The following is a 56,684-nucleotide window of genomic DNA, read 5'->3' as shown; positions in this document are numbered from 1 at the left end:
TGATCCGGCCAGCAGACCTGCAAGCCATGCAGTTGGAAAAGCAACAGCGCGCGGCCCGTGGCTCTGCACCGAACCTGCGGTAAATTATCCCTTACCTCACTACAACCCATTCTGCGTGATAACCGCGTGGAATGGGTTTTCTTTCATGATCCGCGCGACGTGGCTAAATCAAACGAATATCGCTGCTTTACCTTTGAACGCGATGATCTTTCAGAAATCTTACCACCAGGCTGCATGCTATAATTCGTCGATATTCTGCACGGAACCTCTTTGTTAAGGATAAATGACGATGACCCTCTTCCCAGGATTTAAAACCACGTTGTTGGCGGCCTCGGTGCTGTTGGCCTATACCGGCCTGGCTCAGGCGCAAAACGTCACGCTCAACGACGTGACGGTCTTTATTCGCGGTGCCGAGTTATTCAACAGCAGCAAAGTGACGCTACCGGCGGGGGAAAGCGAAGTCGTCTTTACCAATATTGCCAGCGGGCTGAACGAACAGAGCCTGATGCTTGATGCTGATAACGGCGTGGTCGTGCAATCTTTCAGCATAAAACGCGATTTTCTCACCGAACATGTGTCGCCTGAAGTGGAGCAATTAACCAAGCAGATTGATGATGAGGTGCGTGAGCAAAGCAAACTGAACGTACAGCGGGAAGTGATCCAGGCACAGCTGGCGGTGCTGGAAAGTAACCGGGCGCTGGGTTCGGAGAAAGAGGGCGCTTCCGTTGAGCAGGTTAATCAGATGCTTGAACTGGTGAGTCGCCGCATGAGTGAAGTGCTGCTGGCGGATATCGAGCTTAAAGAGAAGATCGCCGCGATTGACAAAAGCATCGAAAAGCTGAAGAGCCAGTTGGACGAGGCCCAGCAGAAGACTGGCCAAACGGTGAATCAGGTGGTGGTGAAGTTTTACACTGCGAAAGCCGTGACCAGCAACGTTAAGCTGTCTTATGTGATCCCAGATGCAGGTTGGGTGCCGACTTACGATGTGCGGGTCAACAGCATTACCCAGCCGGTCAAGCTGAGCTACAAGGCCAATGTGTTTCAGAACAGCGGCATCAACTGGGATAAGGTCAACCTGACGCTTTCCAGCGGCAACCCAAGCGAAGGGGCGCAGGCGCCGAAGTTGCAACCTTGGTATCTCGATTTTTATCAGGACTACTCAAGTTCCAAGATGGCAATGTCGATACCCAGACCGGCACCGGCTCCCGTTGCTGAGATGGCCGCTGGCGCGGATGCCCAAGAGCTTGATGGCGCAATGGCCAGCAGAGCTAAACGTTCTCTCTCAGATTATGTGGTCACCGATGCTGGCGGAGTGAATACCCGCTTTAGCATTTCCTTGCCTTATAACATTGCCTCCGATGGCAAAGGGCATTCAGTCACCATCAAGGATGTGGACGTTCAGGGCGACTATCGCTACGTGGTGGTGCCGAAAATCGAACCGGATGCCTTCTTGCAGGTACAGTTAAAAGACTGGGAACCGCTTAATTTGTTGCCGGGCAAGTCCAGTATTTTCTTCGAGGGTTCATTTGTCGGCCAGGGGTATATCAATATCGCCGAGGCCAAAGAAACGCTGGATCTGTCATTGGGTCGGGACAAAAAGATTATCGTTAACCGCGAAAATGGCAAGCAGCTGACCTCGAAGGCGGAGTTTTTTGGCAATTCGGTAAGCCAACAGTACTCCTTTGTCACCAGCGTGAAAAATACCCGTAAAGAGCCGATTAAGCTGGTGGTGATGGAACAGATGCCGCTAAGTCGTGATTCGGCGATTACTATCGACGGGCTGAAGTACGACGGTGCCAGCTACGATAAAGACACCGGCAACGTACAGTGGGCAGTGGATTTACCTGCGAATCAGTCCGAGAAATTCACCCTGTCTTATACGGTGAAGTATCCAAAGGATAAGCGCGTTAGCAATTTATAACTTTACCCCTCACCCTAGCCCTCTCCCACAGGGAGAGGGGACCGAACGTGCCACAAATTGGTTACTACATTCGTCCTCAAACCAGCTTGGTTAAAGACTAACTTTGCACCTGAAAATGGCTCCCCTTGGCTACTACATTCGTCCTTATCACCAATCTGCCTAAAGACTGACTTCTGTACCTGAAAATGGCGCTGTACCAGCTCCCTATCCCTGTGGGAGAGGGTTGGGGTGAGGGGCCAGTTCAGCTTCCTCGGTATATTGTTATACCGGAGCTGCCAGGGATTGGCTTTGAAGGTAAATCGGAGCTGATCAAGGTGATACGTGCTTTGGCGGAGTGATTGCGGCGCTGATAGGGCAGCGCCGCGTGGGGATTAAGCAGGTTTAAGACCGGGTTCAATCAGGCTATAGACCTGTTGATTGAGTGCGGGGGCACTTGCCAGTTGCTGGACATGTGCAGCAACATCCGCACGCATCACAAAGCCATGAACTTCCTGCCCCTGAAAACGTTGCGCCTTGCCGGTGGCATTGCCGTTTAGCAGCCCGCCGGGGCGCAAGATGGCGTGATCTAGCGTGCTGGTTTGTAACCAACTTTCCGCCAGCGATTTTTCACGTACCGCCTGGCCAAACCCCGCTTTGGCACGTGGTGACAGAAACGGCCAACCTTCGCCACAGCCCAACGAGGTGACGAGGATCATGCGCGATATCCCGCATTTCTCCGCCGTATCTATCACTGTCCGGTGGGCCAGATAATCCTGTGCTCCTCCCATTGACGAGATGATTGTTGCGTTGGCACCAGCAGCTTCGCAAGCGCGGGTGACCGCAATGGCATCACAAGCGTCACCGAGATAAACCTGTACGCCTTTCTCCCGCAGGCGAGCGGCGGCATCAGGATTACGCACCACCGCAACCACCGGACGCTGTTCCGCCAGCGCAAGTTCCAGAGTCAGCGCGCCGACCCCTTTACCGCCAGCGCCAAAAATCAGCCATGGTTTCATTGTTCACTCCTGTTAGAGGGTGGCTACCGCAATACGCGGCAGATCCAGTTGTTGGAGCAGCTCATCAAGAGACTGCAGAATATTGCTTGCCCAGAAGCGCCCTTCGTTGGTCAGGCGCAGGCAGGTTGAGGCGTCGCGGGTTAACCCCGCCTGATGCCACTGTGCGAGTAGCGGCTTCAACTGCTCTGCATGAGGCGTCAGTTCATCCAGCGGGATGCGCGCGTTTTCCACGCCAGCCTGTAGCGGCTGACGCCACTGGCTTCGGTTACCTGAGGTACGCATCATCATCATCAGCGGTTTGCGACCCGCGGCGATAGAGTCGTGCCAGCTAGTGAGGTTGCGCTCAATCATCCAGGAATAACCGTTGACCGAGCCTCCCGCGCCGGAGCCAAAGGCCAGGCAGTCTGCGCCCTGCTTAATCAGTAGGTTGTACAAATTGCGCTCTCGGGTGGTGCGCGCCCAGTGGCTATTGCTGATACAGCGCCAGCCCGCCTGGTCCATGAAGTCGCAGCCCTGCAAATAGAGATCTCGCCGCTCGGTAGGTGAGGGAACCGAGGTGCGGCCAGTTTCCACTGCCTTACCCAGGAGCGTATTGGGCAGCAGATTGAGGGCGTAGAGATCGACACCGTCCAGCCCGATATCGCGGGCAATCGCCAGATCTTCGCCCCAAACTTTCGCATCCTGACCAGGTAAGCCGAATAGCAAATCGCAGACCACGGCAGCGCGGTCGCGACGAACGAGTCCTTCCATAAACGCAATGGCGCTTGCGCCGTCGGAGGTACGAGCCATTTTTTTACGGATTTTGCTATTAAACGACTGAATACCAATCGAAAAGCGATTGGCTCCGGCATCCAGACAGGCGTCTATCCGCTGATCGTCAAAGTTTAGCACCCGGCCCTCGATGGTGATTTCACAGTCTGGGGCCAACGGCAGGCGTTCGCGTAGTGTGGTGATAATACGTGCCAGATCCCGTGCGGCAAGCGCCGAAGGTGTTCCACCGCCAAAATAGACGGCATGGATTGGCGCAGACTGATGCAGAGGGCTGTCTGCCTCCATTTCTATCTCGCGTAGCAGCGCATTGGTGTAGCGGGTGCAGCTGTCCTCCTCGAAACGGTTTTGGTAAAAGCCGCAGAAGGTGCAGTGGGTGGCACAAAACGGAATGTGTAGATACACCAGCCGCTTGCGGCTGGGCGCGGTCTGGCCGATAACAGTTTGCCAGGTTGGTGCCAGCAGCGGTTTTTCTACGGGGATCGCGCCGCGCAGCGGCATCATGGCTCGACGATCTTTAAACGGCTGATTGCCTGCCAGTGCAAAATGCGGGGTTAAATCCAGCTCAGTGTCATGTTTCAACAGCAAGTTCCTTCAATGGGGCAGAACTGATGGAGGTAGGGATGCTTAGCAACGTAACTATCCAGACCTGTCATAGTTTAACTGAAAATGATTACCATTTGCATTTATATACTGACAATCGTCAGCAGAGTCTATCCAGCCAGCGGCCAATTAAATGCAACGTTGACTTGGGTCAAACTTTTCGGCACCCCGAATTAAATTTTGCTGGCCGACGCGAACAACCATTGCTAACGCTGGAGTTTATATGTACTATCGCCGCGTTTTCCCATTCATTCACTTTGCAAAGGAGGTACATCATGAATTATCAAGCACTGTTTACCCTTTGCGGGTCGTATCCTCAGGCATAATTTCCTGTTCTCCAGGTATTGCTAGGGCTACCGCCCGCCAAATCCAAAAAATGAGATAAAATAGTAATCAGGATTGGTTATGAGCAATACTATTGCCTCCGTTACGCCGCGAGTTTCATTGATCGCGTCGGAACACACCTGGATTGAAGGAAATGCAATCCAACAATTAGAAATTACCGCCAAGCTGCCAGATATGGTGCGCGTGGTCGGGATGCCAGATTTGCATCCTGGCCGTGGCTACCCGGTCGGTGCCGCTTTCTTTTCACAACATCGCTTCTACCCGGCGTTAATCGGTAATGATATCGGTTGCGGTATGTCGCTATGGCAAACAGATTTGCTGGCGATGAAACAGTCGCTGGATAAATTGGAAAAAAAGCTGGGCAATATTAACGGCCCGTTAGAGCAAGAAGAGTTGGGGGATATTCCTCCCGCGCTTGGCGATTATTCTCGGGCATTGGGCACCATTGGCGGCGGTAATCATTTTGCTGAACTGTTACGCATCGACGAAATATATCAGCCGCAGGCCGGTCTCGATAAAAAACGGCTGATGTTGTTGGTGCACAGCGGTTCGCGTGGCTTGGGCCAGCTAATACTGGAACAGCATGTACGCGCTCATGGGCACCATGGCCTGCTGGAAAATACCGATGCGGCCAACGATTATCTGCAACAGCATCAACAGGCACTGGATTTTGCAGGCTTAAACCGGCAACGGATTGCCCAGCGGATATTGCAGCGGTTACGCGCTGCTGGCGATTGCCTGCTGGATATCCATCATAACTTGCTGGAGGCGGCCACTATCGAGGGCGTGTCTGGTTGGCTGCATCGTAAAGGGGCTACGCCGTCGGATGAAGGTCTGGTGGTGATCCCCGGCTCGCGCGGCGATTACAGCTATATCGTCCAACCGCTACCTGCCGCCAGCAGTTTGTATTCACTGGCGCACGGCGCGGGGCGCAAATGGATGCGTTCCGAGTGTAAAGATCGCTTATCAGCGCGTTTCAGCACCGAGCAGTTGGCCAGAACCCGCTTCGGCAGCCGGGTGATTTGCCGCGACCGCCAGCTGATTTATCAGGAAGCGCCAGAAGCCTACAAGCCGATTGATAGCGTAGTGGGAGCCTTGCAGCAGGCCGGATTGGTCACGTTGGTGGCGCGTATGCAGCCGGTGTTGACCTACAAAACCAGCGGGGGGCAGTGATGATCTTATTACAGATTTCTGCCGCCCAGGGGCCGGATGAATGTTGCCTGGCGGTGAGTTTGGCACTGCGCCAGTTTCACAAAGAGGCTCAGGCCATGCAGGTGGAACTGCATGAGGTTGAGCGGGAAGAGGGCCGCCTGCCGGGCACGTTGCGTTCGGTGTTATTGACGCTTAACGGCGAAGCGGCGGAGCCATTGGCCACCAAGTGGTGCGGGACATTGCAGTGGATTTGTGAAAGCCCATGGCGCTCCGGACGCTCCAGAAAGAACTGGTTTATTGGTGCAGCGCGTTTCTCTCCGGCAGCGGTGCCAAAAGAGAGCGAGATCCGCTTTGAGACGTTGAAGTCCTCCGGGCCAGGTGGGCAGCACGTAAATAAATCGGAATCGGCTATTCGCGCCACCCATATCGCTAGCGGCATTAGCGTCAAAGTGCAGACCGAGCGCAGCCAACATGCCAATAAACGTTTGGCGTATTTGCTGATCGCTCACCGTTTGGAACAGCTTGAGCAACAGCAACTGGACGAACAGCGTGCTGAGCGACGGATGTTTCACCATCAAATAGTGCGTGGTTCACCGGTTCGGGTGTTTAAAGGCGAAAGCTTTACGCCGCTCGCTTAATCAATATCGGCCTGATGGGGCAGGCCGGTAACGCTATAAGAAGAAAAGAAATGGAAACACATAAATATGGTCGGACATACCATTATCCGTTCTCACCGGGAACCACCAGTGACGATCGGATCAATAAGCATTATTGGCAAGACATACGGCTAATCCCCTCGCTGATCCATACGGAAAAGCTCGATGGTGAGAATAACTGCCTGAATCGGTATGGCGTATTTGCACGCTCCCATGCGGCACCGACGGTTTCTGCCTGGACGCGCCAGATCCGCCAGCGTTGGCAATTGATTAAAAATGACCTGGGCGATATCGAACTGTTTGGCGAGAACCTGTATGCCACGCATTCGATCGAATATCGTGGCCTGCAACAGGACTTCTATCTATTCGCCGTACGTTGTAAAGACATGTGGCTGAGTTGGCAAGAAGTGCAGTTTTACGCGGCATTATTTGATTTTGCCTGTGTGCCAGAAGTGGTGCAGGACGTGCCGCGCCAGACGGAACAAGAATACCGCTCGGCAATACTGGCGCTGGTGGGGGGAGTAGGGAGTTTTGCGCCGCATGACGTGCATACCGGCTTGCCATGCACCATGGAAGGGATTGTCACCCGCAATGCGGTTGAATTCCCAGTGGCTCAGTTTTCCCATAACGTGTTTAAGTATGTGCGTAAAAACCATGTAAAAACCGATCGCCATTGGAGAGTGAATTGGCAACGAGCGCGTATGGCGTACGAGTATCAGCAGGAGGATAAACCATGTGGTGCTTAAGTGAAGACAAGCAGTGGGGCAGGCTGGCGGATAAATTTCGCTGGGTGGCCGACATGCATCAGGTGCCACAAGATCCTCGCCATCATGCGGAAGGCGATGTGGCAATCCATACCCAGCTCGTGCTGGCGGCACTGACCGAGTCTGCGCAGTTTTTGGCATTGCCAGAGCAACAGCAGGAGCTGGTTTGGGCTGCCGCATTGCTGCACGATGTAGAAAAGCGCAGCACCACGCGGGTTGCAGACGATGGTTCGGTGACCTCACCCAACCACGCTAAACGCGGTGAGCTGACCACGCGCTCGATCCTCTATCGGGATATCGTTACGCCGTTTGAGCTGCGTGAACAGGTTGCGGCCTTGGTGCGTTTTCATGGTTTGCCGTTGTGGATCATGGGGCGACCATCGCCGGAGCGGGCGCTGTTATTAGCGGCCCTACGGTTAGATACACGGTTGCTGGCGATGTTGGCACGGGCAGATGTGTTGGGCCGCGAGTGTGAAGACCAAAACGGCCTGCTGGATAATATCGAGCTGTTCGAACTGTTCTGTCAGGAACAGCAATGCTGGGGGCAAGCGCGTCCTTTTACGAGCGATAACCAGCGTTACCACTATTTGACGCATTCGCAGGCTAGCGTGGATTTTGTTCCCTACGAACAATTTCAGAGCGAAGTGACGTTACTTTGTGCGCTGCCGGGAATGGGTAAAGATCGCTATATCGCACAGGATTGCACTGGGCTTGAGGTCATCAGCCTGGACAACATTCGCCGCCAACACCGGTTGTCTCCTACCGACAAAAACGCGACCGGCTGGGTCGTGCAGCAGGCCAAGTTGCAGGCTAAAACGCTGTTACGGCGGGGCGAACCTTTTGTCTGGAATGCCACCAATATTACCCGGCAGTTGCGTAGCCAACTGGTTGAGTTGTTTATCGCCTATGGCGCAAGGGTGAAGATTGTTTACCTGGAAGTACCGTATGCCCAGTGGCTGCGGCAGAATGCTGAGCGGGAATACAGCGTACCTGCTGAGGCGATGGCGCGGATGCTGAGCAAATTGGAGATCCCGCAGGCGGACGAGGCGCATGAGGTGGAGTTGCGGGTGCAGGACGCAAGCTAGCCCGGGGCTGTTGTCAGATGCCGAGCTACTATGTAGCACATACAGTCCCCTATCCATGTGGATGGGGGACGTCACCGTAGATTAATTCGCGATCACCGTGACCAGCAGCGGTGATTCAAACATCGCCTTCGGCGAAATAACCGACCCCTCCCACGGGATTTGCGTTCCGTAGCGCTCTTTCAGTTTCTGCTGTACGGCAGGAGAGCCAAAGTTAAATTCACGTACTTTTTGCAGCTTGCCGATTTGTATCCCTAGTGCGCGATCATAAATCTTCCACACCAATTCCGAACAATATAGCTTCTCATCCGACCAGGAAAACTGCATGTCGTAGGGCTTCCCGGCAAAGCTTTTAACCTGCTGGCGTATTTTTAACTGTGCGGACGGCGTCATCATTTGCTTGGCGTTCTTGAGGCGTTTAACGACAAAATGCTTTTGCTCTCCCCGATCGATCCAGGCGGCCAGCGGGGTATATTTCACCGTTGATACCGCTTCGAATACGTAAGGCTTGCCATCTCGCAGCACAATGATGCCCATGTGGCTGTAACGTGAGCCGGTTGCCTGCTGTATCGCCAGGCTCTGTGCCGAGCGGGAAGTGTGGAAAATGATGTCACCATCCTGCACCGCAGGTAGCTCGCGAGCTTGGCTGACCAGCACGGTCATCAGGCCGATGGTGAGAAAGAGGATAGCCCACAGGCGTTTGGTAAAAATCACGTTCAATCCCTCGAAGTTAGAATCTGGCCATTTTATCGGGGCTGTGTGAAGTGAGGATGAAGTGGTAGAGCAAAGGAGGGAGGTTGCATTGGCAGTTCTCATGCTTTAATAAAAATAATGATATTTATCAATGGAATAATAACAATTCTATCATTGTGGTTAAAGGGTGCTTAAAGCAGGCCGATAGCTGTTCTATTGATGTTGTCACCTAAATAGGACGAAACCGGATGTTAGGGATCTACCGTATATCGATGAGAATGAAGCTTTTCATTGCTCTGTTTCCACTGCTACTGGCTTTATGCTGGTTTGCCGGGTCGGGTATGAAAACCCGTATCAATATCGAACGTCAGATGGATGTCATCGTTCAGCTAACGGCAATTGCGCGTGGTGCAGGGGATGTCGTGCATGAGCTGCAAAAAGAGCGTGGTATGAGCGCAGGTTACCTGGGCTCTGGCGGTGGGCAGTTTCGCGCTGAACTAGCGGATCAACGTAAACTGACCGATGCGGCTATGGCGAAATTTAGCCAACTGTTATCTAAAACCGATCGCAGCGCATTGGAAGGGATTGATACATCCGCGATTCAGTTATTTAACGACCAAACCCAGTTACTTGGCGAGGTGCGTAATAATGTCAGCAATTTACACACCGTGGCGCCACAAGCCATTGGTTTCTATACTAAGACCATCGCCCAAGTGCTGGATTTTGTCGGCGGTATTGGGCATTTGACGACATCGGGCAAAATCGGCCAAGAATTGTCAGCGTATTACAGCCTGCTTAACCTGAAAGAACAGTCGGGAATAGAGCGGGCATTACTCTCCAGCGTTTTCTCTAGCGATCGTTTTGGTGATGGGCAATTCCGCCAGTTGAGCGATGTGGTGGGAAAACAAGAGGCCTGGCTTTCTGCGACTCGTCGTTTCAGCACCGCGGAGCAGGCGGCGGCGCTTGATGGCGCATTACGTTCTACATCGGCAACTGATGCCCTAAAGTTTCGTGAGATTGCGCTCGATAAAGTCGCAACCGGTGGATTCAAGGTTAATCCTACCGATTGGTTCAAGGCTCAGACTTTGCGCATTGAAGTGCTGCGTCAACTAGAGAATCAAACCGCTGACGCGTTACAAAAGTATGCTGCAGAGTTGTCACGCACGGCACGTAGCGAATGGATGACTTTCCTGTGCATCAGCCTTCTTTCCCTGGCAGTTGCCTTGGCGATAGCCATCGTCGTTGCGCGGAGTATCCATCTGCAACTGCAAGGAACGTTGAAAACGATTGGTGAAATGGAGGGGGATTTGACCCAACGCCTTAGCGTGCCGGGTAGTGATGAGTTGTCAGCACTGAATCATGCCTATAATCAATCCATTGAAAATATTCAGCATATTGTTAAAGAGATTAAATCCGGCTCGGAGATCCTTCACCATGCTAGCAGTGATATTGCTGCTGGCAATCAGGATTTGGCGCAACGTACTGATGAACAGGCAGCATCTATCGTTGAAACTGCGGCCAGCATGGAACAAATGTCCACGGCGATCTCCCAGACTGCAGATAACGCCCGCGAAGCTGAACAACTCACGCTGGCGATGGAGCGCGATGTCATGCAGGCGAATCGCGTGGCGAATGAAGCCAGCCAGAGCATGTCGGAGATCCGTAATTCTAGCGAGCAGATTTCACGTATCGTGGCTTCTATTGACGACATTTCTTTTCAGACCAATTTATTGGCGCTCAATGCTGCGGTAGAAGCCGCTCGAGCTGGCGAGTCCGGAAGGGGATTCGCGGTGGTAGCGAGTGAGGTGCGTAACCTCTCTCAACGTTGTGCTAAAGAGGCGAGCCAGATCCGAGAGCTGATTAATCAAAATATGGAAAAAATTGCGGAAGGCGTCGCCCGGGTTTCGGCTTCCGGGATCGCGCTAAAAGCGGCAGCAGATAACTCTGGGCTGATGAAGCAATATGTTAGCGATATCGCTCAGGCCGCTAACGAACAATCATTGGGGGTGGGGCAGGTTCATCTGGCTTTGAATCAACTTGAACAAGTCACCCAGCAAAATGCGGTTTTGGTTTCCCAAGCGGCCAGTGCCAGCCAGGTACTGGACAACCAAGCGGCAGCAATGACCCAATTAGTGAATCGGTTTATCGTATAATGTTGTTGCAAGGACGGTGGGAGTAATCCCGCCTCCTACTTGATCGTTTGCTCCGTAGCGTATTTTTATTATTCTTGAGACGTCTCCACTTTCCTGCATGCCGTTTACCGTATATTCCCAGATGTCTTTTTGTGTAAGCGGTATGTCGTTTTGTGCTGCCTGGGTGCATACTGTTGCCCTCCCAAAGGAGGTGGGCAAGGCTTTGGCGCTATCTGATAATAAAAAAGGAACAGTGATGGAAAGGCGTAAATTTCTCAAGGGTGCGGCAGCGTTATCTTCTTTTGGGCTGATAAGCCCGGTCTGGTCTGAGTCGCGTAAAACGGACATCCCGGCGTCAACCTGCGTGGACAACAGAAGACGTTTTGTGATGACACAAACGTATCAACTGAAAGCGCCAGCAGGCTCAGAAGGTAAGGCCAATCTGTGGATCCCTGTCCCCCTGGACACCCCCTTCCAGCAACTGAAGCACATTTCTTTTTCTGGGAACTATCAGCAGGCCTACCTCACGGCAAATAATACCTACGCAGCCAAAACGTTGTTTGCTTCCTGGCCGGATTCCAAAGGCCCGATGGAACTGAAAGTGGAAATGCTGATTGAAACCTTGGACTGGGAACCGCTGAAGAGCAACCAACTGGCCGAATGGCACCTCCCGCAAACCGATCTGGTGTTCCCTGCAGAGATACAACCCTATCTTAACGCAACCCCACATATTCCGGTGGATGGGCTAGTGAAAGAAACGGCGTTGAAGATTATAGGCAGTGAGAAATCTCCTTTACAGCAGGCGAGGCTAATTCATGAATGGGTAAGAACCCATATGCATCGCGACGATGCGGTGATTGGCTGCGGGACCGGTGATGTGGGGCAAATCCTTAAGGCCGGCAAGCTGGGCGGGAAATGTACCGATATCAACTCCGTGTTCGTCGCGTTGTGCCGTGCCAGCGGGATCCCGGCGCGTGAGATGTTTGGTATTCGCTTGGGCGCATCCCGCAAGTTGGGGAGCTATTCTAAGAAGGCATTTGGCAGCGCTGATGAGCAAGGCGTGGCAAAAGTCAGCGGCGGGCAGCATTGCCGGGCGATGTTCTGGCTGGCAGGTTTCGGCTGGTTGCCGGCCGATCCGGCCGACGTCACTAAAATGCGTCTGGCAGAGAAAAAAGAAAACGGCGATGCCGCCGTTGAAGCCGTCAACGATTACCTGTTCGGCAACTGGGAAATGAACTGGGTTGGTTTTAACTACGCCCGTGATTTCGCGCTTTCGCCAGAGGCAGAGCAGGGGGATCTCAATAACTTTGGTTACCCCTATGCTGAAGTAGATGGCGACCCGTTAAACTTCTACGATCCGGCCGAATTTAGCTATGACTATGTCTCTGTCGAACAGCGTTAAGGGCAGCATAGTGACGCTGCTGGCGGCTCTGCTTGCCGCCGCAGCATCGACACTCTGTTGCCTCGGGCCGTTGTTGTATCTGGTGTTTGGTATCTCGGCTGCCGGGCTCACGGGGATCCCGGCGCTATCCTGGTTGCAGTGGCCCATGATTATTGTGGCTATCGGATTGATGCTGCGAGGATTTTGGCGGCTTTATCTGTCGCCACGCCCGGTTTGCGTGAACGTCGTCAGCCGTCGGGTACTGATTTGGCTTTACTGGCTATCAGTACCGTTGATGTTGGCGTTGATGACCTACCCCTACGTATTACCTTGGATTTGGGAAATGATGGAATGAAAAAGCGCATTTTTCTGCTGTTGGCCCTGGTGCTCATTGCGCCGCGGCTATGGGCGGAGAATCAGAAAGTCACTATTGATATCAAAGCCATGACCTGCTCACTGTGCGTCATCTCTATCAATAAAGCGTTGCGCTCTACTGATGGGGTGATTAAGGCCAAAGCCTCACTGAAAACGCACCAGGCGGAGGTGATTGTGCCCGAAGGTTTTGATAATCAGCTATTGCTGACGGCAATTTCCCGCACCGGCTATAGCGGCGAAATCCAGAGCGTGGCGCCAGCCCCGTAGTTTTTACTCAGCATTTAGCCATTGTGATGTGCAACTAGAAAATGAAAACCCACGCAATTGCGTGGGTTTCAACGTTTTCAGCGCCGGTATTATATTCCACGACGCCATGATCCTTTCAGGTGTTAACGTCAGTCTCTTCAAGCAAAGCAGATATAAAGAACCTTAGGGCGCAACTCGGGTAACTTTCATATCCGGATAATCAATGCATAGGCGCTTGAATTATTTAAATTTGATACTTAGCGATTTTATCCCAAGCGGCCATAAAACCGTCTACACTTTGCAGAGCAATGTTGAACGCTATCCACTTTCTCATCGTCGAGTTAACCAATTGGGTTGAAGGCTTTAATAGGGATTAACATGAAGACTAAGCAAAAACGTGTTGAAATACCTGGAGTTGAAGAGATAAAGCACAGTTTGATTAGTAAGTTGAGATACGATTTATGTTTGGAGCTTAAAGATGCCACCGCAACAGACATCTTTAATGCCCTGGCTCTGGCTCTGAGAGATTACCAGTTGGATAGCTTCTTCAATACCAAACGTTGTCAGGAGGAAGCAAGGCCTAAGCGACTCTACTATTTGTCGATGGAGTTTTTACTCGGCCAGTCGCTGCGTAATAATTTGATGAACCTGGGGTTGCTAACCAGTGCTAAACAGGCTGTGAGTGAGCTTGACTTTGATTTTGAAGAGATTATTAATCAAGAGCCGGATGCCGCACTGGGTAATGGGGGATTAGGTCGACTGGCCGCCTGTTTTATCGATTCAATGGCCACGTTGGATATTGCCGCTTCAGGCCATGGTATCAAATATGAGTATGGTCTGTTTAAACAATCCATACAGAATGGCAAGCAGGTTGAGCAACCGGATGACTGGCACAGCACCCATTCTCCCTGGCTGATTGATCACCCTTCACAGCTGATGCTGATCCCTATCGGTGGTCATATCGAAGAGAGTGAAGATATTGATGGCAACTACAATCCTATGTGGATGGACTGGAAGGTCATCGTGGGTGTACCGCATGATTACTTCGTTACCGGCTATGGGGGTAATACGGTAAATAAACTGCGGTTATACAGTGCCAGCGCCTCTGATTCATTCGACGTTCATATATTTAACCGCGGTGACTATCTGCGGGCGGTAAGCCAGAAAATAGCGTCAGAAAATATTTCGAAAATACTTTACCCAGCCGATGAGATCCCGTCAGGTAAGGAATTGCGTCTGACGCAAGAGTATTTCCTGGTTGCCTGCACCTTACGCGATATTCTGCAAGAATATGCTCAGCGCTCGGACGACATCAGAGCATTGCCCGATGCGGTTGCCATCCAGTTAAATGATACCCATCCGGCTCTGACCATCGTCGAGATGATGCGTACGCTGGTGGATGAATACCGGCTGGATTGGGAAATGGCCTGGAGCATCACGCAAAAAACTTGCGCGTTTACCAACCACACGTTGATGCCGGAAGCGTTAGAAACCTGGCCTGTTGCTCTGTTTGAGAAGTTGCTGCCACGCCACCTGCAGATTATCTACGAAATCAACCATCGGTTCCTTGCCGATATAGCTCAGAAATGGCCAGACAAACCGGAGTTGCTGGCCTCACTTTCGTTGTTTGAAGAAGGGCCCGAGAAAAAAATCCGTATGGCTAATCTGGCCATCGTTGGCAGTCATAAAGTGAATGGGGTGGCTAAATTGCACTCCGAGCTGATTAAACAGCAGTTGGTTCCGCACTTTTATTTTATCACCCCGGAAAAATTCACCAACCAAACTAACGGCGTAACGCCAAGGCGCTGGATCCAGCAAGCCAACCCGAACCTGGCCGAATTTTTGTCCCGCCAGTTAGGCCCCGGTTGGGTTACCGAGCTTGATGAATTGCAACGATTGAAAAAGCTGGCCAGGGACAGTGCAGCCCTGGAGGAAATCCAGAGCATTAAACTGCATAATAAACAGGCGCTTTGCCGGCTCATCGCCACTCATCAGGGGATAAAGCTCGATCCGGCAGCCATGTTTGACAGCCAGGTAAAGCGTATCCATGAGTACAAAAGGCAATTGCTGAATATTCTGCACGTCATACACCTGTATTTGGGGATTGTTGAGTCTGGTCATGTTCTGATTCAGCCGAAGGTCCACCTGTTTTCAGGCAAGGCCGCGCCAGGCTATGCCATGGCCAAGCTGATTATTCAGTTGATTAATGAAGTGGCAAGGACGGTTAATCACGATCCGCGAACCAAAGGGCAGCTCAACGTGGTGTTTCTGGAGGATTATAAGGTCTCGTTGGCCGAACATATTATTCCTGCCACCGATCTTTCAGAACAGATCTCAACGGCTGGCACCGAAGCGTCAGGCACCAGTAACATGAAGTTTGCCATGAACGGGGCGTTGACCATCGGTACCATGGACGGCGCCAATATTGAAATCCGTGACGCGGTGGGGGCCGATAATTTTTATCTGTTTGGTGCCGATGCGGCTGAAATCAACACCCATCGGCAGGCGGGGTCCCATAATCAGGTCTACCAGGATGATCCGGCAATCAGAGAGGCCGTCGATGCCTTGGTATCAGGCCGCTTCAATCTGGACAAGTCGCTGTTTGAGCCGATTTACCGCATGCTGACAGAGGGCGATCACTACTGCCATTTGCTGGATTTTGACAGCTATCGTCAGGCCCAGCATCAGGCACTGCATGATTTTTCCCAACCCCAGTTGTGGCACCAGCGGACGCTGTTGAACATTGCTGGCATGGGGGGCTTTTCAAGCGATCGCACTATCAAGGGGTATGCCAACGAAATCTGGGGGATCCCTTGTTAAGGGGATCGCAATAGATCTGGCCTCGGTCAGGGTGACTTCAACCTGAGTTGAACATGGGATCATGACGTATGGAACCGCTTACCCTCGGTCAGCCTTCGGAGACACAGCCAGTGAGCGTGCTGATTGTAGACGATTCAAAAAGCTATCGGCATCTGATGGCGGCAGCCTTGACGAAATGGGGATTTAACGTCTGTGAGGCTGAAGATGGTCGGCAGGCATTGCAAAAGTTGAACCAACGGTCAATCCATATCGTCATCAGCGACTGGGAAATGCCCGTGATGGACGGAGTCGCCCTGTGCCAGGCTATCCGCAGTGGCGATTTCGGCCATTACGTTTATGTCATTCTAGTCACGGCCCGCCAGTCTTTGGACGATCTGGTGACGGGAATGGAATCGGGTGCCGATGACTTTTTATCGAAACCGGTGAATCAAAGCCAACTTCGTGCCAGGCTACACGCGGCAGAACGCGTGTTGACGCTCGAAAGCACGCTGGCAGCGCGTAATGAAAAGCTCACTTATGCTTATCAACAAATAGAGTCGGACCTGCAGGTGGCAGCCAAGCTGCAGCATAGTTTCCTGCCTGCCCATAACCTGTTATTGGCTGGGTTCGAGTTTGACTGGATGTTTTTACCTTCGGCATATGTGTCGGGGGATCTATTAAACTATTTCCCGCTGGGGGAGTACCACATCGCTTTCTTTAGCGTAGACGTTGCCGGGCATGGCGTGAGCGCCGCCATGTTGTCACTGGCGGTTCTACGTGAGTTTATGGCGGGCCGAATCAGTAGTCATTTGTTATTGGAACTCTCGGCAGAGGGGGAAAGGACTCCTGTGGCACCGCACCGCGTAGTAGGGGAGTTGAATCAGCGTTTTTGCCTGGATAATGAGCAGGTCACCAGTTATTACACGCTGATTTATGGTGTCATTGATACCCGTAACGGCAAGGGGACTCTCTGCCAGGCTGGGCATCCGACGCCGTTTATCATCCGCGCAGACGGAGATAGGGTTTGCGTTGGGGACGGAGGTATGCCCGTGGGGCTGTTTGAGGAAGCCGAATATCAGGATAGTGATTTTAACCTCGACATCGGGGATCGGCTCTATCTTTACAGCGATGGCATCATTGAATGTGAGAGTCACAGTCAGGAACTCTACGGCGACCAACGCTTACAGACATTACTAAGTGAAAACCGGCATTTGGCTAAGAACCAACTGTTTGCCAGGGTGGAAAATGCCTTGAACGCCTGGCGCTGCCATGAACCTTTGCAAAAACCGCACGCAAGGCTGATGCAGTCCTTTGCTGATGATATCTCGCTGATGGCTGTGGAACGTATCGGTGTAGTAACGTTTACCAGGCCAGAACAACTATGACATTGTGAAAAAGGAATCGTTATGAACTTTGAGATCCAGTCTGAGAGTGGCGTAGAAATCATTGCTCCTCTGGTCCGTCGCCTTGATGCGTCAGTGGCCGCGGTGTTCAAGCAGGAAGTATTGTCTTTTATTCAGCAGGGTAAAAACAGCATCCTGCTGGACTTCAGCCATGTCGAGTTTATCGACAGTAGCTGCCTCGGCGCACTGGTTTCTATTCTCAAGACATTAAGTGGCCGCGGCGATCTGGCGCTCTGCGCCTTGAACAGCAACATTCAGAATATGTTCAAGCTCACGCGGATGGATCGGATTTTCATCATCGGCAGCGATCGCGCTGCGGCATTGAAGCTTATGCTGGGTTGAATCTGGCCTTGCGCTGAGGGAATGTCATATGACAAGTGCCAACACTACGCTGTGTTTACCGGCATCATTGGACAGCCTCGCGAAGCTGAGCAACGAGCTGCATGACTTTGTTGCACCGTTTTCGCTGGATCCCGCGCTGGTTTATCAGCTTGATTTGGCCTCAAGTGAAGCCTTTAGCAATATTGTCAGACATGCGGTGAATTATGATGATACGCAGAGCATCGTTATTACCTTGGTCAATGATGGTCATCGCCTGACGCTCACTCTCTCGGATGCTGGTTTGCCGATACCAGAGAACATTTTACAGCAATGGCGACAGCCTTCAGACCTGGCTCCAGACCCTCTCAATCAAACCAGTTGGCCGGAAGGCGGGATGGGTTTGATATTGATTCAAGCCATAATGGATCAGGTGCAGTATGAAACGGCTAATGGCCGCAATAGGTTGACGTTGACTAAGAACCTGTCGTAGGACGGAGGTATCAGGCTTCCTTTGCCGCTGCGAGGGAGGTCCGCAACCGCTGGCATAATTCATCCACGCCGCGATATTGAGCCGTGATTTCAGGCCAATCGGCTATTGCCGCAGCCTGCTCAATATTGCCTAACCTGCTTTCCAGGGGCTGGCAAACAAAGTGCAGGCACTCTCCTTTTAGCCGATGGGCGCTGCGCCGGATGGCTGCAAAATCTTGTCTCTCTATGGCGTCATGTAGCGCACTGGTCAAGGAGGGGAGTTCTCCCAGGAAGATCGCCACCAACTCGTTAAATAAGGCTTGGTCGTCGCCTAACTGCGTCAGCGATTGTGCATAATCGAAGATCTCGTCTTCTGGGCATGCTTGAGTCGCATTCAGGGTCCGTTCGAGCTCGCTGGCAAGATTATCCAACAGAATGGGTTTGCTGATATAGCCGTCGAATCCTTGGGCCAGGCATCTTTCACGATCGCCTTTCATCGCATGTGCGGTCATGGCAATGATTGGTATGTGTTGGCCTGGTTGCTGTTGTTCGCCAGCTCGAAGGTGTTGTACCGCTTCGAGCCCATCCATTTCGGGCATTTGCAGGTCCATCAAAACCAGGTCGTATTGATCCTGCTGTAACTTTTGCAACGCCAATTTACCGTTGCCCACTACGTCGCAGGTATGACCCAATTTACGGATAAAGTTGATCGCCAATTGTTGATTAATAAGATTATCCTCCGCCACCAGAATGTGTATCCCAACCCCTGTAACCCTTACTGGTGCTTCCAGCACGGGCTCAGGATTGGCCATTTCTTGCGGAATAAAGCTGGCTATGATGGCCTCTAGTAACTCGTTGGCATCGATAGGTTTGGTTAAAAAGCTTGAAACGCCCACTTTACGCAATACGCCTGTGTCTATCCGATTCCCCATTGAACTGAGCATGATCAATTTACTTTGGCGAAGCTCCGGCGTTGACCTGATCTCCAGGGCTAGTGCCATGCCATCCATTTCCGGCATTTGCGAATCCAGCAGGATCAGCGGAAAGCGCTGGCCAGTGGCCATTAGCTCCAGTGCGGCCTGGCCAGAGTTGACCGTTTGTGGCTTGAGACCAACGTTGCGCAGCATGTCAAACAGCAACCTTTGGTTGGTTTCGTTATCATCCACCACTAATACGCTCATCCCATTCAACCGGGCCGGCAACGTTATTGTCGTACGGGCTGACGAGGGAGTAACAGGTAAGGAAAAATAGAAGTGGCTGCCGTGGCCAGGCTGGCTGGAAACCTGCAGTTTGCCGCCCATCATGGCAACCAGACGGGCTGAAATGGTTAATCCTAACCCTGTGCCGCCGTATTTGCGGGTGGTTGAACTGTCTGCCTGACTGAAAGATTCGAAAATAACCGCCTGTTTATCTTCGGCAATACCGATCCCGGTGTCGATAATACTGAATGTCAGCATCTTCGGGGTGGAGAGTGAAGGGGCGATCTGTAAAACCACTTCACCGGTATGGGTAAACTTGAGGGCATTACCAATCAGATTGGTCACGATCTGTCGTAAACGCAGGGCGTCACTATGCAGAATGGTCGGTACCTCAGGATGAATGTCTACCAGTAGCTCAATTCCCTTTTCGGAAAATTTGGGCATCAAAGGGCGGGTAATTTCATGGATTAGCTGGCGCAGGGAAAAGTCCTCAAACTCCAGGCTGACTTTCCCCGCCTCTATTTTCGAAAAGTCGAGAATATCATCGATGATTTTCAACAGGGCGCGAGCCGAGGAGTACACCATATTGATGTAATCACGTTGTTCTTTATTCAGATTGGTTTCGAGACACAATTGAGACATGCCCAGGATCCCATTCATTGGCGTGCGGATTTCATGGCTCATATTGGCCAGGAATTCACTCTTGGCCTGGTTCGCGGCGTGGGCTAATGCAACGGCCTGCTGGGACGAGGCCTCTGCTTCCTTGCGCTCGGTGATATCCTGTAAAGTCCCAATGACTCGCTGCACTTCCCCTTTGATACTGACACTGATGATTTGCCCCTGGATCAGTACCCAGTGTTCGTCACCATTACTGTGTTTGACACGCACTTCACAGTCAAAAACGGGTAATACCGCCTTGTTGGCTTGATGAAGGCAACGTAGGACCAGCGGTAAGTCATCAGGATGAATGACCTGTTGCCAAAGCGATGAGGAAAACTCCCCATTCTCACGATTAACCCCTAGCAGTAATTTCAAGGCATCGTTAACCTGCCACAGATCCTGGGTACATTCCCAATCCCAGATGCCGATACGTGAGTTTTCTGCCGCCAGAATAAAGTTACTATTTGGGACAGACCTGCTATTGGCGTGCATTTTTATTGCCTTGCACTGCATCATGGTGCAACTCTGCCTGCCGCCGCATAAACTCCAACCCTGGGGCCATAAAAATTGCCCATGCGGTCAGGACTTCTTCATCGCATAACGGATCGAGATCGCGTACCGTTTGCAAAACGGCTCGCCGCCAATAGGCAAAAACAGACGCGGGCAGATTCAAACCCTGGGAACTCTGTTCCCGCGCCACGTGCTCCAGATAGTCGGCCACGATATGGCTAGTGGCAACAGAAAGCATATAAAAAAAGGATTTGTAGATAATTTTTTGTTGCGCTTGCTGATGCTCGGGTGTGGGCTGAATTTTCAGCCCCTGCGTGCTTTCAACGAATAATTGGTAGAAATGAGAGAAAAACAGGTCGCCCTGATCTTTGGCGGTGATCCGATCGTAACTGCTATTGAACAACGCTTCATAGTTGGTACTCACGGCATGCTCTCTTTTCGCTAGTTACCCGATAGTTGGTATGGCACCGTTATCCTATAAGGGAGGGCCAGGGAAGGTGATGACTTCTCGTGTAGAGAGCAAGTCGTTTTCATTAAATCAGTCTAGTTAACGCTTGGGGAAGCGCAAGGATAGGTGGTTATGGCGCATGGCTTTTTGGCTATGAGCGGGGGGCGTTCTGCGTGGATATGCCTGCTCTCAACATGGTAGATAGAGTGAAAATCACAAAAAAATCCACGCGAGGCGTGGATTTTAAGTGTTTTACTTAGTCTTCATGGATCATACTGAGATGAGTGACATCATTTAGACGTTAAACAAGAAGTTCATCACATCGCCATCTTTAACGACGTAGTCTTTCCCTTCTGAACGCATCTTGCCGGCCTCTTTGGCACCTTGCTCACCCTTGTAGGTGATAAAGTCTTCAAAGGCGATGGTCTGCGCACGGATAAAGCCTTTTTCAAAGTCGGTATGGATTTTACCGGCCGCTTGCGGGGCAGTCGCACCAACTGGGATGGTCCAGGCACGCACTTCCTTCACGCCAGCGGTGAAGTAGGTTTGCAGATTGAGCAATTCATAACCTGCGCGGATCACGCGGTTCAGACCTGGTTCTTCCAGACCCAACTCAGCCATAAATTCAGCGCGGTCTTCATCTTCCAGCTCTGCGATGTCGGATTCGACAGCGGCGCAAACCGCTACCACCACGGAACCTTCTTCGGCAGCAATCTTGCGTACAACATCCAGATACGGGTTGTTCTCAAAACCGTCTTCGTTAACGTTGGCAATGTACATGGTTGGCTTCAGGGTCAGGAAGCTCAGGTAGCGGATCGCGGCTTTATCTTCAGCAGTCAGATCCAGCGCACGCAGCATACCGGCGTTTTCCAACTGCGGCAGGCATTTTTCCAGTGCGGCCAATTCGGCTTTTGCGTCTTTATCGCCGCCTTTGGCTTTCTTTTGCACACGGTGGATGGCGCGTTCGCAGGTATCAAGGTCGGACAGCGCCAACTCGGTGTTGATGACGTCGATATCGTCTGCCGGATCCACTTTGTTATTCACGTGAATGATGTTGTCATTTTCAAAGCAACGCACCACGTGGCCGATGGCTTCCGTTTCACGGATGTTGGTCAGGAACTGGTTACCCAGGCCTTCGCCTTTGGAAGCCCCTTTTACCAGCCCTGCGATATCAACGAATTCCATGGTGGTGGGCAGAATGCGTTGTGGTTTGACGATCTCAGCCAGTTGATCCAGACGTGCATCGGGCATCGGTACCACGCCGGTATTAGGTTCAATGGTGCAGAACGGGAAGTTGGCCGCTTCGATACCCGCTTTGGTCAACGCATTGAACAGGGTGGATTTGCCAACGTTAGGCAGACCGACGATACCGCATTTGAATCCCATGTTTATATCACCTTAAATATCTTGACTATCAACAGGTTAACATTAGCCTGCTGCATAAAGGACGAAATTATCCCGCCATTATACACGTAATGGGCAGTTATCTCGATCTGCCCGTTGCTGGCGCTATCACCTGAGGTGTTCCTTACGGCTGCTAACGCCCGGGTCGGCTCAATTCAACGTCGGTAGAGGTGTTCTGTAGGCAAGGTACAGATCCAGGTTGAATACATCTGGCAAAAGGACATAGAACGCTAATAGCGGAGATTATTCTGGCTATTTGTTATCAGATATTTAGTAATATAAGTGAGTTAATGTTTTATTTTAAATGCATGTTAAGCCACAAAGGCACTTTTTGCATAGGGTTATTCTGAGGCTTGCTGTTCCTCATCTAATGTATGACCTGGCAACATATCATAATAAAAGCTGGCGGATTACAGCGGGTAAAGAGTTACAGAACGTTAAACCTCAAGTTGTAACTTGTCTTATGGTGGGCTATCTATATAGGCTGGGAAATCCATTAATTTTAAGCTGAACCTCGTATGAAATATGATCATTATTTGTTCGCGCTGTCGATTTATAACCGTTTTTTTCAATAAGTAATTATCCTATTGTCATGTTTTTATTGTTGTTTTTTATTTTTTGAATATTTCTTTGTATTAAGCCTGAATAGTTAATATATTTAATATATAACTGATGCTGATTTTGAATATATAAGATTTATCTGCTTAAATTCAAAGAATTATCCTATACAGTAAGTAAGATATTGCCTCTAATACCTAAGTAATATCTTAATTATATTGAGGTATGCCGAGAGGGTTAACGATAAATTTAACTATAAGTATTGTTGGGCGTATTTTTTTAAGATATTATCCGCGTATTATTTGCTGTGCTATTTGAATTCAAGGAGGAATTTATTCCATGAATGGGATTGATGTGCTTTCCGCACCGATTTTATTATTACTTTCAGTTATTTCTTTTATTATTCATTTCAGGAACGAGCGGAGGAAGAGCCTGATTGAGCGGCCTTTTTTTGGTGGAAATGCGGATTTGAAAAAGAAAACTACGCCGGATGTGGTTGATGTTGTTGTGCAAAACAGCGTGCAACCATGCTGTACCCGCAAACTGTGCCGCTATTGCCCGATAAGTAGTAGGCCAAGCAAGTGATAGTCACATTACTTGGCCTAACCGCTTAGCTAGTCGCTTTAAATGCATGCAAACGATTCATGGCTTTAGTCATACCTTCCTTCAGCAAGATCTCCGTGCAACGTAGCGACTCATCGATGGCATCATCAATCAGCGTTTGCTCTGCTGCTGGCGGCTTACCCAGCACAAAGCCTACCACCTTGTTTTTATCACCTGGGTGGCCGATGCCAATACGCAAGCGATAAAAGTTCGGGTTATTGCCCAGCTTGCTCTGGATATCCTTCAGGCCATTGTGACCACCGTTGCTGCCACCTAATTTGAGTTTCGCCACTCCCGGTGGCAGATCCAACTCGTCGTGGGCTACCAGGATCTCCTCCGGCAGAATCCGGTAGAAGGTAGCCAAGGCGCCAACGGCTTTACCACTCAGGTTCATAAAGGTAGTAGGAACCAACAGCCGAACGTCGTTACCGGCCAAATTCAGGCGTGCGGTGTAACCGAAGAACTTACTCTCTTCCTTCAACGGCTGGTTGTAGCGTTGCGCCAGTAGGTCAACATACCATGCACCGGCATTGTGCCGTGTCTGGGCATACTCAGCGCCCGGGTTGGCCAGGCCAACAATCAGTTTGATACTGCTCACAAGAGATTCACTATGCTAGAAAAATGGAAAGGGCGTGCCCGTTGCCTTCCAGGTTGCAATCGCCTGAGGTTTCACAGCGGCACAGCTCGAAATTTATAGGCCGTTAGTGTACCTGCCTGCGTGCAGAATGACAAAAATCTGGCGTCGCCCCCGTGAATAGCTGAAAAGTGAATAATACATTAGTAAAATAATTCAGTTATCTCGCTAACTTTTAACATAAAGTAAAGAATTGTCAGCCTTTAGTTGCCATTTGTGATCGGTCACGCAATACCCATGCTGAAATAATGACTATACTTAACTAATCAAAGTGGGATAACGAGTTAGGATTTTCCCGCTATTGGCACATGGCACTCTGGAGGTGGCATATGAAACGTAAAAACGCTGAGGTCATTGGCAACGTTTTAATGGGAATGGGTATGGTGGTAATGGTTGGCGGGGTGGGATACTCCATCCTGGCTGAAGTATCACAGTTCAATTTGCCGCAGCTCTTTGCCCACGGCGCCATCATGAGTATCTTTATCGGCGCCTTGTTATGGCTGGCCGGTGCACGTATTGGTGGGCGCGAGCGGGTAGCAGATCGTTATTGGTGGGTAAAACACTTTGACAAACGCTGCCAAGACAACCCGCGCCGCCCCTCGCATTGATTAACCACAACCAGGGATCTGGCGTACAAAGGCAAGGGAGCTTGGCCGTATAAGGTTTAAGGTTATGTCCCACATCCCGTAAAAAACCCGTTGTTGCTCACGCTTCAACGGGTTTTTCGTTTTCTGAGATGTTCACCCGAACAACCTGGCGCAGTGGAGGTGAACCGCGCCAGAGAAGGGATTAATGTTCGAACATCGCGGAAATTGACTCTTCATTGCTGATACGGCGGATAGCTTCAGCCAACATACCGGACAAGGTCAGAGTACGCACGTTTTTCAACGCCTTGATTTCTGCTGACAGCGGAATAGTGTCACAGACGATCACTTCATCAATCACCGAGTTCCTGATGTTATCCACGGCGTTACCGGAGAAGATCGGGTGCGTGGCGTAGGCAAATACGCGCTTGGCACCGCGTTCTTTCAACGCTTCGGCTGCTTTACACAAGGTACCACCGGTATCGATCATGTCATCGACCAGTACGCAGTCACGGCCTGCCACGTCCCCGATAATATGCATCACCTGAGAAACGTTTGCGCGAGGGCGACGTTTATCAATGATGGCCATGTCGGTATCGTTAAGCAGTTTGGCGATCGCGCGGGCGCGCACGACACCACCGATATCTGGGGAAACCACGATCGGGTTTTCCAGGTTCTGTTGCAACATGTCTTCCAGCAGGATCGGGCTTCCGAATACGTTATCTACCGGGACATCGAAGAAACCTTGGATCTGCTCGGCATGCAGATCGACTGTCAATACGCGGTCAACCCCTACGCTGGAGAGGAAGTCGGCAACAACTTTGGCAGTGATTGGCACACGCGCAGAACGCACGCGGCGATCCTGGCGGGCATAGCCGAAGTAAGGAATTACAGCAGTAATACGACCTGCGGAGGCGCGACGCAGGGCATCAACCATAACAACCAGTTCCATCAGGTTGTCGTTGGTGGGGGCACAGGTGGACTGGATGATGAAAATATCACCGCCGCGTACATTTTCGTTGATTTGCACGCTCACTTCGCCGTCGCTAAAACGACCTACAGCGGCGTCACCAAGGCTGGTGTACAAACGGTTGGCAATACGTTGTGCTAGTTCCGGGGTGGCGTTACCAGCAAAAAGCTTCATATCAGGCACGAGAAGAACCTCAGCATGCGTCCAGAGAAGATATTGTCATACGGTCTTCGCCAAGGGGCAGTTGGCGACGCCGACGCAATATACATACGGGTGTGTAAAACTAACTTGAACTGCAGAGCAGCGCAGAGATGACAGGGCCAGGTAGACGACCCTGCGCAACGACACGTTGAGCTACGGCTCAAACTGCCCGGAACGGATGCGATGTAGTGGTGAGACGTTAACGCCACGCGCTACAAATCCACGCAACCAGGCCGGGGCTTGATTTAACACCTGAAGAGCGGCGGGCTCGGAGTCGAATTCTGCAAACACACAAGCACCTGTGCCAGTCAGGCGTGACGGCGCGTATTGTAACAGCCATGAAAGAAGCTGTTCAACCTCGCGAAAACGTTTTCTTGCGATCGGTTCGCAATCATTTGCGTAAGGTGCCTGTAATAGGGCGTTCAGCGGGCGAACCGGGGTGTCTCTTTTTAATTCGGCATCGGCAAAAATCACCGGTGTGGGGATGCTGACACCGGGATGAGCGACCAAATACCACTTTTCTACCGGATTTGCTGGCTGTAACTGCTCACCAATCCCTTCGGCAAATGCCGCATGGCCGCGCACAAAAACCGGGACATCGGCACCGAGGGTTAGCCCCATATCGGCCAACTGGTCGTCGCTCAGGCCACATTGCCAAAGTTCATTCAGCGCGACCAGTACCGTTGCCGCGTTGGAAGAGCCGCCGCCAAGGCCGCCACCCATCGGCAAGCGCTTGTCGATGCTGATGTCAGCCCCACGGGGAAGGGTGGTAATGGAATGGGTAGTGCAATGTTGCTGTAACAGACGAGCGGCCCGAACAATCAGGTTCTGCTCATCTGGCACCCCTTCTACGGGCGTTAGCAGCTGGATCTGGTCATCCTGGCGGGGAACGATGGTGAGCGTATCGCCGTAATCCAGGAACTGGAACAGCGTTTGCAACTGATGGTAGCCGTCTGCTCGACGGCCGGTGATATAGAGAAACAGGTTCAGCTTTGCCGGGGAGGGCCATTGGTGGATCATCACTTGAGCGTCCAGTTATCCATTTTCAGCTTGATGCGTTGATCGCCCTGTTGCAGCTCAAGGCGGCTCGGTAACGGGATTTTGAGATCGGTGTTGTAGTCCTGATAGGTGACAACCCAGGTCAGATCGCCCTGTTTGTAGGTCAGCTTGTTCAGGCGGTACTGGGAGTCCAGGCTGAAGTCGGTGGCTTGCCCTGGCAGGCCAAGCATCCACTGGCGCAGGTTATCCAGCGGGATCTGCATGCCGGTCAGCTTGCGGATCATCTCTTCCGGGTTGTCGCTGACATAGCGTTTGCCCTGGTTATCCGTTAGCTGCACTACGCTTTTTTGCACGTTAAGTTCAAGCTCGGTGCTGCCAAGCGGATTGGTCAGCAGCAGGCGGTAGCGGTCGGGCGTGTATTGTTGCCAGAAGAAGCGAGCATAGACTTTCTTCTGATCGGTAAGGTAAGCGAAAGCGCCCCGGGTCTGATATTGCTCAAGCTGTTGCACCGCTTGCTCATGAGCGAGCCACTGCGGAGACGTCGGGCTGGTGGCCGGGCCAGGCTTGGTGAGGGTACAGGCCGTCAGCACCAGGCTGGCTAATGGGATCAGGCGAAGCAAACTAACTTTGCGGATAGGCATAACGTTTTGTTGTCCTTTTGTCCTTGCGGGGCAGTGCGGGTTAGCATTTCTGCCACCACGCTAACGGGCGAGTGGCGTAACGTCAATAATACAATGGCGCAAAAGCCTTGCGGCAAGGGTGGTGTCTGGCGTGGGGAGGATTGTAAACGATGGCGGAACTTTTTGGGTTGGAAATCTGTGGGCGTAGCATGCTACGCCCCTTCAGAGCGAGTCTATCCTCTAAGCGCGCCGTATAATGGCGCGCTTTGGTGGGTCAGAAATCGTAACGCAAACGAACAACCGTCATATCGCCCAGATTATCGGTGCTGGACGTCAGCACGTGTTCGACGTCGGCGCGGAAACCGTAGTCAAACTGGAAGGAGATCCCCAAGCCATTATCAATACGCTGATAATCGCGGCCAGTGGTGTACTGCAGGCGGTCGCCCATAAAGTAAGGCATGATGGATTTCACCGCGTATTCGCCAACCGGGAAGCTATAACCGGCGAAGTATTCAATCCCCCAGGCATCCCCTGCGAAGTAGTTGTTAACATCCTTCTTCTTGGTAGTCAGGTAGTTGTCATACCAGCCGCCACCGAAGCTGAGCGTCCAGTTATCCGGCTTCCAGCTCAATGCGGTACCGATGATGTTCTGATTATAGTCTTTGTTGTCGTTATTATTGGGGTTGCGCATCTCGGCGCTGGTGTAGTTCCAGGCGGTGCCCCAGGTGAGGTCTTTGGTCAAGTGATAATCCACACCCAGCGAACCGCCGCCCTTGCGCTTGTAGCGCAGGCCGTTACCTGGCAAGTATTCATCGTCGTTGAACAGGTAAGCGGCATAAAGGTCAGCGTCGCCAAAGGTATTTTTATATTTCAGCATGCTGCGTGAACGATAGGAACCGTCATAATCGCCGTTAATGCCGTTGCCCGGCGCTTGGGCAAGCATGTCGTAATCCCAGATGTCGGTTTTGGCCCCGACCACGTCGTAATAAACGCTGTTTTGCTTACCGTAGGTCAATTGGCCCCAGGTTTTGCTTTTTAAACCGGTATACAGCATGCGCCGCGAGGTGTTGTTGGCACCCTCGGCGTAGTGATTGTCCCAACTGAACAGCGCCGGGATGTTGACGCCTAACTCGTAATAGTTGATCCAACTGATGTCGTCGAACAGATAGTAATCGGTAGCGAAGCGAAAACGTGTGCCGCCGTCAAAACCGTTGCGTTTATAAGAGCCGTTATCGCCATCGCCAGTCATCATATTGAACTGAGGACGAATACTGCCGCCAACGGTAAAGGTGAGGCGGCTAAGGGGATCGCCCGCTTGCGGGTCCTGCTTTAATAGGGTGATTTCAGCATGTGCTGCGAATGCGCTACAACCCGCTATCAGCCCTGCGGTAACCGCCTGGCTTAATCTACGTAATTTCATTGAACGTCCCTTCTTACGTGCTGCTCAAGATACGAAAACCCATCCATCGGCCAACACAGCCTGGGGCTTTCTGGTTTGCTCACTTTCCGGAAACAGAAAGTGAAATCCCGAAACGGTTTCTATGTAAATAGTTCGTCAGCTAACCATTTTGCGGGATTATGGGAACATGCCGAAAAAATTGCAATTAAAACAATGGAAACCGTAACTTATTGCGATTATCAGTAATGTGTAATGTTAAGCAGTGGGAATACGAAGGATGTCGCCAGCCAGGCTGAAAGGGGCGTTTGCAAGGGGTAGCGCTGCATTTCAGCGTTTTTCCCTTGAGGTTTCTGATGAGTTTGAAACATACCGAGTTTTGTCGTGCTGACTGATTTGTCCCGCCAATACCAGCGATTGGCCGGAAGATGCGGTTGTCACTTTAATTGATGTCGCGCATCAAGTAGAATGCCGGACAACGAGAACCCGTACCAAGAGAAGTATTACTCGAAGCAATGACCCTTCTGGCGTTAGGTATTAATCACAAAACCGCTCCGGTTTCTCTGCGAGAACGGGTGACCTTCTCCCCAGAGTCGATCGACAAGGCGCTGAATAGCTTGCTGCAACAGCCATTGGTGCAGGGCGGCGTTGTGCTGTCTACCTGTAACCGCACCGAGCTGTACCTCAGCGTGGAGCAGCAGGATCATCTGCATGAACAACTGGTAGCCTGGTTATGTGATTATCACCATCTGCGTGCGGAAGACGTGCGCAAAAGCCTGTATTGGCATCACGGCGACGAGGCCGTCAGCCACCTGATGCGCGTTGCCAGCGGGTTAGACTCTTTGGTACTGGGTGAACCCCAGATCCTCGGGCAGGTAAAGAAAGCTTTTGCCGAATCCCAGCGTGGTCAGTCACTTTCCGGTGAGCTGGAGCGCCTGTTTCAGAAATCCTTCTCCGTTGCCAAGCGTGTACGCACTGAAACCGAAATCGGTGCCAGCGCGGTATCCGTTGCCTTTGCCGCCTGTGCGTTGGCGCGTCAAATCTTCGAATCTCTTGCCGAACTGAATGTGCTGTTGGTCGGCGCGGGGGAAACGATCGAGCTGGTTGCCCGCCATCTGCGTGAGCATAAAGTGCAGCATATGATCATCGCTAACCGCACCCGTGAACGCGCCCAGGTCTTGGCGCAAGAGGTGGGGGCAGAGGTGATCTCATTGCCGGAGATTGACGCACGCCTGGCAGATGCCGATATCATTATCAGCTCCACCGCCAGCCCGTTGCCCATCATCGGCAAGGGCATGGTCGAGCGGGCCCTGAAGGCACGCCGCAACCAGCCGATGTTGCTGGTGGATATTGCCGTTCCGCGTGATATCGAGCCGGAAGTGGGTAAACTGGCGAACGCCTATCTCTACACCGTGGATGACCTGCAGGCCATTATTCAGAGCAATATGGCACAACGGCAGGCGGCGGCCGTACAGGCCGAGACCATTGTGCAGCAGGAAAGCAGCAATTTCATGACCTGGCTGCGCTCACAGGGCGCGACAGATACCATCAGAGACTACCGTTCGCAGGCCGATCAAATCCGTGCGGAAATGGAGTCAAAAGCGCTGGCAGCGATTGCTCAAGGCGCTAACGTGGAGCAGGTGATCCATGAGCTGGCCCACAGATTAACCAATCGTCTTATTCATGCCCCTACCAAATCCCTCCAGCAGGCCGCCGGTGACGGCGACATGGAGCGGTTGCACATTTTACGCGACAGCCTCGGGCTGGATCAGCATTAGTTCTCTTTTATTAACAGGGTTTAAAACCACGCATGAAGCCTTCTATTGTTGCCAAACTGGAAGCGTTACAAGAGCGCCATGAAGAAGTTCAGGCGCTGCTCGGCGATGCCAGTGTCATTGCCGATCAGGATCGGTTCCGTGGCCTGTCGCGCGAATATGCGCAGTTGACCGACGTCAGCCGTTGTTTTCTGGAATGGCGTCAGGTGCAGGACGATCTCGCCACGGCAGAAATGATGCTGGACGATCCGGAAATGCGTGAAATGGCGCAGGAAGAGCTGAAACAGGCCAAAGCGGCGACGGAAGAACTGGAACAACAGCTGCAGGTGTTACTGCTGCCCAAGGATCCGGACGATGAGCGCGACTGCTTCCTCGAAGTGCGCGCCGGAACCGGTGGCGACGAAGCGGCCATCTTTGCTGGCGATCTGTTCCGTATGTATAGCCGTTACGCTGAAACTCGCCGCTGGCGAGTTGAGATCATGAGCGAAAACGTGGGCGAGCACGGCGGTTACAAAGAGGTGATTGCCAAAGTGTCTGGCGACGGCGTTTACGGTCAACTGAAGTTTGAATCTGGCGGCCACCGCGTTCAGCGCGTGCCGGAAACCGAATCTCAGGGCCGTATTCATACCTCTGCCTGCACGGTGGCGGTGATGCCAGCGGTGCCAGAGGCGGAGCTGCCAGAAATCAATGCGGGCGATCTGAAAATCGATACCTTCCGTTCTTCCGGGGCCGGTGGTCAGCACGTTAACACCACCGATTCGGCGATCCGTATTACCCACTTGCCAACCGGCATTGTGGTTGAATGCCAGGACGAACGTTCACAGCACAAGAACAAAGCCAAGGCGATGTCGGTGCTTGGGGCACGTATCCGCGCGGCAGAGATGGCGAAACGCCAGTTGGCAGAGGCTTCTACCCGCCGCAACCTGCTGGGCACCGGCGATCGTTCCGATCGTAACCGTACCTATAACTTCCCGCAGGGGCGTGTGACCGACCACCGCATCAACCTGACGCTGTATCGTCTGGATGAGGTGATGGAAGGCAAGCTGGATATGCTAATCCAGCCGATCGTGCAGGAATACCAGGCCGATCAGTTGGCTGCACTCTCTGCCGAGCCTGAGTAATGGATTATCAAACCTGGCTGAAAACCGCGACCTTACGCCTGACGCATAGTGATAGCGCCAAACGTGATGCGGAGATCCTGTTGGGTTTCGTAACCGGTCGGGCCAGAACCTACCTGTTGGCATTTGGCGAAACTCTGCTGACGGCAGAGCAGGCTGAGAAGCTAACGGTGCTGCTGGCTCGCCGTGAACGCGGGGAACCGGTGGCGTATCTGGTTGGCGAGCGTGAGTTCTGGTCGCTTCCGCTCTCGGTTTCGCCCGCTACGCTAATCCCGCGCCCGGATACCGAATGTTTGGTGGAGTTGGCTCTGGAGCGCCTGCCCGCAACGCCGTGTGCCATTCTGGATCTTGGTACCGGTACCGGCGCGATTGCCCTGGCGTTAGCCAGCGAACGGCCAGACTGCCAGCTTACCGGCATCGATCTGCAACCGGAAGCCGTGGCGCTGGCGCAGCATAACGCGCAAAAACTGGCGATTAACAATGCGCGCTTTTTGCAAGGGAGCTGGTTTACGCCGGTGGCCGGGCAACAGTTTGCGCTGATCGCCAGTAACCCCCCCTATATTGATGAAGCCGATCCTCACCTTGCGCAGGGCGATGTCCGCTTTGAACCTGGCAGTGCGCTAGTGGCCGCCGAGCAGGGTCTGGCCGATCTGGCGGCGATCGTGCAGCAGGCCGCAGATTATTTAGAGCCGCAGGGTTGGCTGTTGCTTGAGCACGGTTGGCAACAGGGTGAAAATGTACGTACGCTGTTGAATGCTGCGGGATTTATCGCGGTGGCAACGCATCGCGACTATGGCGGCAACGATCGCGTGACTCTGGGCCAAAAACCACTATAAGAAACCAAGGAAACCACTATGGCCGCTTACATGGCGCTAAAACATCTGCATTTATTAACGGTAGCCATCAGCATTACGTTGTTTGTACTGCGTTTCTTCTGGAAGTGGCGTGCATCGCCGATGAGCAACAAGCGCTGGGTAAAGATCACGCCGCATATCAATGATACGGTGCTGTTTGCCACCGGTATTGCCCTGGTGGTGATGTTCAAACTTTACCCACTGCTTGGCATGGACTCGTGGCTGACCGAGAAGTTGTTTGGCGTTATTATCTATATCCTGTTGGGCTATGTCGCCTTGGGCAAGAAGACGCAAAGCTGGAATATCCGCACCTTGGCATTCGTTCTGGCACTGGGCTGTCTGTATCTGATCGTTAAACTTGCCACGACCAAAATACCGTTCTTGATGGGATACCTATGAGCAGCATTGCCGATTTTGAATTTAACACTTCCTCACTGAGTGAGGGAGTGATCCTGGTATCAAAGATCATTCGGCGGGACTTTCCGGTGGCGGAAGTTGAGCGCAAGTTACAGCAGTTGAGTGAAGAAGCGCGCGCAATCATCCCGGACGATCTCAACCAGGATCAGCAGTTGGAAGCGCTTATCGAGTTATTCTTTAAAACCTGGGGATTCGGCGGTGCCAGCGGTGTTTATCGGCTCTCTGACGCTATCTGGCTGGATAAGGTGTTGGAAGCCCGCCAAGGTACGCCAGTCTCTCTGGGAACCATTTTCCTGCATATTGCTCACCAGTTGGATCTGCCGCTGATGCCGGTGATTTTCCCCACTCAGTTGATCATGCGTGCTGACTGGCTGGATGAGGAGATGTGGCTGGTCAACCCGCTGAACGGGGAAACGCTTAACGAACATCAGTTGCAGGTTTGGCTCAAGGGTAATCTGGGGCTGGGGGCTGAACTGGAAGATGACGATCTGGACGAATCGGAAAACATTCTGGTGGTGCGTAAGATGCTCGATACGCTGAAAGCCGCGCTGATGGATGAAAAGCAGATGGAAATTGCGTTGCGAGCCAGCGAGGCGGTGCTGAGTTTTGACCCGGACGACCCTTACGAGATCCGCGACCGTGGTTTGATTTATGCCCAGCTGGAATGCAACCATATCGCCATTTCCGATCTCAACTATTTTGTCGAGCAGTGTCCTGAAGACCCGGTGAGTGAAGTGATAAAAATTCAAATCCACTCCATCGAGCTCAAGCAGGTCACGCTGCATTAATTCACTGATTCCGATTTATTAATCAATAAGGTGCAAGCATGGAACAGAAAGTAGTCAGCATTGGCGACATCAAGGTAGCGAACGATCTGCCGTTTGTACTGTTCGGCGGTATGAACGTACTGGAATCACGCGATTTGGCGATGCGCATCTGCGAACACTACGTCACCGTGACGCAAAAACTGGGCATCCCTTACGTTTTCAAAGCCTCTTTTGATAAAGCCAACCGTTCATCTATCCATTCTTACCGTGGCCCAGGCCTGGAAGAAGGGATGAAGATTTTCCAGGAAATCAAAAGCACCTTCGGCGTGAAAATTATCACCGATGTGCACGAAGCCGCACAGGCGCAGCCAGTTTCCGAAGTGGTTGATGTGATCCAGCTGCCCGCCTTCCTGGCACGCCAGACCGACCTGGTTGAAGCCATGGCGAAAACCGGCGCGGTGATCAACGTCAAGAAACCGCAGTTCGTCAGCCCGGGCCAGATGGGCAATATCGTCGATAAATTCAAAGAAGGCGGCAACGATCAGGTTATCCTGTGCGATCGCGGCAGCAACTTTGGTTATGACAACCTGGTGGTCGACATGTTGGGTATCAACGTGATGAAGAACGTGACCGGTGGCCATCCGGTGATCTTCGACGTGACCCACGCCCTGCAAACCCGCGATCCGTTTGGTGCGGCCTCAGGCGGCCGCCGTGCGCAGGTTGCCGAGCTGGCTCGTGCCGGTATGGCGGTAGGTTTGGCTGGCCTGTTTATCGAGGCGCACCCAGATCCAAGCAATGCCAAATGCGATGGTCCTTCGGCGCTGCCGTTGGATAAGCTGGAACCGTTCCTGGTACAGATGAAAGCCATCGACGATCTGGTGAAAAGCTTTGCTGAGCTGGATACCAGCAACTAACGACTGCTGACAAATCGCTCAGTGGGGGCGCGCATGCTGCGCCCGCCAATCTGAAGGCCCGACATTAAGCTGTCGGGCCTTTTGCTTTAGTGGGCGTTCAGCGCGGTGAGCGCTTCTGGCAGGGTGGGGTAGAAATGCAGCTTGCCATCGATTGGCTTCATGCGAGCACGAGCCAGGGTTTTTAGCGGCTGGAATGGAATATCGGTGATCACCAGCTGTTTTTCGGCGGGCAGGGCGTCGATATAACGTTGCAACGCGTTGAGCCCCCCGGCATCCAGCACCGGCACGGCATCCCATTGCAGTACGATGGTGTGATAGTTTTCACCGCGTACCAGCAGATCGTTGAACACGCGTTCGGCAGCGGCGAAGAACAGCGGGCCGTTGACGCGCAGCACCAGCCGGCCATCTTCGGCGCTCAACTCGCTTAGGCGGGTCATGCGTGCGATTCGGCGCATAAACAGCAGTGAGGCCAGTACGATGCCAACGGTAATGGCAATCACCATATCAAACAGTACCGTTAGCGACATACACAGCAGCATCACCAAAATGTCGTCTTTCGGCGCCCGGCGCAGCAGATAAACCACTTTATGCGCCTCGCTCATGTTCCAGGCAACCAATAGCAACAGCGAAGCCATCGCCGCCAGCGGTAAGTAGGACAGCCACGGTGCCAGCATCAGCAAGGACAGCAGCACCATTAACGAGTGGATGATTGCCGAAACCGGTGAGGTTGCCCCTGCACGCACGTTGGCTGCCGAGCGGGCAATGGCGGCGGTTGCGGTGATCCCCCCGAAGAACGGGGCGATGATGTTACCCGCGCCCTGGCCAATCAGTTCGGCGTTGGAGTGGTGCTTTTTGCCCGTCATGCCATCCAACACTACCGCGCAAAGCAGCGATTCGATCGCCCCAAGCATCGCCATGGAAAAGGCTGCCGGTAATAGAGCGGAAAGCAGCTGCCAGCTTAGTTCCGTCGGTTTACCATCGCCAGCAGGCAGATGCCAGGGCAATAACCACTGCGGCAGGATCGGCGGGATACCTTGGCCTTGGCTGCCGTCGGCCAGTTCGAAACTGAAACGAGAGCCAATGGTCGCAACCTGATGATCGAACTGAGCCAGGATAGCCATCACCGCGGTGCCAGCCAACAAGGCGGGCAGGTGGCCGGGAATACGCAGCCCCAGCTTTGGCCAGAGCAGCAGGACTACCAGAGTGACCACGCCAATCAGCGTATCGCCATAGTCCAAGGTGGGTAAAGCATGCAACAGCGCATTCACCTTACCGATGTAGTTTTCCGGTACTTCCGCCAGCTGTAAGCCAAAGAAATCCTTCACCTGCATGGTGGCGATGGTAATGGCAATCCCGGAGGTAAACCCAAGCGTGACCGAAAGTGGAATGTACTCGATCAGGCGACCAAGCCGCGCTAACCCCATAATCAGCAGGAATACGCCGGACAGCATGGTGGCAATCAATAAGCCAGAGAGCCCAAACTGCTGTGAAACGGGGAACAGGATCACCACAAACGCCGCGGTGGGGCCGGAAACGCTGTAGCGCGAACCGCCGCTGACGGCGATCACGATGCCAGCAATGGCGGCGGTATACAGTCCATACTGTGGGGGAACGCCGCTGGCAATGGCTAGCGCCATCGCCAGCGGAATGGCAATGATGCCGACGGTAACCCCGGCAATGGCATCTTTCAGTAGACGTTGAAGGGAGTAGGGCTCGCGCCAGCAGGCATCTATCAGGGCGCTGAAAGGGCGGATACCGTTGATTTCGTGCGTTTTCATCAAAGTTGCAAACCAAGTCTATAAAAGAGAACGGAATGGCGGGCCATGGAGGTCCGTCTCGGAATAGCTGGTAGATACCATACCCCTTTCTGCCCGACGATACCTAGATTTGTATCAAAGCATCTGGATTGTGATTAATTTATATTTGTTCAGTGGACTATGTGCGCCAAGCGCCAGCCTGTGCAGATCGTCCGCTGCGGATGGGGGGAAAAGCGCAGCTTTTATCGCTTAGTGTACTGCGGGTAAGGATAAGCCTAGAAACAGAGCAAGAGTGCTGACCAACAGATGATGGTCTTCGAGCTGCGGAGAGCCAGAAAGAGAGATGGAACCGACGCAACCCACATTGAGCAGGTTGATAGGGAATGCGCCGCCGTGGGCGGCATAGTCACGTACGCTAAGGCCATATCTTTCCTCCAGCGTAACCTGCCGCTGTTGCAGGCGTAAGCCCACGGCATAAGAGCTTTTATGAAAATGGTTGACCACGTTGCGCTTGCGCCGCACCCAGTCGGCAATGTCTGGCGTTGCCCCTGGCATGGCGTAATAAAACAGCGTTTGTCCGTTCAGCTGAATTTCGATAGCGATGGGTAATTGGCGCTGTTCTGCGGCATTTTTTAGCGCTACACCCAGCTCCCACGCGGTGGCATGGTCGAAATGGTGGAAGGTAAGGTCCGTTTCTTGGGTCACCAGCGCTTGCAATTCATCATCGATATTCATCAGATTTTCCCCGTGGTGTGATGGATAACAGACTATCCTGAATTGAGGATAGGACATAGATTGCCTGGCAATAACATATACCCGCCTAGTCATTGTGATTTTTAGTATGATGAGCGCTGTCGGAAGCGGTATTACAGGGGGCCGTTGTCAAAAATAACCCGAAAAACTACATTGCCGCATCCTGGAGTATGCCGAATAGTTATGACATATATTGCGTCGATCTCGTCTTTTTACAGTGACGCGTGCATCACCTATGCCACGCTGTCGGTCGCCTACTTTGCGCTTAGCAAAAATGCCCCTTTTTCCTTCCAGTCCGCCGTGTGGAAACGGGTGTTATTTGGTGTGCTGGCAGGGCTGGCGGTGTTGTATCTGAATCAGTCTCGGCTGTTGCTCACCGGTAATATTTATTACAGCTTTGCCATGATCCCGATGATTTTGGTGCTGTTTTTCGGAGGTGCAGTCAGTGGGATAGTGTGCTATCTGGTAAACTTTGGCTTTAACGGCGGCTTCACGCTGGATAATCTGTTTATCGGTTCGATCATCTTGCCGCTGTTGCTATCGGGGGTCTGGCGGAAAAAATCGAACCGGGTGTTTTACCTTACCATCGGTATCATTGCGCTTTACCGTATTGCCGTGGTCGGCTTGTTCGTCAACTTCCGTGAACTGTGGCTGGATATTCTGTTGTATCAGGCTGCATCGGCGCTTTGCCTGGCGATTTGCTACCACGCCCTGAGCTTTAAAGAGCGCCATATCAACGCCTTTTTCTCCATGCGCAATAAGGCGACGACCGACAGTCTGACCCACATCAACAACCGTGCCAGTGTGGACTACAAAATGATGCTGCAGCATGCTCAACGAGAGTCTTGTGGCCTGATGTTGCTGGATTTGGATAATTTCAAACAGGTCAATGACACCTATGGCCATTTGGCCGGTGACGGTGTGTTAGCCAGCGTAGGGGCCATTTTGCAAGAGTGCGTTCGCGATGAAGACTTTGTCGGGCGCTACGGTGGCGAGGAGTTTATGGTCATCACTTCCAGCTATGAACCGCAGCAGATTGCTGCCGTGGCGGAACGTATTCGCAGCAGGGTGGAAGGATTTGATTTTATTACCGATAACGGGTATCCGATCCGCATGACCATCTCCATCGGGACCTCGCTCTATCTGGCCGGTATGTCGGTGGAGAAAGCGATAGAAATGACGGATGAAGCGCTGTATGACGCTAAACGCGAGGGTAAAAACCGCGTGGTCAGCAGCCGGTTGATGTTGTTATCCCAGTTGGGGAGGAAGTTTAGCCCTATGGCGGCTAAGAAGTCTTAGCCTGGCCCAGGAGTTAACCGTGCTTTTTTTTAACGTCTTTACTTTTTCCCTTCCAGCGTTGTTGCGTCGGTTTTAGCTTCGACAGCAACATTGTTTTCGGCATAATCTAACTCTTTAGATAAAAAGTAATTAAGGAATGTACGTATCACGGCAATGATGACCAGTTTAATCAACTCCTCCATGCTAGGGTTGATTGTCGTTGCCAAGATATCAGCCGCTAATTGAAACTCTAACGCCAAAGCAAGCCAGGTTCCAAAGCGCGCCCTGATTAAATAGAGTATAGACTGACTTTTAACTTTGGTTATTGTGGTATAAAGTGCCTTTACCAACCCGACAAAAACGCAAATAACGGATAGAAACTCTAAAAAAACCTGTAGCATTAGAGAGAAATAGATAATTATTTCTTTGATACTTTCCAATTAGATAGCTCCATTTTCCATGTTTATCAGCCTGTTACCAACAAGCCGTGCTTGGTTGATGGCTCGGAATAGGGCGTTTCAGCTCAGGCCCGAAAAGGATTTTACTTTTCTCTACGCTTGTGGTTTAAGTGGAGTGAAAAACACCTGTTGAAATAAGCCTTGAGGTGTTCTTCCATCGCGTGAACTTTTTCGTCAATGCGCTGGCAAAGGAATTCGTCGCTATTCATTGCCTCGACTCGTTGTAACGCTATTAAGTCAATTTCTTGTTTTTGTTCTTCAGTCAATTCGCCGCCAGTGTGCTGATTAGTCATGATGATACCTGTATCCTGAGTAAAGTAACTAAATTATAACGCTATGGGTATTGTAGCAAATACTTTCTAACTTTTGTTTAAACGGAGTGTGGCGATAAATTGTCCGTTTTTATCGTTGTGACGTTTACCACTACCTTGAAGCCGCGCCACTCAGACTGGCCTTTTACCAAAAGAAAGGGGACATGCAAAAAAGTCTGAGCGTGAATTCAGACTTTTTCTTTAGAATATGGCGGTGAGGTCGGGCTTGATTCGCAAGCTCACCCTGCGGGCGGCCTGTCGGCCGTCCAAAATGTCTCTGCGCTGCGAGCCATTTTGTCGAGCCCTGTCGAGGTTTCTCACCCCTCTCTGATTGGGGTACATGCAATAAAAAAGCCTGAACGTTAGTCCAGGCTTTCTCATTTAATATGGCGGTGAGAGAGGGCTTGATTCGCAAGCTCACCCTGCGGGCGGCCTGTCGGCCGTCCAAAATGTCTCTGCGCTGCGAGCCATTTTGTCGAACCCTGTCGAGGCTTCTCACCCCTCTCTGACTGGGGTACATGCAAGAGAAAGTCTGAACGTTAGTTCAGACTTTCTCTTGGAATATGGCGGTGAGAGAGGGGTTCGAACCCTCGATACACTTTCGCGTATACACACTTTCCAGGCGTGCTCCTTCAGCCACTCAGACACCTCACCGTACGTTGCGCTTGCTCAGTGCAACGGGGCGCTACTATAGGGAGAGTCGGCTAACCGGTCAAGAATATTTTTACGGTTTTAGCTCAGGTGGTTAAGCCGTGGTCGCTTTGCCGTAAATCAAGGCCGGAAAACCGGTTTTACTAGCCCATCGACATCCACACCCATCGCAGCCGCCGGTTTTGCGTTCGGGATCCTCAAGTCGGCGCGCAAACGGTATATCGATGCCAAGTATCTTCAGGTTGCCGAAAAAGCACTGCAAGGAAACAAATCAACACCGATGGCGAACTGATGCAGGCCTCGTTCGGAACCGCGATGGGCAAAAACCTTGACTATTATCGCCAGGTCCCACTGACGTCGATACCTGGTGGTCAGGCAACGGGCTGCTGCCGCGGCCCGTAAGAGAGAGGTTGCTGAGATAACCTCTCTTCCCCCAACAGCGCAGGGGCTATCATCTCCCTTTCCCTGTGGGTGAGGGCATCAAACCAATAAAGACCGTCTTTTTGCGTGGGCCGGTCATCAAAGACTCCAGCTCTTTGACACAGGCCAGGTAGTGCGGGGTCGTTTTATGAAAAGCCACGGCCTGCTCATCGGCGTAAGCCTCGTAAATATAAAAGCGCGTAGGGATGTCAGGGTCCTGTAACACATCGAAGCGTAGGTTGCCCTTTTCCTGGATCGCGCCCAGATGGTTTTGCCGAAACACCTCGATAAACCGTTCAACCTTGTCGTCATGAACGTTAATTTCGACCAGGGTAACGTGCATAATCAGCCTCCTTGAATGGGCGGGCCTGGAAACCGGCCCGCATTTCAGCCGTATCAGCCTTTTTCGCTGAGGAAGAGTTCGTAGGCGTGTTCTACCGTTTCGTTCTGATGAACGATGGCGTGCACCGCCTTGATCATGGCAACCGGGCTTGCTGACTGGAAAATATTCCGCCCCATATCGACCCCGGACGCCCCTTGATCGATGGCCTGGAAGCACATCTCCAGCGCCTCGCGCTCTGGCAGTTTTTTCCCACCGGCGATGACGATAGGGACTGGACAGCCAGCCACAATGCGTTCGAACCCTTTATCCACGTAGTAAGTCTTGATGATTTGCGCCCCCATCTCGGCGGCAATACGCGTGGCCAGTGAGAAATAGCGCTGATCGCGCGCCATATCTTTCCCTACGCCGGTCACCGCCATGGTGGGCATGCCGACTTTAAGACCTGCATCGACCAACTGGATGATGTTTTTAATCGACTGGTGTTCATGTTCCGTACCGATGTAAACCTGCGCGGCGACGGCACAGCTATTAAGACGGACCGCGTCGTCCATGGCGACAGCCACCGCCTCATTGCTCAATTCGGTCAGAATGGAGTTTGCTCCTGAAGCGCGCAGGACGATGGGTTTGTTAGTGGCAGGCGGGATCACGCTACGCAGAATACCCCGGGTACACATCAACACGTCTGCATGCTGAAACAGCGGCGCAATATTGATATCAATCCGCTCCAGCCCGGTCGTCGGGCCTTGGAAATAGCCGTGGTCAAAGGCCAGCATCACGGTTCGGTTAGTGCGGGGGTTGAAAATGCGTGCCAGGCGGGACTGCATACCCCAATCCAGCGCACCACACCCTTTTAAACTAAACAGGGCATTTTGCTGCGGCCGGTCAATATGGAAGTCTTTACCGTCTTTGATGTCATCTAAATCAGCCATTGTCTTACTCCCTCCAAATAATCGGGGCGATAGGTTAGAAGTTGTATTTGTCGATATTGTCTTTATTGAACACCACGCGCTCAGGTAGCAGCACGATGCCATTGCCTTTTGCCTGGTAGTCATAGCCTTGAACGCTGTTTGGCGAAACCTCTACCTGGCCCACACCAGGGATGTCGAGCTTGTCGCCAACCTTCAATTCACCGTTTTTCAGCAGGGCGTTGGCCACGTAAACCGAAATTTTCCCTTGTTCGACCACATCCCACAGGCCGAACTCTTTAACCGTGCCGCGCTGAATATAAGGGCGCATGACGTTTGGGGTGCTGAACCCCACAATCGCCACGTTGTCACGCTTGAGGTTTTCTGCCGCCTGGGCCGCTGCGGGCAGGGCATTGGCATCCGGGGCGATGATGGCGTCCAGATCGCCGTAGGCTTTCAGGATCCCTTCGGCGGTTTGCAGTGACTTGGTGGCATCGTTGTAACCAAACTGCGTGGTGACCACTTCCCAGCCCGGATGGTCTTTCTCGATTTTACGTTTGGCTTCATTCACCCACTGGTTTTGGTCGGTGACCGTCGGGCTGGAATAGAAGAAGGCGACTTTGGCCTTTTCTTTCTTCACCTGATTGGCTGCCATATCGACCAACATGCCTCCGAGTTGGGCTGGCGTACCCTGATTGATGTAATAAGAGCGGCATTCGGGCTTGGTGTCTGAGTCCCAGGTCAATACCTTCACGCCACGCTGCATGGCTCGTTTTAATGCCGGGCATAGTCCTTCCGGGGAGACGGCAGAGACGATAATGGCGTTATAGCCCTGGTTAACGAAGTTATTGATCAACTGAACCTGGCCGGAAACACTGGGCTCGGTTGGGCCATCGTAGGTTACGTCAACGCCCAGCTCTTTCCCCGCCTCTAATGCTCCATTACCGCCGCTGGTGAAAAAGCCGACGCCCACCAGCTTGGGGATAAAGGCAATGCGCTCTGCTGCCTGTACGCCAATGCTTAGCGAAGCCATGCCGAGTACGCTTAAAAGCGCGATTTTTTTGATACGTTGTAGGCTCATGTTGTTCTCCGTATATCGCGTTGTCAGAAGATGTATGTCATCGTTCAAACCTGATGGATGCTGCTGCGCCGTTGGATCCACTCTCTGATTTGATGCCGATGCAGGCTGATGGAGCGGCCAACAACGACAATAATCAGCAGCGCTCCGGAAAGTGCGCTGGAGATCTGATTGGGCACGCCAGCCATTTGTAATCCTTGTTGCAGATAACCGACCAGCAAGACGGCTACGGCGGTACCGAGAATGGAACCTGAGCCGCCGTAAATATTTGCCCCGCCAAGTACTACCGCCGTGATGGCTGGCATCAGGAAAGAGGCGCCGAGGTCGGAACGAGCCGAACCAAAGTAGGAAACCAGCAGCACCGCAGCGATGGCTGAAGCAAAGCCGGTCATTGCATAGAGTGCGTACAGCGTTCGGTTAACCGGGATCGCACTGTATTGCGCCACGCGCTGGCTTTGGCCAATCAGGAAGATGTTGCGCCCTGCATGTGTCCGGTGCATCAGCAGCCAGCACAGCAGCACACAGACCATAAAGAAGGTCAGCGGTACTGGTAGGCCGAACACGGTCAGGTTGGCGAAATCGGTAAAGACCATCGGGAATCCGCCGATGCCTTCATAGCCGGTGGCACCAGAGATGCCCGAAAGCAGCAGGGCGCTACCGCCAAACAGGTACATGGTGCCGAGGGTGATCACTAGAGGATTGATACCGGTGTAGATGATCAAGCCGGCGTTGATCAAACCGCACAGGGCGCCCAGGGCCAGCGTTATCGCTATTGCCAACGGCAAGGGCAGGCCCGCCTGGAACATCACTCCTAGCGCAATGGCGCACAGGCCAATGGTGGAACCAAATGAAATATCAATGCCGCCACTGACGATCACCATGGTTAACGGCAGTGCCACAATGCCAATACAGATAAAATCGCTGGTGCTGAACAGCAGGACATTAATGTCCAGCATGCGTGGATTTACGACCCCGAACGCCAGGATCTCAATCAGCAGCAGGGCGGCCAGCGCCAGTTCCCAGCCGAAACGTCGCCATTGTGCCATCATGCGATCTCCCGTTTTTTTCCCTGGGCAGGGAGTTGGGTGGTGTGAGGGGATGTGGGGGCCGAGGGTGGAGGATCGATAAACCTGGCATACTTCTGGCGGCGGATATTCTTTTGCAGGGCACAGCGCAGGCGGCCATCAAACACCAGAACCCCCAACAAAACCAGGCCAGCGATAAAGTCGTTCCACCAGGCGGGAATGCGCAACAGTACCAGCACGCTGTCGATCTGCGTCAGGAAATAGGCTCCCAAAATGGCCCCCACCACCGTGCCAGAGCCACCAAGCAGGCTGATACCTCCCAGCACGCAGGCGGCAATAGCCTTCATTTCCAGGCCGGTGCCGGTTTGATTTGGAATAAAGCCAATCTGTGCGGCAAACACGATCCCGGCGAGCGCTGCCATTAGCCCATTCAGTGAGAAAGCGATGATGCGGATGGCCTCGGTGCGGATACCGAGTTGACGAGCCCCCTGCAGGTTGTCACCGGTGGCATAGAAGCTGCGGCCGAATGAGGTTTTCAACAGTAGCCAGGCCATTAACGCCACCAGCAGTAAGGTTAGCCAGCCAATCGGTGAGATGCCCAGCAGCACCGGTGAAGAAAGCTGCTTGAGCGAGCTTGGCAACCCTTCGATCCATTTACCGCCGGTCCATAGCAGCATGATGCCACGATAAAGACCAAGGGTGCCCAGAGTGGCGACTATGGCAGGAATTTTAAACCAGGCGACCAGCACGCCATTAAAAAAGCCCGCCAGCAAACCGAGTAGCAGCGTGACGCCAAAGGCGACGGGCAAGCTGTACCCGGCATTGAGCGTTATCCCAAGCAGCACCGCACACATCCCGGTGATGGAACCGACGGAGACATCAATGTTACGGGTCAGCATGACCAGCGCCGCGCCGATGGCTAGCAACATCAGGATTTGCGAACTGCTGAAGATCATGGTCAGCGTCTGAAAACTGAAATAGCTGCTATCAATGCTCCCCAGTAGCGCAAACAGAGCGATGATGGCCAGCAGCGCCGTCAGCTCTCGGTTGTTTTGTATTATCTTTAGCATGAGGTCTCCCCGTTGGTATGAGGTTGATAGGAGGAGGGAGATACGACGTGTTGTTCGCCAAAGGCCATATGCATGATGGTATCCACAGTAATCTCGTTGCCACACAGAGCGCTGCTTGCCACCTCGCCCTGGTGCATGATGCAGACGCGATCGGACATCATGGCTATCTCTTCGAGATCGGATGAAATAAACAGGATAGCGACATGCTGTTGGGCAATGCTCCGAATGAGCTGATAGATATCGTTGCGTGCACCGACGTCGACGCCACGGGTTGGTTCATCAACGATCAGCAACTGTGGCGATGCTTCCAGGCATTTGGCGATCAGTATTTTTTGTTGATTACCGCCAGACAGTGTGCGGGCCGGTTGTTCCGGGTGGTTGAATTTGATATTCAGTGCCCGGCGATAACGTTCAAGCGTAGCGTTATCACGCTGTGGATGGGCCCAGAACCCGCCGTTATTATGGGTCAGGGCACAGACGTTCCAGGATAACGATGAATCCAGATACAGCCCGGAAGACTGCCGGTCTTCCGGTAAATAGATCAGCCCGCGCTGCAACCGCTGGCGGGTGCTCAGTTGCGCGATCTCTTCACCATTGAGCAGGATGCTGCCCGCACTGGCTGGGCGTAATCCATACAGCGTTTCAGCCAACTCGGTGCGCCCGGAACCGACCAGGCCAGCCAGACCCAGGATTTCCCCGGCGTGGACGTTGAGTGTCACCTGCCGGAAGCCTTCTCCAGTGAGTTCCCTCAACTGCAATACGGCTTTGCCCTGAGGGTTGGCTGGCCGATTGCCAGGCAGTTCGAGCCACAGTTTCTGGCTAGCGGAGAGATCCACATTACGGGCGGCTGGGGTGATTGCCTGAATAATCTCATCCGTGGTCAGCGAGGCGGTTTTCCCCGTCAGGGCGATTTTGCCGTCACGCATTACGCTAACGCGGTCGGCAATCTGGCGGATTTCCGGCAGCTTATGGGAAATAAAGACGATACCGACACCTTTGCCAAGCAGTTCATGCAGGCGGGCAAATAGTCTGTCCGTTTCGGCAGGCGTCAGCGACGCCGTGGGTTCATCCAGGATCAGGATCTGGGAATCACGCATTAATCCCCGCATGATCTCTACAATCTGGCGGTCAGCCACATCCAGCGACCCTGCCATACTGTTGGGCTCAAGCTTGCATCCCAACAGTTCGAGTAATTGCTGCATTTTTTCAACAGCAGCCCGCTTGGCAGGCAGACCAAACAGAATATTCTCTTTAACCGACAGGCTGGGGAACAACAGCGGTTCCTGCGGCACCAGATAGATCCCCAGTTGATGCGCTTTTACCGGGGTCAGGCTGGCACAACGCTGGCCATTGATCTCGATAGCGCCGCCGTCCGGTGGTACTACGCCAGCAATGATCTTCATCAGCGTGGACTTCCCTGCGCCATTGCCACCGAGCAGGGCATGTACCTCCCCGGCGTGCAAGGTAAAGTCGATGCCTTTCAGCACCGCAACACCGGAATAGTGCTTATTGATATTTTGTACACAGAGCAGAGGTGGGTCTGGGTATTCACCGGTTTGCATCTTGCCTCCGTTCACTCAAAGATGAGCGACTGAGTTGAACAAATATTTTTTAGAAAACTAATTGTTCATAACCTTAGTCATGGTTTGGCGATAAAACCATCACTGCGATCACGTTTTTTGAATAATTGTGTTCTGTAGAAACCGATGTTCAGATTTAGTGTATATTTGTGGCATGACTCACAGCTATTGTTGAGCGATAGCGGAACAATTGTGTTCAAGATTTAAAAATGTTCAAAGAGAAGCGGATTTATGACGATAAATGACAGTGCATTGATTACCGAACATGGCATGTGCGAGGAGGAGCAGGTTGCCCGCATCGCCTGGTTCTATTATCACGATGGGCTGACGCAAAGTGAGATCAGTACCCGGCTTGGGCTAACGCGGCTTAAAGTTTCGCGTTTGCTGGAGAAAGGGCATCAGTCTGGGATCATTCGGGTGCAGATTAACTCCCGCTTTGAAGGTTGCCTACAGTATGAAGATGCGTTGAAAAAACATTTTGACCTGAAAAACATTCGCGTATTGCCCTCCTTGGCCGATGCTGATGACAGCGCGAGGTTGGGGATCGGTGCGGCACACATGTTGATGGAATCGCTGCAGCCGCAACAGATGTTGGCGGCGGGATTTGGTGAGGCCGCCATGAGCACCTTGAAAAGGCTCAGCGGCTTCATTTCTTCGCAGCAAATTCGCCTGGTTACGCTTTCCGGTGGTGTAGGGCCTTATATGACCGGGATTGGTCAGTTGGATGCGGCCTGCAGCGTCAGCATGATCCCAGCGCCATTGCGCGCTTCCTCTGCCGATATTGCCCGTACCCTGCGGGATGAAAATAGCGTCAGGGACGTGCTGCTTGCGGCCCAGGCTGCCGATGTCGCCGTCGTTGGGATCGGTGCGGTGAGTCAAAAAGATGCCGCTACCATTTTACGCGCTGGCTATATCACCGAAGGCGAGCAACTGATGATTGGCCGCAAAGGCGCTGTTGGCGATATTCTTGGCTACTTTTTCGATGCCAGCGGCGACATTATTCCCGACATGCAAATTCATCAAGAATTGATAGGGCTGAGCTTGAGCGCGCTTGCCACCATACCTACCGTTGTCGGGGTTGCGGGGGGAGTAGCAAAAGCCGAAGCGATAGTGGCGGCATTGAAGGGCGGCTATATCAACGCGTTGGTCACCGATCAGGACACGGCGGCAGAAATGCTCAAACTTATTGGAAAGTAAAGGTTAATAGCGATGTAACAGACTGTCTCAAATACCAGCCGAGGACAAACTCATGGCTCGACTCTGTACTCCTGCCACATCAGGCCAATACCTGATGGCTCTGGATGCCGGTACCGGCAGCATCAGAGCGGTAATTTTTGATTTGGAAGGCAATCAAGTCTCAGTAGGGCAAGCCGAATGGCAACATTTGGCGGTCCCTGATGTACCGGGCTCCATGGAATTCGATCTTGCCAAAAACTGGCACCTCACCTGCCAATGCATCCATCAGGCGTTAAAGATGGCGGCTATTGCGCCGGAGGCGATTGCGTCCGTGGCTGCGTGTTCAATGCGTGAAGGGATTGTGATCTATGATGCAGAAGGTCAGCCGATTTGGGCATGTGCCAACGTAGATGCACGGGCTACGCGTGAGGTCAGCGAGTTAAAAGAGATCCACAACCATACTTTCGAAGATGAGGTTTACCGTTGTTCAGGGCAGACACTGGCACTCAGCGCCATGCCCCGGCTGCTGTGGTTGGCGCATTACCGCCCTGATATCTATCGCCAGGCGGCCGCGGTCACCATGATCAGTGACTGGCTGGCTTATATGCTCAGCGGTGAACTTGCGGTCGACCCATCAAATGCCGGGACGACCGGGTTGCTTGATCTGGTCACACGAGACTGGAGAAAAGGCCTGTTGGAAATGGCGGGCCTGCGCTCAGACATCCTTTCACCGGTAAAAGAGACGGGAACGCCGTTGGGGGCGGTGACGGCCAATGCCGCGTCATTGTCAGGCCTGAGGGCGGGCACTCCGGTGATTGTCGGGGGAGGTGATGTTCAACTGGGATGCGTGGGTCTTGGCATTGTCAGACCAGCACAGACCGCCGTATTGGGTGGAACGTTCTGGCAGCAGGTGGTGAACCTTCCTGCGCCGGTTACCGATCCCAATATGAATGTGCGCATTAACCCGCATGTGATCCCGGGAATGGCTCAGGCTGAATCCATCAGCTTTTTTACCGGCCTGACCATGCGCTGGTTCCGTGATGCCTTCTGCGCCGAGGAGAAGCTGATTGGTGAACGTCTGGGCGTGGATACCTATGCCTTGCTGGAAGATATGGCCAGGCGGGTACCATCAGGTGCTCATGGCATTATGCCCATCTTCTCCGATGTCATGCGCTTTAAGAACTGGTATCACGCCGCCCCCTCATTTATCAACCTGTCGATCGATCCGGAAAAGTGCAACAAAGCTACGTTGTTCCGCGCCCTTGAAGAGAACGCGGCCATCGTGTCGGCCTGTAATCTACAACAAATCGCCGAGTTTTCAGGTGTCAAAGCCGATTCGCTGGTGTTTGCCGGCGGTGGTTCAAAAGGCACGCTCTGGAGCCAGATCCTGGCCGATGTCACCGGGCTGACCGTACGAGTCCCGGTGGTTAAGGAAGCTACCGCGCTGGGATGTGCTATTGCGGCTGGTGTGGGGGTAGGGGTCTATTCGTCGTTGGCAGATGCGGGGGAGAGCCTGGTGCGTTGGGATAGGGAACATATCCCGAACCCAGATAACAGTGAGGTTTATCAACAGGCACGTCAAAAATGGCTGGAGGTGTATCTGGATCAACTTGGTTTGGTTGATCACGGGTTGACGACCTCAATGTGGAAGGCTCCCGGCCTTTAAAGGAGGCATCATGATCAAGACCAATGAAATGGATCACGACTATCGCTTCGGCGACAATGGCCCCAAATACCTGATCCGTGGGCCGATGTGCGATATGGGCGTCGTGGTGTTACAGCCAGGGCAGTCATTTAGAAATCACCGTCACAAGGAGGTTTGCGAAGTCTTTTATACTATCAGTGGAGAAGTGTGCCTGTATCTGGAAGGGGAGATGCACATGCTGCGTGAAGGGGATGTGTTGCAGTGTGATCCTGGCGAGGCGCATTTCCTGGTTAATACTGGCTCGATACCGTGGAAAGGGGTATTTGTGAAATCGCCGCATATTTTAGGGGATAGTCATCCCGCAGAGCCTGAGAGTTATTAAGGCGAAAGCCTGAGTTCCCGCCTTGAAGCCAGGTGATTTAAGTTGTCGTGTTCTGTTTGGCATGTTAAATAAAACATAATACTAAAACAGGTACTTAAAAATCCTATCCTCTCAAGGACAAGCGAGTAACAATGCAGATAATGAATGTCAAACAGGCCAGGATAATCAGTTTCATCTTTGTGATGGGGGGGATCCTGCTGCTGTTGCCGTTGCATCTTCTTACCTGCTTTATGGCGGGTTTTCTGGTTTACGAGATCGTGAATATCCTTACGCCACATTTTCAGAAGGTGATTGGCGGCCATCGGGCCAGATGGCTGGTGGTGGCAGTGATCAGCACTTTGGTGGTCAGCCTGTTGATCGCCATTGTGGGGAGTATCGTCGGCTATCTGATGCAGGATATGAAGAATATCTCTGGCATCAACACCCGTATTGCGTTCATCCTGCAGGATGTCCAGCAAGAGGTGGCAAAATATATGCCGGGCTATCTGCCGTTGAGTGTGGCAGAACTGAAGAACGAGATCCTGAGCCGTCTACAACAGCACATAGCGCTGCTGCAGACTATGGGTAAAAGCGTACTGCATGGCCTGGTGACCATGCTGATCGGGATGGTGCTCGGTGCCATCGTCTCACTGTATAACATTGATAGCAGCGAGGAGCGGCCATTACTGAAAAGTGAGCTGATGAAAAGGATTTCCCTGCTATCGCAGGCGTTCCGCAATATTGTGTTTGCTCAGGTTAAAATATCGGCAATCAATACCTTCTTCTCGGCTATCTTTATCCTTGGTGTGCTACCGCTGTGCGGGATCCATATCCCGTTGGCGAAAACGCTGGTGGTGTTTACCTTTATCTTTGGCCTGCTGCCGGTGATCGGCAATCTGATCTCCAATACCATTGTTTTCATCTCTGGCCTGTCGGTTTCACTCGGAGTGGCACTGATTGCGCTGCTCTACCTGATCGTGATCCACAAGTTTGAGTATTTCCTCAATGCCCGCATTGTCGGCACTAAGATCAGGGCTAACTCCTGGGAGATCTTGCTGGCGATGTTGGTCTTTGAGGCTGCATTCGGCCTGGCTGGCGTGATTGCCGCTCCTATCTATTACGCCTATCTGAAAAGTGAACTCAGGGAAGCCAAGCTGATTTGAGGGGGGGATCCCTGTAGAGGCTTCTCCCCCCTCCCAGAGAGTGGTACATGCAATAAAAAAGCCTGAATATGAATTCAGGCTTTCTCATTTAAAATGGCGGTGAGGGAGGGCTTGATTCGCAAGCTCACCCTACGGGCGGCCGGTCGGCCGTCCAAAATGTCCCTGCGGTGCGGGCCATTTTGTCGAACCCTGTCGAGGCTTCTCACCCCTCCCAGACTGGGGAATATGCAAAAAAAAGAGTCTGAACGTAAGTTCAGACTCTTTCTTATAAGATGGCGGTGAGGGAGGGGTTCGAACCCTCGATACACTTACGCGTATACACACTTTCCAGGCGTGCTCCTTCAGCCACTCAGACACCTCACCGTTTTGTCATCGGCAACCTTTACGCTGTCGACGGGCGCTAATGTAGGAGAATCTGATCCCAGCGTCAATAGTCTTGTGACATTACCGCGCGCGTTTAGCCAAACTTCCAGCAATCTGCTGATTTGTCGCACGATAATTCCTCCCTCCCAGTGTCAGTTTATTCTTGCATCGTGCGGCAAAGCGCGAAAGGATAGCTAAAATCCACCCAACAAGGGAACCGGCAGTGAATATCATTTTCTATCACCCGTTTTTTGATGCGCAAGAGTGGCTGGCAGGCATGGCGAAGCGCTTACCACAGGCGAATATCCGGGCATGGCAACCGGGCGATGATCGTCCGGCGGACTACGCGCTGGTATGGCGGCCACCTTATGAGATGCTGGCCAACCGCCGCGATCTGAAAGGGATCTTTGCCCTGGGGGCTGGCGTCGACGCCATCCTTGAACAGGAGCGCCAGCATCCCGGCAGCCTACCGGCGGGAGTGCCGGTGATCCGGCTGGAGGATACCGGCATGGCACAGCAGATGGATGAATACGCGTTGGCCGGCGTGTTGCGTTATTTTCGCCGTTTTGATGAGTATCAGTTGCAGCAACAGCAGCAGAACTGGTTGCCGCTTGAGCCTCATCAGCAGAGCGATTTCACTATCGGCATTCTGGGCGCTGGGGTGTTGGGGAAAAGCGTGGCGCAAAAGCTGGTGGCGTTCGGTTTTAACGTCCGCTGCTGGAGCCGCAGCCCCAAGCAGATTGAGCACGTACAGAGTTTTGCCGGGCAACCTCAGCTAGCAGCGTTTCTTGATGGCACGCGCTTGCTGATCAACTTGTTGCCTAATACGCCTGAAACGGCGGGTATCCTCAACCGCCAGTTGTTTAGCCGTTTGGTGCCGGGCGCTTACCTGATCAACATTGCGCGCGGTGCCCATCTGGTGGAAGACGATCTGCTGGCGATGTTGGCACAAGGACAACTGACGGCCGCCATGCTTGACGTCTTCGTCAACGAACCTTTGCCGTCCGCTCATGCCTTCTGGCGTCATCCTCGTGTCACGATTACACCGCATATTGCTGCTGTTACCCTACCGGAACAGGCGATGGATCAGGTTAGCGCCAACCTTCTGCGGCTTGAGGCGGGTGAACAGCCTTCAGGCCTGGTTGATATTCAGCGTGGCTATTGATGCTTTCACAACCCGCTAACATGTCGATAGCTGCGTTAACTGCTATCATGAACAAGGATCGGCCCGCCATCCGCTGACCCTGGCGAGGGCCTAAGAAGGAGAAAGAATGTACCCCGTTGATTTACATATGCATACCGTAGCCAGTACCCATGCCTATAGCACCCTGCACGACTATATCGCCGAAGCGAAACAAAAAGGCATCAAACTGTTCGCCATCACTGACCACGGGCCGGATATGGCCGATGCACCACACTACTGGCACTTTATGAACATGCGTGTGTGGCCACGTCTGGTGGATGGCATTGGCATTCTGCGCGGCATTGAAGCCAATATCAAAAACCTGGCCGGTGATATCGACTGCACCGGACCCATGCTCAACGAAATCGATCTGATTATTGCCGGATTCCATGAGCCGGTATTTGCACCGCAGGATCGGGCCGCCAACACTGAGGCGATGATTGCCGCCATGGCGCAGGGCGATGTCCATATCATCAGCCATCCGGGCAACCCCAAATATCCGGTCGATATCCCGGCGATAGCCGCCGCGGCAGCCAAATATCAGGTAGCCCTGGAACTGAATAACTCTTCGTTTATTCATTCACGCAAGGGCAGTGAATCAAACTGCCGTGCGATAGCGGCCGCCGTGCGTGACGCGGGCGGCTGGCTGGCATTAGGCTCAGACTCGCACGTGGCTTTTGCTCTCGGTGGCTTTGAACACTGCGAACGTATCATTGAAGAAGTGAATTTCCCGCAGGAGCGCATTTTAAATGTGTCACCGCGCCGGATCCTGAGCTTTCTTGAGCAGCGTGGCAGACCGGCAATTGCGGAATTAGCCGATCTGTGACATCGTCACGGCAAATTTTGGTTTTATAGGGTGTTATCATGAATGAGTTTTCCGTTGTCTGCCGGGTGTTGGGCACGCTGTTTTACCGCCAGCCGCAGGATCCGTTGTTGGAGCCGCTGTTTACCTTGATCAAGGAGGGCAAACTGCAACAGCACTGGCCGCTCGAGCAGGACGAACTGCTGACTCGTTTGCAACAGCATTGTACCGATCCGCAGTTGGCCGCCGATTTTAACGCTCTGTTTGTCGGCAGCGAATGTAGTGTGTCACCACTGCGTTCGTCCTACGTTGAAGGTGCCAGCGAAGCGGACGTGCGGGTATTTCTCCAGCAGCGTGGGATGCCATTAGGCGAAGCGCCAGCCGATCATTTCGGTTTGCTGCTGCTGGCCGCCTCCTGGCTGGAAGATCAGTCGCAGGAAGATGAGGTCCAGGCGCAAATCACGCTGTTTAACGAGTTCTTGCTGCCTTGGTGTGGCCGCTTCCTGGGTAAGGTTGAAGCACATGCCACCAGCGGTTTTTACCGTACTTTGTCAGAGATCGCTCGCCACGCCATCGCAGCTATGTGTGATGAGCTAGAAGAGTATGAGCAGGATGAAGAAGGGAAGGACGAACAAGAGTAAATGAGCGAGGGCGCAGCAAGCACTGCGCCCCTAACAACGATTAGTCGGTAAACGGGATCACCAACTGACCGGGCTTCACTTCCAACCCTTTAGCCAGTTTGAGTGCCATGGCTTCCGTTTTGCTCTTATCCGCATTGAGAACATATACCGGTTTCTGATCGAAATACGATTTCAACGACTGGTTCAGGTAAGGCGATAAAGCCTTCATCACCGTATCCATCTTCTCCGGCTGTACCTGGTAATCGACCAACTCCATGTCTTTGAGGAAGATCGCTCCCTTTTCGCGGTCGTAGACCGGTTGCGCCTTCAACGTTAGCTGCAAATCGGCGGCCTGTGGCCCGAGGATCGAAGTGATATTGACCTTGGCATTACCAGAAAGTGTCACCTTGTTAGGTTCAGTGCGGCCAATCTGGCTCTGCAACTGGGTTAACACGATATTGGCATCAACCAACCCTGGCACGCCGATCTGCTTTTGGTAGTCGTTGTGTTTTTGCAGGTAATTATTCACTTCCTGCTCGCTGACGCTGTATTGGGTAAGCTGGTTACAGCCGACAAGCGTACCGGCAACGACCAGGGCGGCCATGCCCATCAGGATCTTCTTCATTCAAACCTCGTAAAACGAAAATGCGGCAGACTTTGACTGTTGCAAACCAAAGGTGACTGCCAGCAAAGAAAAATTTCAGCTTGCAGGATAACAGATGACGCGGCGCAAAGGGTTTTTTACCTGGTCGGATAAGGCTGAAATTACCTATCGCCGCAGCCGCCATACCAACAGCACCACGCCTCCCAGACAGGTTAACCCGCCAAGCGCCGGGAACAGAGGAATTCCCCACAGCTGGCTGGTGGAACGCATTAGATAGGGAGCCAGCCCCAGTGCGAATGCCGCCGTGACGATCGCAATGGCCAGCGTGACAGCCGCACGTTCCAGAGCCTTGCTGAGCTGGTTGAGGTTCTTGACGTTGATTTCGGCATCGATCTTGCCCTGCTTTAAACGGCGCATCAGCAAACGAATGGCCTGCGGCAGTTCCTCTCCGGCATCCAGCGCCTCACCACCCAGTAATAGAGCACGACGGCGCAGCGCTTCGGGTGTATAGCGCTGGAGCATCACCTGGCGCAGCATCGGTTTCAGGGTGGCAACGATATCAAAGGCGGGATCCAAGCGGTGCAAAACGCCATCCGCGGTGATCAGCGCCTTGAATAACAACACCAGATCGGGAGGCAACGGTAGTTGGTGCTCGCGGGCCATCACCAACAGGTCGGTGAGTGCCTTGCCTAGCGTCAGGGTGCTCGAAGCCTGCTTATCGAGAAAGTTTTGCGCAGCTTGTTCCAGATCGATCAGATCCAGCTCCTGGCTGTCAGACCAGGCGATCATCGTATTGACGATGCCGTCGCTCTGGCGCTCCGCAATGGCCTGCAGCAACAGCAGCAGCTGATTGCGCCGCCGTTCCGACAGTTGGCCAACCATGCCAAAATCGATAAACCCTACGTGGTTGTCACCCAGGGCCATTACGTTACCGGGATGAGGATCGGCGTGATAAAGCCGATGTTCCAGCACCATGGCCATAAAAGCCTGCGCGCCACGCTGTGCCAGCAACGGGCCATCGAACCCGGCGGCGGCTAATTGTTGGGGATTTTCGGGCGCGATGCCGGGTAGATATTGTTGTACCAGCAGGCGTTTTGACGAGTGCTGCCAATAAATTTTCGGGATCACCACGTCGGGCTGTTTGGCAAAGTGTTCCGCAACCCGATCGCAATTATTACCTTCATGCGTCAGGTCCAGCTCGTGATTAAGCGCGGTAGCCAGCGTTTGCACCATCTGGTGCGGGCGATAACGCGCCAGCGCCGGGCTTTGTTGCTCCACGGTTTCTGCCAGATAGGCCAACAGGCGCAGATCGGCATGAATGGTTTTGGCTAATCCGGGGCGCAACACTTTTACCACCACCGACTCGCCACTGTGCAGGCGGGCGCGGTAGATTTGCGCCATAGAGGCGGCGGCTAGCGGGATCGGATCAAATTGGGCAAAGACCTGCTGAGGGTCACTGCCCAGGTCGGCGGTGATCTGCGCAGCCAGCTTTTCCCAGGGTAGGGTTGTCGCCTGGCTATGCAGGCGCTCCAGCTCGTCGGTCCAGCGCTGTTCCAGCAGGTCGGTACGGGTGGCCAGGATCTGGCCGAATTTAACGAAGGTTGGCCCCAGAGCTTCCAGAGCCGCGCGCAGACGTTCTGGCAATGTCTGATTATCAACCTCCACGCCGCCGCTGCTCAGGCCGCCAAGCATCTTGCCTAACCCGAGCAGCCTGATCACGTCCTGCAAACCGTAACGGATCAGTACGGATGAGATTTCTTGCAGCCTGGCGCGGTCACGAGCGGTGACAAAAAACATTTTTAGCATCTGCGCGTGGCTCCCTTATCGCCGTTGCGGATCATTGCTCCATATCGAACAGCAACGGAATATCAACGCGCTGCGCCATGCGGTTGCGGTAAGCCTCCACGTTGTCCGGCAGGGCGACACCGGCCACGATCGACAGTGAGCGTAACAGCGGGAACAGATGGATATCATCTTCACTGAGAGTGCCGTTGACCGCTTCCGAAGACTGGATCAGCGGGGAGAGCGTGGCCAGATCCTCTTCCAATTGGGCGATCAGGTCGGCACTGTCGGCCAGTAACACGGCAAAATCACCGCTGGCAGCCTGTTTTTTGTCGCTGAAATAGCGGCGTGCGTTGTCAGTGGCGAACTCTTCGAAATCGGCATTGGCAAAGCGCGGTAACAGCAGTTTGTTGACGTAGGTGGCAGTGTGTTGCAACCACGCGGCGATGGCCGGATTGGTTTTCCCCGTCAGTAGCGGTTTACCGTCCAGGTTATCGACGTAATGCACGATATCCATGCTTTCGGGTAGATAGCTACCGTCGTCTTTTTGCAGGATAGGCGCCATTTTCTTGCCGATCATGCTGGTGGGGGTGATTTCGTCATCGCTTAGCAGGGTCACCA

Annotated in this window: 55 protein-coding genes, 2 tRNA genes and 1 pseudogene (2 of these 58 only partly in view); 31 read left to right on the top strand and 27 right to left on the bottom strand. The window is 52.8% G+C overall.

What is annotated here, in order from left to right:
* Positions 1–83, top strand: the 3' end of a protein-coding gene (locus KGP16_RS15155) for a 4Fe-4S dicluster domain-containing protein (RefSeq protein WP_223499927.1). It extends 445 nt beyond the left edge of the window; only the last 83 of its 528 coding nucleotides appear in the window; the start codon falls outside the window, past its left edge; it ends in the stop codon at positions 81–83.
* Between the two features lie 200 nt (positions 84–283).
* Positions 284–1,921, top strand: a complete 1,638-nt coding sequence (locus KGP16_RS15150) for a DUF4139 domain-containing protein (RefSeq protein ID WP_223499926.1) — start codon at positions 284–286, stop codon at positions 1,919–1,921.
* Between the two features lie 371 nt (positions 1,922–2,292).
* On the opposite strand, the gene chuY is transcribed toward KGP16_RS15150, so the two are convergent.
* Together chuY and hutW are read right to left on the bottom strand one after the other, a co-directional pair.
* Positions 2,293–2,916 (bottom strand): anaerobilin reductase, encoded by a 624-nt coding sequence (chuY, locus tag KGP16_RS15145; protein ID WP_223499925.1) that lies wholly within the window; start codon positions 2,914–2,916, stop codon positions 2,293–2,295.
* Between the two features lie 12 nt (positions 2,917–2,928).
* Positions 2,929–4,266, bottom strand: a complete 1,338-nt coding sequence (hutW, locus tag KGP16_RS15140; RefSeq protein WP_223499924.1) for a heme anaerobic degradation radical SAM methyltransferase ChuW/HutW — start codon at positions 4,264–4,266, stop codon at positions 2,929–2,931.
* A 426-nt stretch (positions 4,267–4,692) separates the two neighbouring features.
* Between hutW and KGP16_RS15135 the strand changes: the two genes are divergently transcribed.
* The 4 genes from KGP16_RS15135 to KGP16_RS15120 are packed head-to-tail and all read left to right on the top strand — an operon-like array spanning position 4,693 to position 8,289.
* On the top strand, positions 4,693–5,805 hold the full coding sequence (locus KGP16_RS15135) for an RNA ligase RtcB family protein (protein WP_223499923.1): 1,113 nt from the start codon (positions 4,693–4,695) through the stop codon (positions 5,803–5,805).
* Complete coding sequence (gene prfH / locus KGP16_RS15130) at positions 5,805–6,422, top strand: peptide chain release factor H (RefSeq protein WP_223499921.1); 618 nt, start codon at positions 5,805–5,807, stop codon at positions 6,420–6,422. The genes KGP16_RS15135 and prfH overlap by 1 nt, the downstream gene beginning before the upstream one ends.
* Positions 6,423–6,472: 50 nt before the next feature.
* The gene (locus tag KGP16_RS15125) at positions 6,473–7,186 is read left to right on the top strand and encodes an RNA ligase family protein (protein ID WP_094981389.1); all 714 of its coding nucleotides are present in this window, start codon (positions 6,473–6,475) and stop codon (positions 7,184–7,186) included.
* Positions 7,174–8,289, top strand: coding sequence for an AAA family ATPase (locus tag KGP16_RS15120; RefSeq protein ID WP_223499920.1), 1,116 nt, complete (start codon positions 7,174–7,176; stop codon positions 8,287–8,289). The genes KGP16_RS15125 and KGP16_RS15120 overlap by 13 nt, the downstream gene beginning before the upstream one ends.
* Positions 8,290–8,370: 81 nt before the next feature.
* Here KGP16_RS15120 and KGP16_RS15115 read toward each other — a convergent pair whose 3' ends face one another.
* Positions 8,371–8,949 carry a YiiX family permuted papain-like enzyme gene (locus KGP16_RS15115; RefSeq protein WP_051363736.1) on the bottom strand — a complete coding sequence of 193 codons (579 nt, stop codon included), beginning with the start codon at positions 8,947–8,949 and terminating at the stop codon, positions 8,371–8,373.
* A gap of 278 nt (positions 8,950–9,227) precedes the next feature.
* Here KGP16_RS15115 and KGP16_RS15110 point away from each other — a divergent pair, with 278 nt between their 5' ends.
* Positions 9,228–11,132, top strand: coding sequence for a methyl-accepting chemotaxis protein (locus tag KGP16_RS15110; protein ID WP_223499919.1), 1,905 nt, complete (start codon positions 9,228–9,230; stop codon positions 11,130–11,132).
* Here the strand turns inward: KGP16_RS15110 and KGP16_RS15105 are convergent.
* On the bottom strand, positions 11,109–11,459 hold the full coding sequence (locus KGP16_RS15105; protein ID WP_223499918.1) for a hypothetical protein: 351 nt from the start codon (positions 11,457–11,459) through the stop codon (positions 11,109–11,111). The genes KGP16_RS15110 and KGP16_RS15105 overlap by 24 nt on opposite strands.
* Here KGP16_RS15105 and KGP16_RS15100 point away from each other — a divergent pair.
* The 7 genes from KGP16_RS15100 (at position 11,368) to KGP16_RS15070 (ending at position 18,126) form a co-directional block, all read left to right on the top strand.
* Positions 11,368–12,513: a transglutaminase-like domain-containing protein gene (locus KGP16_RS15100; protein ID WP_371822639.1), complete on the top strand. Its 1,146-nt coding sequence runs from the start codon at positions 11,368–11,370 to the stop codon at positions 12,511–12,513. The two genes, KGP16_RS15105 and KGP16_RS15100, sit on opposite strands and share 92 nt — an antisense overlap.
* Positions 12,485–12,847: a mercuric transporter MerT family protein gene (locus KGP16_RS15095; RefSeq protein WP_115157993.1), complete on the top strand. Its 363-nt coding sequence runs from the start codon at positions 12,485–12,487 to the stop codon at positions 12,845–12,847. The genes KGP16_RS15100 and KGP16_RS15095 overlap by 29 nt, the downstream gene beginning before the upstream one ends.
* Complete coding sequence (locus KGP16_RS15090) at positions 12,844–13,134, top strand: heavy-metal-associated domain-containing protein (RefSeq protein WP_021181095.1); 291 nt, start codon at positions 12,844–12,846, stop codon at positions 13,132–13,134. Before KGP16_RS15095 ends, KGP16_RS15090 begins: the two co-directional genes overlap by 4 nt.
* A gap of 357 nt (positions 13,135–13,491) precedes the next feature.
* The gene (locus KGP16_RS15085; RefSeq protein WP_223499917.1) at positions 13,492–15,933 is read left to right on the top strand and encodes a glycogen/starch/alpha-glucan phosphorylase; all 2,442 of its coding nucleotides are present in this window, start codon (positions 13,492–13,494) and stop codon (positions 15,931–15,933) included.
* Positions 15,934–16,001: 68 nt separating this feature from the next.
* The gene (locus KGP16_RS15080; RefSeq protein ID WP_094981384.1) at positions 16,002–17,297 is read left to right on the top strand and encodes a PP2C family protein-serine/threonine phosphatase; all 1,296 of its coding nucleotides are present in this window, start codon (positions 16,002–16,004) and stop codon (positions 17,295–17,297) included.
* A 21-nt stretch (positions 17,298–17,318) separates the two neighbouring features.
* A complete protein-coding gene (locus tag KGP16_RS15075) occupies positions 17,319–17,657 on the top strand; it encodes an STAS domain-containing protein (protein ID WP_021806707.1) in 339 nt (112 codons plus the stop codon).
* 28 nt (positions 17,658–17,685) lie between these two features.
* On the top strand, positions 17,686–18,126 hold the full coding sequence (locus KGP16_RS15070) for an ATP-binding protein (RefSeq protein WP_059201022.1): 441 nt from the start codon (positions 17,686–17,688) through the stop codon (positions 18,124–18,126).
* A 10-nt stretch (positions 18,127–18,136) separates the two neighbouring features.
* Here KGP16_RS15070 and KGP16_RS15065 read toward each other — a convergent pair whose 3' ends face one another.
* From KGP16_RS15065 to ychF, 3 genes are all read right to left on the bottom strand, one after another.
* On the bottom strand, positions 18,137–20,455 hold the full coding sequence (locus KGP16_RS15065) for a PAS domain-containing hybrid sensor histidine kinase/response regulator (protein ID WP_179253743.1): 2,319 nt from the start codon (positions 20,453–20,455) through the stop codon (positions 18,137–18,139).
* Entirely contained in the window at positions 20,442–20,897 is a 456-nt protein-coding gene (locus KGP16_RS15060) for a hypothetical protein (RefSeq protein WP_021806704.1), read from the bottom strand. The genes KGP16_RS15065 and KGP16_RS15060 overlap by 14 nt, the downstream gene beginning before the upstream one ends.
* Positions 20,898–21,215: 318 nt before the next feature.
* Entirely contained in the window at positions 21,216–22,307 is a 1,092-nt protein-coding gene (gene ychF, locus KGP16_RS15055; RefSeq protein WP_021181096.1) for a redox-regulated ATPase YchF, read from the bottom strand.
* Positions 22,308–23,222: 915 nt separating this feature from the next.
* On the opposite strand from ychF, the gene KGP16_RS15050 reads away from it, so the two are divergent.
* Positions 23,223–23,468 carry a hypothetical protein gene (locus tag KGP16_RS15050; protein WP_021806703.1) on the top strand — a complete coding sequence of 82 codons (246 nt, stop codon included), beginning with the start codon at positions 23,223–23,225 and terminating at the stop codon, positions 23,466–23,468.
* Between the two features lie 25 nt (positions 23,469–23,493).
* Here the strand turns inward: KGP16_RS15050 and pth are convergent, their stop codons facing one another.
* Positions 23,494–24,084: an aminoacyl-tRNA hydrolase gene (pth, locus tag KGP16_RS15045; protein WP_059201020.1), complete on the bottom strand. Its 591-nt coding sequence runs from the start codon at positions 24,082–24,084 to the stop codon at positions 23,494–23,496.
* A 365-nt stretch (positions 24,085–24,449) separates the two neighbouring features.
* Between pth and ychH the strand changes: the two genes are divergently transcribed.
* Positions 24,450–24,728 (top strand): stress-induced protein YchH, encoded by a 279-nt coding sequence (gene ychH, locus KGP16_RS15040; RefSeq protein ID WP_021806701.1) that lies wholly within the window; start codon positions 24,450–24,452, stop codon positions 24,726–24,728.
* A gap of 181 nt (positions 24,729–24,909) precedes the next feature.
* Here the strand turns inward: ychH and prs are convergent, their stop codons facing one another.
* From prs to KGP16_RS15020, 4 genes are all read right to left on the bottom strand, one after another.
* Positions 24,910–25,857 (bottom strand): ribose-phosphate diphosphokinase, encoded by a 948-nt coding sequence (gene prs / locus KGP16_RS15035; protein WP_002211240.1) that lies wholly within the window; start codon positions 25,855–25,857, stop codon positions 24,910–24,912.
* A 171-nt stretch (positions 25,858–26,028) separates the two neighbouring features.
* A complete protein-coding gene (gene ispE, locus KGP16_RS15030) occupies positions 26,029–26,895 on the bottom strand; it encodes a 4-(cytidine 5'-diphospho)-2-C-methyl-D-erythritol kinase (RefSeq protein WP_059201018.1) in 867 nt (288 codons plus the stop codon).
* The gene (gene lolB, locus KGP16_RS15025; protein WP_021181100.1) at positions 26,895–27,515 is read right to left on the bottom strand and encodes a lipoprotein insertase outer membrane protein LolB; all 621 of its coding nucleotides are present in this window, start codon (positions 27,513–27,515) and stop codon (positions 26,895–26,897) included. Before lolB ends, ispE begins: the two co-directional genes overlap by 1 nt.
* A 253-nt stretch (positions 27,516–27,768) precedes the next feature.
* Positions 27,769–28,914, bottom strand: coding sequence for a porin (locus KGP16_RS15020; protein ID WP_115158810.1), 1,146 nt, complete (start codon positions 28,912–28,914; stop codon positions 27,769–27,771).
* A gap of 491 nt (positions 28,915–29,405) precedes the next feature.
* Here KGP16_RS15020 and hemA point away from each other — a divergent pair, with 491 nt between their 5' ends.
* From hemA to kdsA, 6 genes are read left to right on the top strand one after another with little or no spacing between them, the layout of a single operon-like run.
* Entirely contained in the window at positions 29,406–30,668 is a 1,263-nt protein-coding gene (hemA, locus tag KGP16_RS15015) for a glutamyl-tRNA reductase (protein WP_021806698.1), read from the top strand.
* A 32-nt stretch (positions 30,669–30,700) separates the two neighbouring features.
* On the top strand, positions 30,701–31,786 hold the full coding sequence (gene prfA, locus KGP16_RS15010; RefSeq protein WP_021181103.1) for a peptide chain release factor 1: 1,086 nt from the start codon (positions 30,701–30,703) through the stop codon (positions 31,784–31,786).
* A complete protein-coding gene (gene prmC / locus KGP16_RS15005; RefSeq protein ID WP_021806697.1) occupies positions 31,786–32,619 on the top strand; it encodes a peptide chain release factor N(5)-glutamine methyltransferase in 834 nt (277 codons plus the stop codon). The genes prfA and prmC overlap by 1 nt, the downstream gene beginning before the upstream one ends.
* An 18-nt stretch (positions 32,620–32,637) precedes the next feature.
* The gene (locus tag KGP16_RS15000; protein WP_021181105.1) at positions 32,638–33,036 is read left to right on the top strand and encodes a SirB2 family protein; all 399 of its coding nucleotides are present in this window, start codon (positions 32,638–32,640) and stop codon (positions 33,034–33,036) included.
* On the top strand, positions 33,033–33,842 hold the full coding sequence (sirB1, locus tag KGP16_RS14995; protein ID WP_021806696.1) for an invasion regulator SirB1: 810 nt from the start codon (positions 33,033–33,035) through the stop codon (positions 33,840–33,842). The genes KGP16_RS15000 and sirB1 overlap by 4 nt, the downstream gene beginning before the upstream one ends.
* Positions 33,843–33,880: 38 nt before the next feature.
* Positions 33,881–34,735, top strand: coding sequence for a 3-deoxy-8-phosphooctulonate synthase (gene kdsA / locus KGP16_RS14990; protein ID WP_021181107.1), 855 nt, complete (start codon positions 33,881–33,883; stop codon positions 34,733–34,735).
* 86 nt (positions 34,736–34,821) lie between these two features.
* On the opposite strand, the gene dauA is transcribed toward kdsA, so the two are convergent.
* Together dauA and KGP16_RS14980 are read right to left on the bottom strand one after the other, a co-directional pair.
* Complete coding sequence (gene dauA, locus KGP16_RS14985; protein WP_021806695.1) at positions 34,822–36,513, bottom strand: C4-dicarboxylic acid transporter DauA; 1,692 nt, start codon at positions 36,511–36,513, stop codon at positions 34,822–34,824.
* A gap of 228 nt (positions 36,514–36,741) precedes the next feature.
* Positions 36,742–37,227 carry a heme-degrading domain-containing protein gene (locus tag KGP16_RS14980; RefSeq protein WP_115158811.1) on the bottom strand — a complete coding sequence of 162 codons (486 nt, stop codon included), beginning with the start codon at positions 37,225–37,227 and terminating at the stop codon, positions 36,742–36,744.
* A 201-nt stretch (positions 37,228–37,428) separates the two neighbouring features.
* Between KGP16_RS14980 and KGP16_RS14975 the strand changes: the two genes are divergently transcribed.
* Positions 37,429–38,544: a GGDEF domain-containing protein gene (locus tag KGP16_RS14975; RefSeq protein ID WP_021806693.1), complete on the top strand. Its 1,116-nt coding sequence runs from the start codon at positions 37,429–37,431 to the stop codon at positions 38,542–38,544.
* Between the two features lie 38 nt (positions 38,545–38,582).
* On the opposite strand, the gene KGP16_RS14970 is transcribed toward KGP16_RS14975, so the two are convergent.
* From KGP16_RS14970 to KGP16_RS14960, 3 genes are all read right to left on the bottom strand, one after another.
* Positions 38,583–38,963 carry a DUF1622 domain-containing protein gene (locus tag KGP16_RS14970; RefSeq protein ID WP_037376011.1) on the bottom strand — a complete coding sequence of 127 codons (381 nt, stop codon included), beginning with the start codon at positions 38,961–38,963 and terminating at the stop codon, positions 38,583–38,585.
* A 101-nt stretch (positions 38,964–39,064) separates the two neighbouring features.
* Positions 39,065–39,274: a hypothetical protein gene (locus KGP16_RS14965; RefSeq protein ID WP_223499916.1), complete on the bottom strand. Its 210-nt coding sequence runs from the start codon at positions 39,272–39,274 to the stop codon at positions 39,065–39,067.
* 582 nt (positions 39,275–39,856) lie between these two features.
* Positions 39,857–39,946, bottom strand: a tRNA-Ser gene (locus tag KGP16_RS14960).
* Positions 39,947–40,112: 166 nt separating this feature from the next.
* On the opposite strand from KGP16_RS14960, the pseudogene KGP16_RS14955 reads away from it, so the two are divergent.
* A pseudogene (locus KGP16_RS14955) lies at positions 40,113–40,345 on the top strand (glycoside hydrolase family 88 protein); the annotation flags it as partial.
* A 49-nt stretch (positions 40,346–40,394) separates the two neighbouring features.
* Here KGP16_RS14955 and lsrG read toward each other — a convergent pair.
* From lsrG to lsrA, 6 genes are read right to left on the bottom strand one after another with little or no spacing between them, the layout of a single operon-like run.
* Positions 40,395–40,706, bottom strand: a complete 312-nt coding sequence (gene lsrG / locus KGP16_RS14950) for a (4S)-4-hydroxy-5-phosphonooxypentane-2,3-dione isomerase (protein WP_021806690.1) — start codon at positions 40,704–40,706, stop codon at positions 40,395–40,397.
* A gap of 53 nt (positions 40,707–40,759) precedes the next feature.
* Complete coding sequence (gene lsrF / locus KGP16_RS14945; protein WP_059201010.1) at positions 40,760–41,635, bottom strand: 3-hydroxy-5-phosphonooxypentane-2,4-dione thiolase; 876 nt, start codon at positions 41,633–41,635, stop codon at positions 40,760–40,762.
* A 34-nt stretch (positions 41,636–41,669) separates the two neighbouring features.
* The gene (gene lsrB / locus KGP16_RS14940) at positions 41,670–42,692 is read right to left on the bottom strand and encodes an autoinducer 2 ABC transporter substrate-binding protein LsrB (RefSeq protein ID WP_021806688.1); all 1,023 of its coding nucleotides are present in this window, start codon (positions 42,690–42,692) and stop codon (positions 41,670–41,672) included.
* Between the two features lie 44 nt (positions 42,693–42,736).
* A complete protein-coding gene (lsrD, locus tag KGP16_RS14935; protein WP_021806687.1) occupies positions 42,737–43,738 on the bottom strand; it encodes an autoinducer 2 ABC transporter permease LsrD in 1,002 nt (333 codons plus the stop codon).
* Positions 43,735–44,784: an autoinducer 2 ABC transporter permease LsrC gene (lsrC, locus tag KGP16_RS14930; RefSeq protein WP_021806686.1), complete on the bottom strand. Its 1,050-nt coding sequence runs from the start codon at positions 44,782–44,784 to the stop codon at positions 43,735–43,737. The genes lsrD and lsrC overlap by 4 nt, the downstream gene beginning before the upstream one ends.
* Positions 44,778–46,346, bottom strand: a complete 1,569-nt coding sequence (gene lsrA, locus KGP16_RS14925; RefSeq protein WP_021806685.1) for an autoinducer 2 ABC transporter ATP-binding protein LsrA — start codon at positions 46,344–46,346, stop codon at positions 44,778–44,780. The genes lsrC and lsrA overlap by 7 nt, the downstream gene beginning before the upstream one ends.
* A gap of 249 nt (positions 46,347–46,595) precedes the next feature.
* On the opposite strand from lsrA, the gene lsrR reads away from it, so the two are divergent.
* The 4 genes from lsrR to KGP16_RS14905 all read left to right on the top strand — a co-directional run bounded on the left by lsrR (position 46,596) and on the right by KGP16_RS14905 (position 50,709).
* Positions 46,596–47,561 (top strand): transcriptional regulator LsrR, encoded by a 966-nt coding sequence (lsrR, locus tag KGP16_RS14920; protein WP_059201007.1) that lies wholly within the window; start codon positions 46,596–46,598, stop codon positions 47,559–47,561.
* 52 nt (positions 47,562–47,613) lie between these two features.
* Positions 47,614–49,206 carry an autoinducer-2 kinase gene (gene lsrK / locus KGP16_RS14915; protein ID WP_223499915.1) on the top strand — a complete coding sequence of 531 codons (1,593 nt, stop codon included), beginning with the start codon at positions 47,614–47,616 and terminating at the stop codon, positions 49,204–49,206.
* A gap of 10 nt (positions 49,207–49,216) precedes the next feature.
* Positions 49,217–49,567 carry a cupin domain-containing protein gene (locus KGP16_RS14910; RefSeq protein ID WP_115158819.1) on the top strand — a complete coding sequence of 117 codons (351 nt, stop codon included), beginning with the start codon at positions 49,217–49,219 and terminating at the stop codon, positions 49,565–49,567.
* Between the two features lie 131 nt (positions 49,568–49,698).
* A complete protein-coding gene (locus KGP16_RS14905) occupies positions 49,699–50,709 on the top strand; it encodes an AI-2E family transporter (RefSeq protein WP_094981369.1) in 1,011 nt (336 codons plus the stop codon).
* A gap of 273 nt (positions 50,710–50,982) precedes the next feature.
* On the opposite strand, the gene KGP16_RS14900 is transcribed toward KGP16_RS14905, so the two are convergent.
* Positions 50,983–51,072, bottom strand: a tRNA-Ser gene (locus KGP16_RS14900).
* Between the two features lie 223 nt (positions 51,073–51,295).
* Here KGP16_RS14900 and ghrA point away from each other — a divergent pair.
* The 3 genes from ghrA to KGP16_RS14885 all read left to right on the top strand — a co-directional run bounded on the left by ghrA (position 51,296) and on the right by KGP16_RS14885 (position 53,698).
* Complete coding sequence (gene ghrA / locus KGP16_RS14895; RefSeq protein WP_021806678.1) at positions 51,296–52,237, top strand: glyoxylate/hydroxypyruvate reductase GhrA; 942 nt, start codon at positions 51,296–51,298, stop codon at positions 52,235–52,237.
* Positions 52,238–52,343: 106 nt separating this feature from the next.
* A complete protein-coding gene (locus tag KGP16_RS14890) occupies positions 52,344–53,081 on the top strand; it encodes a phosphatase (RefSeq protein WP_021806677.1) in 738 nt (245 codons plus the stop codon).
* Between the two features lie 38 nt (positions 53,082–53,119).
* Positions 53,120–53,698 carry a molecular chaperone gene (locus KGP16_RS14885; RefSeq protein ID WP_094981368.1) on the top strand — a complete coding sequence of 193 codons (579 nt, stop codon included), beginning with the start codon at positions 53,120–53,122 and terminating at the stop codon, positions 53,696–53,698.
* 40 nt (positions 53,699–53,738) lie between these two features.
* On the opposite strand, the gene KGP16_RS14880 is transcribed toward KGP16_RS14885, so the two are convergent.
* The 3 genes from KGP16_RS14880 to grxB form a co-directional block, all read right to left on the bottom strand.
* Positions 53,739–54,302 carry a lipoprotein gene (locus tag KGP16_RS14880; RefSeq protein WP_024486936.1) on the bottom strand — a complete coding sequence of 188 codons (564 nt, stop codon included), beginning with the start codon at positions 54,300–54,302 and terminating at the stop codon, positions 53,739–53,741.
* Positions 54,303–54,446: 144 nt separating this feature from the next.
* Positions 54,447–56,087: an AarF/ABC1/UbiB kinase family protein gene (locus tag KGP16_RS14875; protein WP_223499913.1), complete on the bottom strand. Its 1,641-nt coding sequence runs from the start codon at positions 56,085–56,087 to the stop codon at positions 54,447–54,449.
* Positions 56,088–56,118: 31 nt separating this feature from the next.
* A protein-coding gene (grxB, locus tag KGP16_RS14870; RefSeq protein WP_021806674.1) for a glutaredoxin 2 crosses the window boundary here: on the bottom strand, positions 56,119–56,684 show its 3' portion. 82 nt of this gene lie beyond the right edge of the window; only the last 566 of its 648 coding nucleotides appear in the window; its start codon lies off the right edge, out of view; it ends in the stop codon at positions 56,119–56,121.

The sequence above is a fragment of the Serratia sp. JSRIV006 genome (assembly GCF_019968685.1).
Taxonomy (GTDB): domain Bacteria; phylum Pseudomonadota; class Gammaproteobacteria; order Enterobacterales; family Enterobacteriaceae; genus Chania; species Chania fonticola_B.
Note: the sequence above shows the minus strand (reverse complement) of the source record. Positions and strands in the feature narration are given on the sequence as shown.

Excerpts from the sequence above, each read along its gene's own strand:
- KGP16_RS15150 (WP_223499926.1), top strand. The coding sequence starts at position 284 with ATGACGATGACCCTCTTCCCAGGATTTAAAACCACGTTGTTGGCGGCC.
- chuY (WP_223499925.1), bottom strand. The coding sequence starts at position 2,916 with ATGAAACCATGGCTGATTTTTGGCGCTGGCGGTAAAGGGGTCGGCGCG.
- KGP16_RS15135 (WP_223499923.1), top strand. The coding sequence starts at position 4,693 with ATGAGCAATACTATTGCCTCCGTTACGCCGCGAGTTTCATTGATCGCG.
- prfH (WP_223499921.1), top strand. The coding sequence starts at position 5,805 with ATGATCTTATTACAGATTTCTGCCGCCCAGGGGCCGGATGAATGTTGC.
- KGP16_RS15125 (WP_094981389.1), top strand. The coding sequence starts at position 6,473 with ATGGAAACACATAAATATGGTCGGACATACCATTATCCGTTCTCACCG.
- KGP16_RS15120 (WP_223499920.1), top strand. The coding sequence starts at position 7,174 with ATGTGGTGCTTAAGTGAAGACAAGCAGTGGGGCAGGCTGGCGGATAAA.
- KGP16_RS15115 (WP_051363736.1), bottom strand. The coding sequence starts at position 8,949 with ATGACCGTGCTGGTCAGCCAAGCTCGCGAGCTACCTGCGGTGCAGGAT.
- KGP16_RS15110 (WP_223499919.1), top strand. The coding sequence starts at position 9,228 with ATGTTAGGGATCTACCGTATATCGATGAGAATGAAGCTTTTCATTGCT.
- KGP16_RS15100 (WP_371822639.1), top strand. The coding sequence starts at position 11,368 with ATGGAAAGGCGTAAATTTCTCAAGGGTGCGGCAGCGTTATCTTCTTTT.
- KGP16_RS15105 (WP_223499918.1), bottom strand. The coding sequence starts at position 11,459 with ATGTCCGTTTTACGCGACTCAGACCAGACCGGGCTTATCAGCCCAAAA.
- KGP16_RS15095 (WP_115157993.1), top strand. The coding sequence starts at position 12,485 with ATGACTATGTCTCTGTCGAACAGCGTTAAGGGCAGCATAGTGACGCTG.
- KGP16_RS15090 (WP_021181095.1), top strand. The coding sequence starts at position 12,844 with ATGAAAAAGCGCATTTTTCTGCTGTTGGCCCTGGTGCTCATTGCGCCG.
- KGP16_RS15085 (WP_223499917.1), top strand. The coding sequence starts at position 13,492 with ATGAAGACTAAGCAAAAACGTGTTGAAATACCTGGAGTTGAAGAGATA.
- KGP16_RS15080 (WP_094981384.1), top strand. The coding sequence starts at position 16,002 with ATGGAACCGCTTACCCTCGGTCAGCCTTCGGAGACACAGCCAGTGAGC.
- KGP16_RS15075 (WP_021806707.1), top strand. The coding sequence starts at position 17,319 with ATGAACTTTGAGATCCAGTCTGAGAGTGGCGTAGAAATCATTGCTCCT.
- KGP16_RS15070 (WP_059201022.1), top strand. The coding sequence starts at position 17,686 with ATGACAAGTGCCAACACTACGCTGTGTTTACCGGCATCATTGGACAGC.
- KGP16_RS15065 (WP_179253743.1), bottom strand. The coding sequence starts at position 20,455 with ATGCACGCCAATAGCAGGTCTGTCCCAAATAGTAACTTTATTCTGGCG.
- ychF (WP_021181096.1), bottom strand. The coding sequence starts at position 22,307 with ATGGGATTCAAATGCGGTATCGTCGGTCTGCCTAACGTTGGCAAATCC.
- KGP16_RS15050 (WP_021806703.1), top strand. The coding sequence starts at position 23,223 with ATGAATGGGATTGATGTGCTTTCCGCACCGATTTTATTATTACTTTCA.
- ychH (WP_021806701.1), top strand. The coding sequence starts at position 24,450 with ATGAAACGTAAAAACGCTGAGGTCATTGGCAACGTTTTAATGGGAATG.
- ispE (WP_059201018.1), bottom strand. The coding sequence starts at position 26,895 with ATGATCCACCAATGGCCCTCCCCGGCAAAGCTGAACCTGTTTCTCTAT.
- lolB (WP_021181100.1), bottom strand. The coding sequence starts at position 27,515 with ATGCCTATCCGCAAAGTTAGTTTGCTTCGCCTGATCCCATTAGCCAGC.
- KGP16_RS15020 (WP_115158810.1), bottom strand. The coding sequence starts at position 28,914 with ATGAAATTACGTAGATTAAGCCAGGCGGTTACCGCAGGGCTGATAGCG.
- hemA (WP_021806698.1), top strand. The coding sequence starts at position 29,406 with ATGACCCTTCTGGCGTTAGGTATTAATCACAAAACCGCTCCGGTTTCT.
- prfA (WP_021181103.1), top strand. The coding sequence starts at position 30,701 with ATGAAGCCTTCTATTGTTGCCAAACTGGAAGCGTTACAAGAGCGCCAT.
- prmC (WP_021806697.1), top strand. The coding sequence starts at position 31,786 with ATGGATTATCAAACCTGGCTGAAAACCGCGACCTTACGCCTGACGCAT.
- KGP16_RS15000 (WP_021181105.1), top strand. The coding sequence starts at position 32,638 with ATGGCCGCTTACATGGCGCTAAAACATCTGCATTTATTAACGGTAGCC.
- sirB1 (WP_021806696.1), top strand. The coding sequence starts at position 33,033 with ATGAGCAGCATTGCCGATTTTGAATTTAACACTTCCTCACTGAGTGAG.
- kdsA (WP_021181107.1), top strand. The coding sequence starts at position 33,881 with ATGGAACAGAAAGTAGTCAGCATTGGCGACATCAAGGTAGCGAACGAT.
- dauA (WP_021806695.1), bottom strand. The coding sequence starts at position 36,513 with ATGAAAACGCACGAAATCAACGGTATCCGCCCTTTCAGCGCCCTGATA.
- KGP16_RS14980 (WP_115158811.1), bottom strand. The coding sequence starts at position 37,227 with ATGAATATCGATGATGAATTGCAAGCGCTGGTGACCCAAGAAACGGAC.
- KGP16_RS14975 (WP_021806693.1), top strand. The coding sequence starts at position 37,429 with ATGACATATATTGCGTCGATCTCGTCTTTTTACAGTGACGCGTGCATC.
- KGP16_RS14965 (WP_223499916.1), bottom strand. The coding sequence starts at position 39,274 with ATGACTAATCAGCACACTGGCGGCGAATTGACTGAAGAACAAAAACAA.
- lsrG (WP_021806690.1), bottom strand. The coding sequence starts at position 40,706 with ATGCACGTTACCCTGGTCGAAATTAACGTTCATGACGACAAGGTTGAA.
- lsrF (WP_059201010.1), bottom strand. The coding sequence starts at position 41,635 with ATGGCTGATTTAGATGACATCAAAGACGGTAAAGACTTCCATATTGAC.
- lsrB (WP_021806688.1), bottom strand. The coding sequence starts at position 42,692 with ATGAGCCTACAACGTATCAAAAAAATCGCGCTTTTAAGCGTACTCGGC.
- lsrD (WP_021806687.1), bottom strand. The coding sequence starts at position 43,738 with ATGATGGCACAATGGCGACGTTTCGGCTGGGAACTGGCGCTGGCCGCC.
- lsrC (WP_021806686.1), bottom strand. The coding sequence starts at position 44,784 with ATGCTAAAGATAATACAAAACAACCGAGAGCTGACGGCGCTGCTGGCC.
- lsrA (WP_021806685.1), bottom strand. The coding sequence starts at position 46,346 with ATGCAAACCGGTGAATACCCAGACCCACCTCTGCTCTGTGTACAAAAT.
- lsrR (WP_059201007.1), top strand. The coding sequence starts at position 46,596 with ATGACGATAAATGACAGTGCATTGATTACCGAACATGGCATGTGCGAG.
- lsrK (WP_223499915.1), top strand. The coding sequence starts at position 47,614 with ATGGCTCGACTCTGTACTCCTGCCACATCAGGCCAATACCTGATGGCT.
- KGP16_RS14910 (WP_115158819.1), top strand. The coding sequence starts at position 49,217 with ATGATCAAGACCAATGAAATGGATCACGACTATCGCTTCGGCGACAAT.
- KGP16_RS14905 (WP_094981369.1), top strand. The coding sequence starts at position 49,699 with ATGCAGATAATGAATGTCAAACAGGCCAGGATAATCAGTTTCATCTTT.
- KGP16_RS14890 (WP_021806677.1), top strand. The coding sequence starts at position 52,344 with ATGTACCCCGTTGATTTACATATGCATACCGTAGCCAGTACCCATGCC.
- KGP16_RS14885 (WP_094981368.1), top strand. The coding sequence starts at position 53,120 with ATGAATGAGTTTTCCGTTGTCTGCCGGGTGTTGGGCACGCTGTTTTAC.
- KGP16_RS14880 (WP_024486936.1), bottom strand. The coding sequence starts at position 54,302 with ATGAAGAAGATCCTGATGGGCATGGCCGCCCTGGTCGTTGCCGGTACG.
- KGP16_RS14875 (WP_223499913.1), bottom strand. The coding sequence starts at position 56,087 with ATGCTAAAAATGTTTTTTGTCACCGCTCGTGACCGCGCCAGGCTGCAA.